Here is a 57,671-nt window from a genome sequence, read left to right as displayed (position 1 = left end):
ACGGTGAAGGCGTTGCTGATGATCACGTTACAGGCGAATCATGGGAAAGTACTTTCCATACTTTAAAACATACACTAGCTCCTACGCTCATTGGACAAAATCCAATGAACATCGAGAAAATACACGATATGATGGACAATACAATTTACGGTGTACCTACTGCGAAGGCTGCGATAGATATTGCTTGTTTTGATATAATGGGCAAAAAATTAAACCAACCTGTATATCAATTAATTGGCGGGCGCTACCATGAAGAATTTCCTGTCACTCACGTCTTAAGTATCGCAGACCCAGAAGACATGGCTGAAGAAGCTGTCTCTATGATTCAGAAAGGTTACCAATCTTTCAAAATGAAAGTCGGTACAAATGTAAAAGAAGATGTAAAACGAATTGAAGCAGTACGTGAACGTGTAGGAAGTGATATCGCGATTCGCGTTGATGTAAACCAAGGATGGAAAAATAGCGCCAACACATTAACGGCACTTCGTTCATTAGGACATTTAAACATCGATTGGATTGAGCAACCTGTTATAGCGGATGATATTGACGCAATGGCTCATATTCGTTCTAAAACAGACCTTCCGCTCATGATTGATGAAGGATTAAAAGGCTCTCGTGAAATGCGCCAAATTATTAAATTAGACGCAGCTGATAAAGTAAATATAAAACTAATGAAATGCGGCGGCATATATCCCGCTGTAAAACTCGCTCATCAAGCTGAAATGGCAGGCATTGAATGCCAAGTTGGATCCATGGTCGAATCATCCGTTGCCTCTTCTGCAGGATTCCATGTCGCTTTCTCGAAAAAAATCATTACGAGCGTCGAACTTACAGGACCATTAAAGTTCACGAAAGACATCGGGAACTTACATTACGACGTACCATTCATTCGCTTAAACGAAAAGCCAGGACTCGGCATTGAAATAAACGAAGATACATTACAAGAACTAACCGTCTTTCAAGACGTTGTACGCTAAAGGAGGATTAACGCATGACAGTTCTATACGAAGGAACATTAAAACAAAATAACGATCCATTTCACGTTACATTACTATCTTTAGAACATATGGAACAAATTTTATCATTACAAAATGTTGTAGTTGAAGCGTTAGAAGATAAAGGTCGTTTACAACCGCTCTCACTGGAAGAATTTCAATACATTCTAGAAGGAAACGGCATGATGATCGGTGCTTTTATCGAAAACGAACTCATCGCATTTCGTGCCCTGCTCGTCCCTCCTATTGATGATGAACATTTAGGACTTGATATTGGCTTATCAGAAAACGAACTACACCGCGTCATCTATCAAGAAATATCAAACGTTCATCCGAACTGCCGAGGAAATGGGATGCAAAAAATATTAGCCACAGTCATTATGGATGAATTACAAAAAGAAGACAGCAAATATGATTATGTTTGCTGCACCGTTGCACCTTTTAACATTCCTAGTTTAAAGGATAAATTTGCGCAAGGGATGGAAATTGCTGCATTGAAGGAGAAGTATGGTGGTAGTATGCGGTATGTTTTTGTGAAGAAATTGCGTGCGGATAAAGAAAACAATTGGACGGATATTAAAGATGTTCCGATGAGTGATGTTAGTGAAAAGCAAACGTTACTTTCAGAGGGGTATCGTGGATATGAGATGGAGAAAGTGGATGGAGATTTCGTTGTGAAGTTTGGACGATAGTTCCTACGCCCGACAAAAAGGAGATGTCTGCTGTGACATCTCCTTTTACTTTCTCCCCATTGAAAAATTCCTTGATAAATGAAATTATATCAACGGTTCGATAAGAAATATCGCTTTACCGACAAAAATCGATATTCCCTACTAAACCGTCATCTTCCAACTAGATAATGCTAACCAATTCTCCATTTCCTTATAATCAGGCATTATCTTCCCGACAAGGCGCCAAAAAGAGCGATCATGATTTAAATGAACCATATGGCACATTTCGTGAACGACTACATAGTCAATTACCCGCTGTGGTGCCATCGCTAACTTCCAATTGAATGTTAGCTGTAGATTTGAATCACAAGTTCCCCACGTACGACTACTATCTGTAATACGAATAGAACGCGGTTTTGTTTTAAAGTTATTTTGATGTGCTTTAATACTCTTCTCTACTAACGCCTTGCACTGCTTATAGTAAAATCGCTTTAAAGCTTGTTGTATTTTCTCATCCTTAAACTCTTTCACATAAATATGTAGCTTATCCTCTTCAAACACCGCGTTATCTTGCTCTATACTCGCATCTTGAGAAATCTGTATCGGATATGTATGCCCTAAATACAGAAATCCCTCTCCTTGATCATAATCCTTCTCCTGTGGTCCAAGCGCTCGCTCCTGCATTTCCTTACGTGTTTTCTGAATCCAATCCCATTTCTCCTCTAGCAACTGGACTAAGTATTCAACAGGCGTCCCTTTCGGAGCTTGCACTTCCACATTTCCGTACGAATCTACAAAAAGACGCACAGACTTTTTCTTCTTATAAGTTATATGAAAATTAATTGTCTCACCTAAATATGTATGTACCATTTCATCACCTAGTGTATTATTTTTACAAATAAAAAAGAGTAGGATACAAACTTCCTACTCTACCTATTATATCATTTACCGTTTTAACGAACTTATTATCCTCTATACTTTACGCCTAATCCCTTAATGAAATTCCTTGCGTATCTATCGCCGCACTCTTTGTAATGCTTATGGCCTTTTTTTCTTAACAGAGCGCCTAACTCTCCTTTTGTTACCGTAACGCCTACGCTGTCTAATATATCAAGCACATCTTCACTCGTTAAAGATAGTGCTATTTTCATTTTCTTTAGAAGAAGGTTATTGGCACTCTCCTTGCTCTGTACAGGTGCCGGTTGCCCTGGTTTCGGATCTTGCTTCCCTCTTTTTAAAGTAATAAATCCATTTAAAAATGCCTCTAGCATCATCATGTCGCATGTTAATACGTACTCATCTTCGATTACATCATCATTTTCAGCTTCATGTTGTGGACTTCTCTTTACTTTTGTAAGCATATCAAGTACGTCCTCTTTCGTTACTTCCATCCCGCCAAGTTCAAAGATTTCCACCATATCTATATCTTTTATATCTAAAGCGTATCTTACTCTTTTTAATATATCGTTGTTGCTCATTGCCATTGTATTTCCTCCTGAAATGTTGATTATAGTAATGCTTTTAGCATGTGTAAATTAATATCGTTAAGTTACTACTTTAACATTTTAGAGGTAGGTTTTGTAGTCTTAGGTGGATTAATGCTTTTGGGGATGATTTTAAAACAGCAAAAAATAATGGGATAATCGTGCGAAACTACGGATGGGGATTTACTATTAATTAACACACTTGAAAATGGACTAACCTGATATAGGTTAGTCCATTTCTTTTTATGCAACTCTAATTTAGTGGGCAACTCAAACATGAATGTTACGCAAAATTCAGGTGAAATATATTGATTGTGTTTACTTAGGTTTTCCTTTTTATTTGTGGTACGGTTCACCCTAACTAATCTAAATAAGGTTATTGTTCATTATTTTCATAATTAAATTTAACAAAAAAGGTAGTGCCTTCCGATCCTGTTTGAATTTCTATTTTTGCATTATGACGGGCAGCAATGGCATAACATATGCCTAACCCCAATCCAGTTCCATTATCTTTGGTCGTGTAAAATGGAGTACCCAGTTTCTCTAATACTTCAGGCCTGATACCTTTTCCTTGATCCCGCACTGCAAGCACCACACAATTTTGACCTTCCTTGTAGGTACTAATGGTTAGAACTTTCCCTGTGCTCATCGCTTCTAAGCCATTTCGGTATAAGTTTATTAATAATTGCCGTATCTCATTACGATTTAAAAGTAATTCCGGAATGTCATTTGTATCGACTTGAATATATTTATTTTGATTATACGCATCAATTTTTATTAAAGGAATACTATCGTGGATAATTGAATTTAAATCGAACATCTGCAAATCTGATTTCCTTGTATTACCTATTGAGAGAAATTCAGTAATAATAGAATTGGAACGGTCAAGTTCTTCAATCATTAAATTAAAGTACTTATTATGTTTCTCATAGATGCTCTCTTCTTTTAATAACTGCAAAAATCCTCGTACTGTTGTCATTGGATTTCTAATCTCATGGCTGATACCTGCTGCCATTTGCCCTATTAAATCTATGTTGGATAACCTCTTCAATTCCTGCTCATATCGCTTTTTTTCCGTTATGTTTTTAAAAATACAACAAATACCATCATCATACGGGTATGCAATAACTTCGTGCCAATATTCATCAGAGGTAGAGAGAAATTCGAAATGAACTGTAGTTCGCTCTGACATTGCACGATGAAATTCCTTATACATGACTGTGTCGACGCTACTCGGGAAAACTTCCCGTATATTCTTGCCTAATACATCTTTTGCTGTTTTTCTTTGTGGAAAATATTGATGCTTATTTACGTACGTAAATTCCCATTTATTATTCAAAGTAAAGAATCCATCCGTAATACTTTCAATCACACTTGTAACTTTTTCATTAGCAGTAGCTAGTTCTCTCGTTCGCTCTTCCACCATGCTTTCAAGTCGATCCGTATATAACAAGTTTGAAAACGTAGGAGCTGTAGCATCAACGATAGATTTTGCTAGTTGAATTTGGGAATTATCGTAATTGTGAGCTTTTCCCTCTTTGCCAACGACGATTATCCCTAATACTTCTCCCATTGAAACCAATGGAATCATCAGTAGACCCTTACTATCTATATTTTTTGTTTGAATAACCTCTTGGATCTTGGCTTCATAGCTTTTCTCCATCCAATACGCTTCTGCCCAATCACAGTCCTTGCTTAACTTCGTTGTTTTAATCGCCGTTTTGTCTAGCGGGTCTAAAAGGTGGATAGCCACGTTTTTACTCTCTAAAATCTGTCCTAAGTAAAAAAAACATTTATCAAAACTTTCCTGTATCGAGGAACACATTGATAAATCACGGGTAACATTTAGTAACAGCTGCTTCTCGGCAATGAGGTTTTCCTTTTGTGTTAAATTATTTGCGTTTTGAATTGCGACCGCAGCCATATTTACATAAGCTTCAACACTCTGAATTTCTGAATCTGTTAAGTTCATTGGAGTTCCATAATCAAATAAAAAAACCAGACCAAATAACTCTTGCCCAAATGAGATAGGCAGGGCTAATAAGGACTTAATTTTGAACGCATCAACTGGTCTCGGATCCGGCCGATTATCCTTTGAGGTATCAGGGATATAGATGGTTTTTTTTGTTTCAATAACTTCTTTTGCCAGTAAATCTATTTCAGGATCAATTACCTGCGTATCGATCGTTACGCCATTTATGGTCTCTGGTTTTCCTGCAAACCCTCTAAATGTTCCATCTTCCTGAGGTAAATAAATTCCAACAGCATTGCACCTAACAATCTCCTCTGATATCGCCATTGTTACACGCTGCAATACTTCACGTAGTTCTAATTTTGTATTTATTATCTTTGTTATATTCGCGAGCCTAGAATATCTCGTCTGATCACTTAACATTCACATAGCCTCCAAGTTATAGGCATAATAAAATAAACATGATAATATCAGTGAAAATCAAGACCAACCTGCCATTTTCGATTTTCTCCTGTATTCTTTTCTTACTCTTGTTTTACATAGAATACCCCACTTACTTATGATACAGTTCACCTTAATTAAAATGAAACAGTGTAACTTTCAAAAGTTACACCGTTTCACTATTTTCTACCACATCAACGCTCGCCTCAAACTTATCAAGCAACGCACGCACTTCATCTGTTGATTTCGTGCTCATCAATTGATTTCTTAGTTCAGCAGCTCCAGGGAAGCCTTTTACATAAATTTTGAAGAAGCGGTGAAGCCCTGTGATAGAGCGTGGTAATACTTCTGCATATTGATCTTGAAGATCAAGCTGCAGTCTTAGAAGATCAAGGTGTTCTTTACTACTATGCTCTCTTGGCTCTTTTTCAAAAGCAAATGGATTTTTGAAGATACCTCGTCCGATCATAACACCATCAATGCCGTATTTTTCAGCAAGTTCCATTCCAGCTTGACGGTCAGGAATGTCTCCATTGATTGTTATTAGCGTATTTGGTGCAATGCGGTCACGTAATTTTTTAATTTCCGGAATTAGTTCCCAGTGCGCGTCTACTTGGCTCATTTCTTCTCTTGTGCGTAAATGAATAGAAAGGTTCGCAATATCTTGTTTGAAAATGTGCGTTAACCAATCCTCCCACTCACTTAACTCTTTAAAGCCAAGTCGTGTTTTTACGCTGACAGGTAGTCCGCCTGCTTTTGCTGCTTGAATAAGTTCTGCCGCAACGTCTGGACGTAGAATAAGGCCACTACCTTTTCCTCTTGATGCTACGTTCGGTACAGGGCAGCCCATATTAATATCGATGCCTTTAAATCCTAACTCTGCCATACCAATACTCATCTGACGGAAATATTCAGGATTATCTCCCCAAATATGTGCCACTATTGGCTGTTCATCTTCTGTAAAAATTAAACGGCCACGTACACTTTTCATACCTTCTGGATGACAATAGCTATCCGAATTTGTAAACTCTGTGAAAAATACATCTGGACGACCAGCTTCGCTTACTACGTGACGGAAAACAACATCTGTCACATCTTCCATTGGTGCAAGTACGAAAAACGGTCGTGGTAAATCATTCCAAAAATTATCTATCATTTCAAATTCAAATCCTCTCAATATGAATACAATTTCAAACTCTCAATTTATAATTTGTAAAAATCAGCAATATTTATTTTAACTAAAACCGTTGCTGAATGGTATTTTTATAAACCAAAAAGCAGGTGGTATAGATTTTTTCTATATCAACTGCTTTTCTATTATACCAACTTAAGCCAAGCCACACACTCTACATGAGTCGTATGCGGGAACATATCAACAGGTTGTACTTCCTGCGTTTTATATCCGCCTTCTTCTAGTACTTTTAAGTCACGTGCTAACGTTGCTGGATTGCATGATACGTATACGACGCGCTTTGGTTTCATGTCGATGATTGTGTTTAGTAGTGCCTCATCACAACCTTTACGCGGTGGATCTACGACCATTGTGTCAGCGATCACGCCTTCTTTATACCATTTTGGGATGACTACTTCTGCTTCTCCTACGCCAAATTCAGCGTTTGTCATGTTGTTTAGTGCTGCGTTTCGGTTTGCGTCTTCGATTGCTTCTGGGACGATTTCAACGCCGTACACTTTTTTCGCTTTTTGCGCTAGGAATAAGGAGATTGATCCGATTCCGCAGTATGCGTCGATTACAGTTTCGTTACCATCTAATTGTGCGTATTCTAACGTTTTATCGTATAGCACTTTCGTTTGTTCTGGGTTTACTTGATAGAATGAACGTGCTGAAATCGCAAATTTAATGTCACCGATAAAGTCATAAATATATTCTGACCCGTACAGTACTGTCGTTGTGTCTCCGAAGATTACGTTTGTACGCTTCGTGTTTACGTTTTGTACAATCGATTTTACTTCAGGGAATTTCGCTGCAATTTCTTCAATGATTGCTTTTTTATTCGGTAATTCTGCTGTACGTGTAATGAAGACAAGCATAATTTCCCCTGTTACTTGCCCGTAGCGAGCCATTACGTGGCGAAGTGTTCCTTTGTTACGCTCTTCATTGTAAGCCGAAATACCGTACTTTTCACAAATACGTTTTACTTCTTGAATTAATGTATCGTTTTCTTCCGCCTGAATTAAGCATGATTCCATATTAATGATGTCATGCGTTCCTTGACGATAGAAACCAGCCACAAGTCCACCTTCACGTTCTCCAATTGGCACTTGTGCTTTATTACGGTATACCCACGGGTTTTTCATGCCAAGTACAGGATGAACAGGAACATCACTTAGTCCACCGATGCGCTGCATAACGTCGCGTACTTGTTTTTCTTTCGCTTGTAATTGTCCTTCATATGTTAAGTGCTGAAGCTGACAACCGCCGCACTCGTTGTACACGGGGCATTCTGCATCTTTACGATATGGACTTTCTTGATGAAGCTTCATTAAACGACCAAACGCGAAGTTTTTCTTCACTTTAATAATTTTAATTTGCGCTTCTTCACCTGGTAATCCGTTTTTAACGAAAATAGGATATCCCTTCACTTTCGCAACACCGGCACCATCATGTGTTAAATCTTCAAACACTACATCTATAAACTCGTTTTTTTCAACTGGTGGCGTCATTTTTGTACTCATTTTCCGACCTCTCTTTTTCATAACACTGCGTTACATTTTATCATACTTATATGGTCTATTTCTATTGGAAGAAAAAAAGCTATTGACGATAGTTCTCTAGTAATGTTACGCTACTACTAATTTAATACGGACGATGTTACCTCATATATAGTCGATAATATGGATCGAGAGTTTCTACCCGGCAACCTTAAATTGCTGGACTATGGGGAAAACTAATGAATATTAGCCTATGTATAAAAAGACTCCTATTGATTAGCTTTCTCTCATAGATGAAAGTGAATCCATAGGGGTCTTTTTTTATTTTTTATTTTCAAAAAGGTCAGACATCTTACGTATGACATAAAACCTCTATTACTTTATTTTTAGTAATATAACGAGCGTTTTATGTACAAACTTTATACGAACTTCTGAAAGGGGCAACTACATGCAATATGTAATGAGCATTATCGGCATTCTTGTCGTTTTAGGTTTATGTTTTGCTTTGTCAAACAACAAAAGTAAAATCAACTTCCGTGCAATTGCTATTATGATTGGTTTTCAAATTTTAATCGGTTGGTTTATGTTTGGCACAAAGATTGGTCAACAAATCATTGTTTTCATTGGTAAAGTTTTCAACAAACTAATTAAACTTGGTACGACAGGTGTTGATTTTCTCTTTAATGGAATTCAAAGAGATTTTGTCTTTTTCTTAAATGTATTATTAATTATCGTATTTTTCTCAGCACTACTTTCAATCTTTAGTTATCTAGGTGTTTTACCATTCATCGTTCGCGTTGTCGGCGGTGCAATTTCAAAAATTACTGGTTTACCACGCGTTGAATCATTCCACGCAGTAAACTCTGTATTCTTCGGTTCAAGTGAAGCGTTAATCGTTATTAAAAATGATTTACAACATTTCAATAAAAACCGTATGTTTATCATTTGTTGTTCTGCGATGAGCTCAGTTTCTGCTTCTGTTACAGCATCATACGTAATGATGTTGGATGCGAAATATGTACTAGCAGCCCTTCCGCTAAACTTATTCTCAAGCTTAATCGTTTGTTCGTTATTAACACCAGTTGATACGAAAAAGGAAGATGAAGTGATTCAAAAATTTGATAGAAGTTTATTCGGAGACAGCTTTATCGGCGCAATGATTAACGGTGCACTTGATGGTTTAAAAGTAGCTGGTATCGTTGCCGCATTAATGATCGCCTTTATCGGTGTTATGGAAGTTGTAAACTACGTAATCAGCGCTGCTTCAGGTGCAATGGGACATGCTGTTACTTTACAACAAATCTTCGGTTATATACTTGCTCCATTCGCATTCTTAATGGGTATCCCAACTCATGATATTATCCCAGCTGGTGGTATTATGGGTACGAAGATTGTCTTAAATGAATTCGTAGCAATCCTTGATTTAAAAGGCGCTGCTGCAACATTAGATCCACGTACAGTTGGAATCGTTACTGTATTCTTAATTAGCTTCGCAAGTATTAGCCAAATTGGTGCGATTGTTGGTACAATCCGTGCCCTTTCTGAAAAGCAAGGAAGCGTCGTATCAAAATTTGGTTGGAAAATGCTATTTGCGTCGACACTTGCTTCTATTTTATCTGCAACAATCGCTGGATTGTTTATTTAATAAAAAATCACCTTACTTGTTTAAGTAAGGTGATTTTTTGATTCTTTATGAAACTGAACGAAATTCAACTACTTCTTCTTTACTAATAAGCTTTCCTTCATGTATACCTTTTACTGAAATATCAATAATTGATTTATTCTCTCCTTCAAGTTTCCCCAAAGAAAATACGTAAATTAAATTTTGTTCTTTTAGCATCCATTGCTTGCCATGCCAGGGCCCCGTTATCTTTTGTTCCAAAGGTGTTTCCTCTTCTCCAACATACTGACATTCTCCAAACGAAGTTTTCACTATATTTTTCTCCGTATCAATTACTATATTATGAAATAGATCCAGATTTTTACTTGAAATAATTTCTATCTCATGGTTACTTTTTTGCTTAAATTTAAGTTTCCCATCACTTGTATTAGATAAACTACTATTCTCAACGGCATTTCTAAAAAAATTATATTCTTCTTCCGTAACACCAAAATTAGGATGATAAGGTTTCACCTGTTTATCTATATGCCCCGATATGTAGTTTACATACCATTCTTGATCATTTTCCACATGATTTCTCATTTTTTTAGTAATACCCTCTACTTTTTTACGGGTATCACGATCCATCTCAATCGTCATAATATCCGCCGTAACTTCCGCATTCATAAGGCGTGATGGAATATACTCCTCCACACTATTCGCTTTACTCACTTCACTTTGACAACCGACTATGAATAGCGATATGAAAAGTATATATACTAGTTTTTTATATTTCATTTCTGTTCTCCACTCCGTACATCATTCTTGCTTACATTTATAGCGGTTCTTATTATAGTCTAAAATCCTAATATTTCAATAGGAACTACTCTACATATGCAAAATTGCATATTAATAAACCTTTCTCTTACTTTAAAATTAACTTAAAACATTTACCAAAATATACAAATCACAAACGAAAAATGTTATAATTTGTAAAAAAACATTGGAGGATATTATGAAAGCCCACGCCCTTTTCGACTTCTTACATTTACTAGTCTTGACCATGAAAAGCTATTATTTATGGGGAATGCCTATCTATGTCTTCATTATTCCTCTTATCTTTGTAGTCGGTTATATTATTATCAATTCTAATAAAAAGCGAAAGAATACATCTATTCAGAGTCACTAACCTATCCCATATCTAAAAATGATATGATGAACAAGGGTATATCCCCACCTCTCTTATAGCGGTGGGGATTTTAATGTAAGTATGCAACATAATACACAATAGAAGGTGATTTCATGAGAAAATATGCAGCAATTGCTTTATGTACGTCTGCCATTCTAGCGGGCTGTAACACAAATAATGCTAGCCCAGAACCTGCAAAAGAGAAAAAGGTACAAGAAGTAAAAAAACAAGAAGAGACTGTACAAACACAAGGTAAAATTTCTTATAATCCAATTACGCACGAATCTACAAACACAGCCATTCATATAACAGATATAAAAGATTCTTTAACCGAAGTGCAGTATAAAATTTGGCGTACTGCTGATGGAAAAGAAAATACTAAATCTTTTTCTTCTAAAGAAAAGGAGAAACAATTTACACTTCCTTTTGATATAAAAGAATTTGAAGGAAAACGCGGTGAATTCCAAATTGAAGCAACAGGAATAATAGAGGGTGGAAAAGCTATTCCACTTACGAAATCTACTATTACTTTCGAGCAAAAAGTACCTGTTCTCATGTACCACGCAATTGATAATTATCACGGGCAGGGTATTAAAGATTTATTCGTATCGCCTGCTAACTTTGAAGCTCAAATGAAGTATTTAAAAGACAATGGTTATACATTATTAACATTTGAACGTTGGGGCGATATTAATAAAGTAAATAAACCCATTTTCGTTACATTTGATGACGGTATGAAAAATAATATGAATGCATTTCGCATTTTACAAAAGCTAAAAGATGATACTTTCAAACCGACAGCAACGGAATATATGATTGTTGATAACGTTGATGTAGAAGGCGCTCTTTCTGCATCTGAAATAAAAGAAATGGTTGATTCAGGTATTTTTTCTGTACAATCTCACACAGCAACACATGCAGACTTGCCGAAAATTACAAACTATGAAGAAGAATTAAAAGGATCGAAAGAGAAGCTTGAAAAAATAACAGGTAAGCCTGTTATCGCAATTGCTTATCCATTCGGTCATGTAGACGATAAAGTTGTCGCAGAAACAAAGAAATACTATCAATTTGCAACGACAACGAAACCTGGACAATTCATTACGAAGGATGAACCTGATGAGTTGTTAAAAATGAAGCGTGTTCGCATACACCATACAACGACTGTAGAACAATTTGCTTCTTCGATTAAATAACTATTAGAGCTCAATACATTTTGAGCTCTCTTTTTACTTTATATTTATATATATTTTTAGAATTTTCTTGTATTATATATAGTAAGAAATCTTTCAAACTAAAGGAGATTATACATATGTCATTTGAACAAACGTTAGAGAAATATGCTGCTCTTGCAGTCAATGTTGGTGTTAATATTCAACCCGGACAAACTTTATCAATTAGTGCACCTCTTGAGGCTGTACAGTTTGTACGCCTCGTTACAGAAAAAGCATATAAATCTGGTGCAAAACACGTATATGTTGATTGGAATGATGAGACGTTAACACGCTTAAAGTTCGATCTAGCTCCTGAAGAAGCTTTCTCTGAATTTCCTTCTTGGAAAGCACATGCTCGTGAAGAATTAGCAAAAGAAGGCGCTGCATTTATGTCTATTTATGCAGAAAATCCGGATTTATTAAAAGGCGTAGAACCAACTCGTATCGCAACTGCTCATAAAGTAGCCGGTGAAGCGATGAAAGTATACCGTGATTACGTACAAGCGGACAAAGTAAGCTGGTGTGTCATTTCTGTTCCTACGAAAGAATGGGCTGCGAAAGTATTCCCTGATGTAGCACCAGAAGAACAAGAAGCAAAACTATGGGACGCTATCTTCAAAGCAACTCGTGCTGATTTAGAAAATCCTGTGGAAGCATGGAAAGAACATGATGAAACACTACATACAAAAGTAGATTACTTAAACGAAAAACATTATAAAGCTCTTCACTATACAGGCCCTGGAACAGATTTAACGATCGAACTTCCAGAAAAGCATGTATGGGCTGGTGCTGGTAGCTTAAATGAAAAGGACGTACCATTTATGGCTAACATTCCAACTGAAGAAGTATTTACAATGCCACTTAAAACAGGTGTGAACGGCCAAGTATCTAGCACAAAACCGTTAGCATTTGCAGGTAACATTATCGATCACTTCACGTTAACATTTGAAAACGGACGTATCGTAGACTACAAAGCTGAAACTGGTGAAGAGGCTTTAAAACATTTAGTAGAAACAGATGAAGGTTCTCACTTCTTAGGAGAAGTGGCTTTAGTACCTCATGACTCACCAATTTCAAACACAAATATTTTATTCTACAATACGCTATTTGATGAAAATGCATCTTGCCACCTTGCAATCGGAAGTGCTTATGCATTCAACTTAGTTGGCGGAAAAACAATGTCTAAAGAAGAACTTGCTGAAAACGGAGCAAACACTAGTATTACACACAATGACTTCATGATCGGATCAGCTGAGCTTGATATCGATGGTATTACAGCTGATGGAAGACATGAGCCTATTTTCCGTAAAGGTAACTGGGCATTTTAATACAAATAAAAGGCTATCTTCCACACCGGAAGATAGCCTTTTATGATGCTGATGAAACCTTAAGTCCAATTACTCCTAAAACAATAAAGAGAATACAAAATGCTTGGAATAAATTAATATGCTCTTTAAAAAAGTACACACTAATGATTGTAATAAGTAGTGTTCCTACACCAGACCAAATTGCATAGGCAATACTTAAATGAATCTTTTTAACAACGATAGCAAACACGCTGAAACAAATTCCATAGAATACGAAAATAAGTACGCTTGGAACGGGCTTTGTTAAACCGTTCGATAATTTCATCGCAATCGTTCCAGCCACTTCAAAAATAATTGTTACGAGTAATAATAGCCAATATACCATACTAGAATCTCCTTCTCTGTTACCTTATCGAGATTCTAGTATACTACTTATAGCCCTAACGAAATATATTTAATTTCTAAATATTCCTCGATACCGAAATGGCCTCCTTCACGGCCGATACCACTTTCTTTAAAGCCACCAAATGGTGCTTGTGCAACTGATGGAAGTCCATCATTTAAGCCGATAATTCCGTACTCTAATGCTTCGCTAATTTGGAATGCCTGACTAATATCTTTTGTGAAAATATAAGCAGCCAAGCCATATGGTGTATTATTTGCGCGTTCGATTACTTCTTCAACCGTTTTAAATTTAGCGACTGGTGCAACCGGCCCAAATGTTTCTTCATTCATACAAAGCATCGTGTCATTTGCCAATCCAATTACTGTTGGCTGAATGAAATATCCATCTAACTCTGCAAATTTATGGCCACCGTATAAAACTTCTCCACCCTTTTGAATTGCATCTTCAATATGTTCTTGTACTTTCGAAATTGCATTCGCATCAATAAGTGGACCTACAGTTGTTCCTTCGCCGAATCCGTCCCCAACTTTAAGCTGCTCTACAGCTTTTGTGAACTTTCCTGCAAATTCTTCGTACACTGCTTCTTGAACGAAGACGCGGTTTGTACATATACACGTTTGTCCTGCGTTACGGAATTTCGAACCGATTACCGCTTCTACCGCTTTATCTAAATCAGCATCATTCATAATAATAAATGGAGCATGACCACCTAACTCAAGTGAAACCTTTTTCATCGTTTGTGCAGCGCTAGCCATTAATTCTTTCCCAATTTCAGTTGATCCTGTAAAGGAAACCTTTCGAACACGCTCATCTTCCATCCACGTATCAGCAATTGCTTTTGCACTACCTGTTACAATATTTATTACACCTTTTGGAATATCTGCTTCATGTGCTAATTCAACTAACTTCAATGCCGTTAATGGTGTTTGGCTCGCTGGTTTCACAACCGCTGTACAGCCCGCTGCAAGCGCTGGAGCTACCTTTCTCGTAATCATAGCAGCTGGGAAGTTCCATGGTGTAATAGCTGCCATAACCCCAACTGGTTGCTTTATAACTAAAATACGTTTATTCGGATGAGAAGCAGGAATCACTTCACCGTATATTCTCTTTCCCTCTTCTGCGTACCATTCAACAAAACTATTTGCATAATTTACTTCACCAAGTGCTTCTGCAAACGGCTTTCCTTGTTCTCTCGTCATAATTGCTGCAATTTCTTCTTTATTTTCATCAATGAGCGTGAACCATTTTTTCAACTTTACTGCGCGATCTGCTGCAGTTAATTTTGACCATGATTTAAAAGCTTCATGTGCAGCATCAACTGCTTGCTTTGCCTCTGTAATCCCGCCCTTTGGCACAGTTGCAAATACTTCCTTTGTCGCTGGATTATTTACTTCGATTTGTTCTTGCAGTGTAATCCACTCACCATTTATATACATCGCCTTTTTCTCTAAGTTTACGAACGTCGCTTTTTTATCCAATTTTTTCTTCCTCCTCTATAAACTTCTTAATTTTCCTAGTGGCAGCAGATTGACTTATTTGCAAAAACTCAGCCACTTTATAACTTGATCCATACGTTTTATACGCTTTAAGAATAATATTTCTCTCTACCTCTTCCAGCATTCTATAAAGACTTTGTCCAGATTGTTCAACTGTTGCCTCTTGCATAGATAGTGGCAAATCTTCTACCGTTACAAAATCATCAGCAGTGATAACAATTCGTTCAATTACATTTTCAATCTCTCTATTATTTCCTTCCCAAGGGTACCCTACAAACATTTGTAACGTACTAGGAGCCAACTTTACATTACGTCCGTACTTTTTATTAAAATGCTGTAAATAATGATAAATGAGCGGCAAAATGTCTTCTGTTCTCTCCCGAAGTGGCGGAATTGAAATTGGAAGGACATTCAGACGATAGTATAAATCTTTCCGGAATGCTCCTTGTTTCACCATCGTACTTAAATCTCTATTTGTTGCCGCTACAATTCTAACATCCACCTTTTTTAACTCTCTTCCGCCTATAGGGCGAAACGTTTTTTCTTGCAATACTTGCAAAAGCTTCGCTTGAATTTCAAGCGGCATTTCACCAATTTCATCTAAGAAAAGGGTCCCTTTATGTGCTGATTCTAGTAATCCCTTTTTCCCTTCACGATTTGCCCCTGTAAAAGACCCGCCTGAATATCCAAAAAGCTCTGATTCAATTAAATTCATCGGCAATGCCGCACAATTAATCTCATAAAAACTTTCATTTTTCCGGTGACTTACTTCATGCAAATGGCGTACTAATCGGCTTTTTCCTACTCCCGTCTCACCTAATACGAGAACAGTGCTATCCACCACAGATACTTTTTTGATTGTTTCGACTATTTTTTGCATAGCGATACTTTTAAAAATAAGTCCTTCATGTTCATATGTTTCTCTTAATTCCTTTTTATATGTTTTTAACTGATTATCCATTTCCTCTACCTTTTGACGTAATTGATAGAGTTCTGTAAGATCTCGGGAATAACTAATCACTCTTCTTAAATTTCCCTCATCATCAAAAACAGGTCTTGTACGAACATGCAAATACTCTCCTGATTTCGTTGTTTGAACAAGTTCAACTGGCCTTTTCTTTTCAATTACTTCTAACGTTGCAGACGGATAAAAAATCCCTTCTTTTTGTAGTTCTTTTACATGCTTTCCTACTAATTCCTTAGCAGAGAGCTGGTAATGTCTTTCACACATACTATTTACACGCACAACGATTCCTTTATCATCTGTAACAAAAATTTCGTCAAATGCATATTCAAATACATCTTGTAAATCCATCAACACTCGTTCCTTTTCTGCAACCATCCTAGCCACTCCCTACTTCATATCCATCGATTCACTTTACTACCTTTATTATAAAGTGAATTTTCTGCATTTTATATAGAGTAAGCTAGAATGTTTGCGATTTATAATTTAGTTTTTAAACACGAGCGATGTTTGCTTGCTCATAACAAGCTTGCAATGATTCTTCAATTATTGTTAAACCTTCCTCTAGCTGCGCATCTGTAATAACTAATGGCATTAACACACGAATAACATTTCCATATGTTCCTGCTGATAGTAGAAGTAATCCGCGTTTATTTGCTTCCGCACATAAATTAGCTGCCAATGTTTTGTCAGGCGCTTTCGTCTTACGATCTTGAACGAGCTCAAATGCACACATTGCTCCTAAACCGCGCACATCACCAATGCAATTATATTTATTTTTCATCTCTTCGAATCGGCTCATTACGACTTTTCCTACTTCTATCGCTCTATCATTTAAATTCTCTTTTTCTATTACATCAAGTACTGCTAATGCAGCCGCACATCCTAGTGGGCTTCCTGCATACGTTCCGCCCAGTTCTCCCGGTGCAGACTCATTCATAATTTCTTTACGGCCAATAACACCGCTTATCGGTACACCAGCTCCTAGTGACTTAGACACTGTAATTAAATCCGGAACGACATCATAATGATCAATCGCAAAGTATTTTCCTGTACGGCTAAAGCCAGTTTGAATTTCATCCGCTACAAATAAGATGCCATGTTCTGAACAAATATTGCGTACTTCTTGAACAAATTTCTTACTTGGGACGATAAATCCGCCTTCCCCTTGAACCGGCTCCATAACAACAGCTGCAATTGTTTCTGGTGCTACTTCTGATATAAAGAAGTTCTTAAACTCTTCAATGATAAAATCATCATACTGCTCTTCCGTTAACCCCTCTGGACGACGATATTCATATGGGAATGGCGCTTTATATACTTCTGGAGCAAATGGGCCAAATCCAAATTTATATGGTTTTACTTTACTTGTCATCGTCATTGTCATTAATGTACGCCCGTGAAATCCTTTAGAAAATGCGATAATCCCAGGTCTCTTCGTATATTTACGAGCGATTTTCACCGCATTCTCAACTGCTTCTGCACCACTGTTTAAAAACAGGACTTGTTTATCAAAACTTCCTGGCGCTAATGCAGCAAGCTTTTCCGCTAATTCAATATATGGCTCATACATCATGACATTAAATCCCGTATGAATATATTGATCTACTTGTTTATGAAGTGCTTCTTTAACAGCTGGATGACAATGTCCTACGTTAATTGTCCCTATCGCTCCTGCAAAATCAATGTACTGATTACCATCAACATCTGTTACAAGAGCTCCATCGGCAGACTGTACGAATGTTGGAATACCATTACTTACTCCTTTTGGTACTATATTTTGGCGGCGTTCTAATAAAGACGCTGCTTTCGGTCCTGGAATTTGTTCATTTACTTTAGCAAATTTTTTTGTGTTCATTGTGTACCCCATCCTTTTCTATACAATGTTTTCTCTTTATATTGCAAGATGTATGCCAACTTCCCCTTTCTAGTATTCATCCCATTCTCTTAATATCGCGGCATAAAAAATAAGTCTATAAAGACTCATAAAGAGTCTTTATAGACTTATCCGTTTATACATTAGACTTTCCTTGTTTCCAAATAAACTCACTTGAATGAGAAATTAAATCTTCAACAGATTGTAACACTAAATCTGCAAGTGGTTCTAACGTTTGACGATCACCCGTACCAGATAGTACGCCAATTGCATAGCAGTCGCCACCATTTTTCGCTAAATGTAAATCCGTCGGTGTATCCCCGACGACCGCTACTTCACATGTTTCTAAATTAAATCTCTCACAAAACGCTTCTACAATTCTTTTATCTGGTTTCTGTGCCGGAAACGTATCTGAGGCTATGACATAATCAAAAAAGGGCTCTAATTGATACTGCTTTAAAAATAATTCTGTCGGTGCAAAATCATCAGCTGTGACGACACCTAAAATAAACCCTCTATCCTTTAATGCTTGTAAAACTTTTGGTAAATCTGCCGTCATTCTCATATGTTCTCGATGCTCATACATAAGAGAAAACAACTTTTCACTTACCCATTCATGCATCTCTTCTTCTCTAGATGATACGATATATTTACAAATCCCCTTCGCTACATCAAGGCTCGTTCCTGCTGCTAGCGCACTATGCGGATGAACGACTGCTCCGTCCACGCCAATCTCTTTTAATATAACCTGCTGCATTGATTCTGGTAATTGATATAAATTTATACATTCAGCTACAAGCTCTTCTGCTACTTTTATCCAAATTGAATGAAAATCCATTAATGTCCCATCTTTATCAAATAATATTGCTTTTACCTTCTCCATAGCATCCTACCTCTCATTTCTTATCTCTTCTAGTTTATCAATAAAATATGGATATAAAATAAACGGTTTGTAAAAATACCATGAAAATCAAACTAACTTCCAATTTACAATTCATCTGTATAAAGTGAAACTTTAATCAGCGAGAGAGTCTTATTACTCGCAAATAGTGAGATAAAAGCAAAAAAAAGATGCCTTTACAGGGCATCCTCTTGATGTTCAGGAACAAATAGTTCCAGACAATGATATATATTTTCGAATTCCATCGGTGCATCTCCACCATATTCACCATCTAAATTAATCATTAGTTTATCTGGTGAATGCACTTTAATTCGATTCGCTTGTGTATATAGCACTTTTGGATTGTTAATATGTTCCCCACGCTGCGCTTGTGTTGCTGCTTTAATTAAATCAGCGATAGAACCTTTTTTCAGCACTAATAAATCAAATAACCCATCGTTAATAGACGCATATGGTGCTACCTTTTCAAATCCACCAACTGAACGAGTATTTGTAATTAAAAACATCGTAATTTCTTCTTGTAGCAACTTCCCATCATACTCGATTTCAACATATGTTGGATGTAATGATGGTAACATTTCGATTCCTTTTAAATAGTAAGCAAGTTGACCTAATACCGTTTTCAGCTTACTTGGCACTTCATATGTTAATTCTGTAATACGGCCGCCACCAGCGATATTAATGAAATATGTATCATTCGCTCTACCAAGATCTAACGGAACTGTTTTCCCTTCACAAATAATATCCGCAGCCTCTTCAATAGCACGAGGTACACCGATCGCACGCGCAAAATCATTTGTCGTTCCAACTGGAATAATTCCAAACTTTGGACGATGTTCATGTCCTACTAAACCGTTCACCACTTCATTTAACGTACCATCACCACCAGCTGCGATAACAACATCAAACTTACGATCCGCAGCTTGCCTCGCCGCCACAGTTGCATCTCCAGGACCAGTTGTCGCATGACAAGATGCTTCATATCCAGCTTGTTCTAATTTTTGTAATACTTCTGGTAAGCTCTTCTTAAATAACTCGCGTCCAGAAGTAGGGTTATAAATAATCCTTGCTCGCTTCATCATGTATTAGCACAGGAAATTCTTTATTCATTGAAAAAAGAATACACCGAACCCTTATTCAGTATCCCTATGCCTACCTCCTCTCATCTTCCTATCCTTCTTTTATCCCGCTCAAACAGGCAGTAAGAACCCGATTCGTGTAGTCCATCATAAGTAACATTCTCTCATAATGGTTTTGCTTTATTTGACAAAAAAATTTATGTCCATCTATTTCCTCACAACAATTTACATATAACGAATAATAATTATCTATTATTTCATGAGATGAAAAAAACCTCTATGTCTAGATTTATCATTATTCCCACCTTTTTGCAACTATCATACCATAGTTGCTATACAAACATTTTTTCACTTTTGACAGTTAATCAAACGTTTATTTAAATTATTTTTCACCATTTAAACAAACGTTTGATTAACTCAGAAAAAACACCCAAATGCGGGTGTTTTTTCTGTTTAATCTTTAAGAATCTATACTATTTTAGCGCTCAAAAATAAGAATTCCTCTTTTATTTTTATCGCTTATTAATCTCTTCAAGTAAGATTTTGTTAACAAGCGGTGGGTTAGCTTGTCCTTTTGTCGCTTTCATAATTTGACCAACTAAGAAGCCAATTGCACGGTCTTTACCGTTTTTAAAGTCTTCGATAGATTGCTCATTATTATCAAGAATTTCTGTTACAACCTTACGAAGTGTACCTTCGTCAGAAATTTGAACAAGACCTTTCGCTTTAACGATTTCTTCTGGGTCTCCACCTTTTTCAATTAATTCGTTAAATACTTTCTTCGCGATTTTAGAAGAAATTGTACCTTTTTCAATTAATTGAACCATTTTAGATAAACCAGCAGGCGTTAATGCAACGTCTTTTAATTCTTTTTGCTGTTTGTTTAAGTATGCAAGCACTTCACCCATTAACCAGTTTGATGTTAATTTCGCATCTGCTCCATCTTCAATTGCTGCTTCAAAGAAATCAGACATCTCTTTCGTTAATGTTAATACGTGTGCATCATAAGCTGGCAAGCCAATTTCTGCAACATAGCGAGCTTTACGTGCATCTGGAAGTTCTGGAATCGAAGCACGAATTTCTTCTTTCCACTCATCATCGATGTAAAGTTCAACTAAGTCTGGCTCTGGGAAGTAACGGTAATCGTCAGATCCTTCTTTCACACGCATTAAGATTGTTTTCTTCGTTGCTTCATCATAACGACGTGTTTCTTGTTGGATGATACCACCAGATAATAATTCTTTTTCTTGGCGCACTTGCTCATGCTCAAGACCTTTTTGTACGTAAGTGAATGAGTTTAAGTTTTTCAGTTCTGCTTTTGTACCGAATTTCTCTTGTCCAACAGGACGAAGTGAAATATTCGCATCACAACGAAGAGAACCTTCTTCCATCTTACAATCAGATACGCCTGTATATTGAATGATTGATTTTAACTTCTCTAAGTATGCATATGCTTCTTCTGGAGTACGCATATCTGGCTCAGATACGATCTCGATTAAAGGCATACCTTGACGGTTGTAGTCTACTAATGAACCATCAGCTGTATGCGTTGATTTACCAGCATCTTCTTCTAAATGAAGACGTGTAATACCGATACGTTTCTTTTTACCGTCTACTTCGATTTCAATCCAACCATTTTCACCAATCGGCTTATCAAATTGAGAGATTTGGTAAGCTTTCGGATTATCTGGGTAGAAATAGTTTTTACGGTCGAACTTCGTTTCCGTTGCGATTTCACAGTTTAATGCCATTGCAGCTTTCATTGCAAAGTTAACTGCTTCTTTATTTAAAGTAGGAAGTACCCCTGGGTATCCTAAGTCAATTACACTTGTTTGTGTATTTGGCTCCGCTCCGAATTCTGTTGGACTCGCAGAGAAAATTTTCGAATTTGTTTTTAACTCAACGTGAACCTCTAAACCAATAATTGTTTCTAAATTCATCTATGCTCGCCTCCTTACAGACTTGCTTTTTTTGTATGATAGTCTGTTGCTTGCTCAAACGCATGTGCAACGCGGTAAATTGTCGATTCATCGAAGTGTTTACCAATGATTTGTAGACCAAGTGGCATGTTGTTAGCACCGAATCCACATGGGATAGAAATCGCTGGAACACCCGCTAAGTTTACTGGGATTGTTAAAATGTCATTTGCATACATTGTCATTGGATCGTCCACTTTTTCGCCCACTTTAAATGCCGGAGTTGGCGTTGTTGGTCCGATAATAACATCATAGTTAGCAAATACATTTTCAAAGTCGTTTTTAATTAATGTACGTACTTGTTGTGCTTTTTTGTAATATGCATCATAGTAACCAGAGCTAAGAGCAAATGTACCAAGCATAATACGACGTTTTACTTCATCTCCGAAACCTTCGCTACGTGTGTTTTTGTAAAGATCTAATAAGTTATTTACATTATCAGAACGAACACCGTAACGTACGCCATCAAAGCGTGAAAGGTTAGCAGATGCTTCAGAAGAAGATAATAAGTAATACGTTGCTAGAGCGTATTTAGAGTGTGGAAGAGATACTTCCTCCCAAGTTGCGCCCATACCTTCTAACACTTTTAACGCAGCTAGTACTGACTCACGAGCTTCTTCGCCAACACCTTCGCCTAAGTATTCTTTCGGTACAGCAATGCGTAAACCTTTAACGTCGCCTGTTAAACCAGCTAAGTAGTTTCCAACTTCAACGTTTGCAGAAGTTGCATCCATACGATCAATACCTGAAATAGCTTGTAATAAGTATGCATTGTCTTCTACTGTACGCGTAATCGGTCCGATTTGGTCAAGTGAAGATGCGAATGCTACTAATCCGTAACGAGATACGCGTCCGTAAGTTGGTTTTAAACCTACAACGCCGCAATATGCAGCTGGCTGACGGATAGAACCACCCGTATCAGAACCTAGAGAGAATAATACTTCTCCTGCTGCTACAGCTGCTGCAGAACCACCACTAGATCCGCCTGGAACGTAATCTAAGTTCCATGGGTTTTTCGTAGCGTAGAAACCTGAGTTTTCATTTGAAGAACCCATTGCGAACTCGTCCATATTTAATTTACCGATTGTAACTGTGTCAGCAGCTTTTAGCTTTTGTACAACTGTCGCATCGTAAATTGGATCGAAATTTGCTAACATTTTGCTCGCACAAGTTGTACGAAGACCGTTAGTTACAATGTTATCTTTTACACCGATTGGCATACCGAATAATAAGCCATTATCCTCAGCACCAATCTTTGCATCTAATTCTTTCGCTTTCGCGCGTGCATTTTCTTCATCTAATGTAAGAAAAGCTTTTACGTTATCTTCAACATCCGAAATACGTTTGTAAGATTCTTCTACTAAATCCGTAACGGAAATTTCTTTGTTGTTTAATTTCTTATGTAACTCTGATACCGAATGATCAAATAATGACATCGAAATTCCCTCCTCTATTCTAATACTGCTGGAACACGGATTTGATTATCTTTGTGATCCGGTGCATTTTTTAATACTTCTTCTACTGGTAAACCTTTTTCTGGTACATCTTCACGCATAACATTTTTCATAGTTAATACGTGAGTTGTTGGTTTTACATCAGTTGTATCTAATTCATTTAACTGTTCTGCAAATGTAACAATTGCATCTAGTTGTTTTTGGAATTTTTCTGCTTCTTGATCAGTAATTGCAAGACGTGCTAAATGTGCTACGTGCTTTACATTCTCAACGGAAATTCTTGACACGGCTAGGCCACCTCCATAATATATCGTTCAATCTACAATACTATTGATGATACCAAATTTTCAGTACTTCAAGCAAGTCAACACACGGCACTTACGGTATTTTTACATAAAAAAAGAAAGGCAAATGCCTTTCTTTACGATTTACTCTTTATCTAACGGTTTATTTTTTGGAAATCTCTCGTTATCCTCTTCATTATCACGAATTGTTTTTTGTAACACAAAACAAGACATTGTTAAAAATAATGTTCCAATTAAATAGTATCCTTTTACACTAAGCGTTTCATCTAACGTATAAATCCCAATTAGCATACCTGAAAGCGCGCAAACAAATGAAGTCCATGCTAAAAACGTGAACGCTTGCGTATTTCGTCTTCTCATCGTTCTCCCCCTCGTTAGCTATACACCCATTATAGATAAATATATTTATCATGATGGATTTTTATGTAAATTCTATTTTGCTATTTATAAATCTATCATAAAAAAATATTATTTTAAAGATAGATTTCTGTCTAATCTGAAAAAACAGTTAAAATTATTGACATTTATTTCAATTCCACATAAAATAAAAACAAATATTACGAACCTCGAAATATACGGGAGTGGAAATAATTGCTGCAATATGAACATTTTTTAGACTTACTGCTAGATAACGCCAAGAAACTTTTCTATCCTGAAGAATGGGTAAGCCTTGATTTAACACTTTCTAAAACAGAAGTATTTTGTTTACTTTGGATGGAGCGCAATACAGATATTACAATGACAAAAATCGCCGACCTTCTTGATATACCGATGAGTACAACGACAGGCGTTGTAAACCGTCTTGTAAAAAAGGGGTATATTGAGCGCTACCGGAATGAAAGCGATCGACGTATTGTATTAATTCGCTTAACAGAAAACGGCGTAATGCTCGTTCAAGAAGTAAAACAAAATGCAGCCCATTACTTTAGCCTAGTGACAGACGCATTGTCAGAAGAAGAAAAAGCATTCTTACTACAAATATTCCAAAAGATCATGAATCACATTGCTACGTCACAGCAAAAAACAGAAGAAAAGGTTTCTACACCTAAAATGAAAAACATTCCGATTGAATAAGACCCTAGTTGGGTTTTTATTCAATTAAATATTTCGACACTCGTAATATTCGACATTCGAAACAAAGGGGATATTAATGATGAGAATTATTCTGTATACAGGTAAAGGCGGCGTAGGAAAAACTAGCATTTCAGCAGCAACAGCAATCCAAAGTGCAAAACAAGGATTAAAAACATTAGTAATGAGTACAGATCCTGCTCATAGCTTAGGAGATTCATTTGGCATAAAACTATCTTCTGAGCCATTAGAAATTCGTAAAAATTTATGGGCACAAGAGATTAATACGATTTATGAAATGGAAAAAGGCTGGGGGAAATTGCAGAAATATATTACACTACTCTTCACTTCCAAAGCAGCTGATGATATTACAACAGAAGAATTAACGATGTTCCCTGGTATGGAAGATTTAATTAGCTTACTTCGAGTACTCGATTACTATAAAAACAACACTTACGACGTCATCATTATTGATTGCGCACCGACTGGAGAAACTTTAGCAATGCTTAGCTTTCCAGACATGCTCGGCTGGTGGATGGAAAAACTCTTTCCTATTAAAAGGAAGATTTTAAAAGTTGTTCGTCCTGTAGCTCAACCACTTCTTGGTGTCCCCCTTCCAACCGATGATATTATGGACGAATTAACAAATACACTTGAACAGCTTGGAGAAATGAGAGATATTTTATCAAACCGAGAGGTAACAAGTATCCGCATCGTTGTAAATCCTGAAAAAATGGTCATTAAAGAAGCTCAGCGCAGCTTTACGTATTTAAACTTATACGATTATAACGTTGATGCCATTATGATTAACCGCGTCATCCCTAACACTGTTACCGACCCTTACTTTCAGGCATGGAAAGATACACAAAAGAAATATAAGGCGTTAATTAAAGATAGTTTTCAGCCACTTCCTATTTACGAAGCTCCCATGTTTGAACAAGAAGTTGTTGGTTTACCTATGTTAGAGCGTGTAGGAAATGCTTTATTTAAATCAGACCCTTCTCCTACTGAAGTGAAATTTAATGGCCGCACACAATATGTGAAAAAAGATGGCGATGAGTATATTTTCGTTCTATCCATTCCCTTCTCAAACAAAAGTGAACTTTCATTAAATCAAAAAGGTGATGAACTTATTATTCGAGCTGGTTCTGTTAAACGGAACATCACATTACCAAAAACATTAACACACCTTTCTATTCAAGGAGCGAAGTTTGAAGAAGATGTACTAAACATTCGGTTTGGAGGTGTAGTGCATGCATGAGGAGCTACTAAGAAGAATAATTCGTACAAAAATAAAAGTCGGTATGCGTATATTAGAAGAGCTACCGAATCCGATTCAGCAATCAGCTAAGCAAGCACTAAATATTTTGCAAGAGGAGCTCTCCTCTTATGCGGAAGAACAACCGCAACCTGAGAGTAATTTAAAAAGCATCATAATTGAATAACTATACCCTTGTAGAAAGCCTTTTCTTATAGGCTTTCTATCCCTTTATTGGAGCTGATATAAGTTGATTAAAACATCTTCAACAAGACATTTCACCACTAATATAATCTGGCTAATCCCCCTTCTATTCTTTTTTCATAACCTCGAAGAAGCTTTCCGAATGCCACAATATATCGCTAATCGATTTTCAATCCATTTTATAACTAACAAACAATTTTTCATTGCAATTTCCATATTAACAACCTTCGTCTTAATCATAGTCATTCTATATCAATTAAGCATCATATCTTCTATTTACTTGATCCTTTTTATACAGGGCTGTATCTTCTTTAACGCCGTTCAGCATATTATCTTGTATTTCATTTATCGTTCTTATAATCCTGGCGTAATATCAGCCGTTTTCATTGTCATCTTTTCTATTTTCTTCTTGTTATCCGAAAAATACTTCATTCATAAAAAGCAATTCGTAATTACACTCCTTTTCAGCTTATTTTCTTATCCCGTTATAATTTGGATTGCCTTACTATTTGCTAGCTATTTTCATTAATAAAAAAAAGACCAGGAAAACTCCTGGTCCATCACTCTACTTAACAAACATTGGATTCTATGTTATACAAAATTGGAAGGTACAGAATTAGGGTTTTGTTTGTTAAGTAGATTCTATGTTGAACGAGCTAACAGCGGAGGGGTTCCTACTGTTAGTCGTTAAACCCAATAATTATTTTACGATTTTTTCAAGCTCCTCAAGTGAAAGATCTACTGAAATTGAACCATCATTCGTTTCTTTCTTAATTGCATCTGTTACTTCTTTTGAATGATACAATTCAATTACTTTTTTCAGCGTTGGATCATCTTTGTCTTTCGTACGAGCTGCGAAAATATTAATATAAGGTTTCGCATTTTCATTCTTTGGATCTTCTAAGAAAATAGGATCCTTCGCTGGATCTAATCCAGCTTGACCAGCAACACCATTATTAATAACTGAAGCTGCTACATCTTTTAATACACGAGGTGTTTGCTGTGCGATAACCGGTGTAATCTTTAGCTTCTTCGGATTTTCAGCGATACCACTTGGATCCCCAAATAGGCCGAAATCTTTCTTAAGCTTTAATAATCCAGCTGCATCAAGAAGTTTTAATGCGCGTGCTTGGTTCGTTGGATCATTTGGAATAGCAATTTCTGAACCATCTGGGATTTCATTTGCTTTCTTATATTTTTCAGAGTATAAGCCCATTGGTGCAATTTGCGTTGTACCGACAGCTGTAATATCTAACTTATGCTCCTTTTTAAATTGCTCTAAGAAAGCGATATGCTGGAATGAGTTTAATTCAATATCTCCATCAGCTAATGCTTTATTTGGCGTTGTGTAATCAGAGAACTCAACCAGTTTAATTTTAATCCCTTCTTTTTCAGCTTTTTTCTTCAAAATTTCCCAAGCGTCTCCATCTGTTCCAGTTACACCGACGCGAACTACTTTCTCTTTCGCTCCTGCACCCGTATCTCCACCTGAGCAGCCGCTTAAAGCTGTAATCCCTACGATCGCTGATAATGCAAATGCTAAAATTTTCTTCATTTTCTTTTCCCCTCTTCCTTTTTATGATCTACGTAAAAAGACTTTTGCAAAGTAGTTTCCTAAATTTTGAGCTATTTGTACGAGAATAATAAGTAAAACAACCGTTACAAACATAACTGACGTATCAAAACGTTGATAACCATATGTCATTGCTAAGTCACCAAGACCGCCACCACCGACAAGCCCAGCAACTGCAGAAAATTCAATTAAACCAACTGTCATAAACGTAACACCCAAGATTAATGGCGCTAACGCTTCTGGCACAAGAATTTCAAAAACAATTCTAATTGGTGAAGCTCCCATTGCTTGCGCTGCTTCAATTACCCCTTTCGGAACAGAAACCAGATTTGTTTCAACCATTCTAGCAATACCAATTGATGCAACTAACGTCATTGGGAAGATTGCTGCTGCTGTTCCAATCGTCGTTCCGATAACACTTCTTGTTAGTGGGCTTAAAGCTACTAAAAAGATAATGAATGGAACCGGACGAATTGTATTAATTATGATATTAAGAATAGAAAAGACCCATTTATTTTCTAAAAAGTTTCCTTTTCTCGTTACATACAACAGTAAACCTAGAGGTATACCGAGAATTGTAGCAAATATAAGAGTTACAATTACCATTAAGAGGGTATCCCCCGTCGCATCTAATATGCGAGGCCAAAATATGCTCCAATCAACTCGCATGAGCTTCTACCTCCTTCAGCTGCACTTGCAGTCTTAGATGTTGTAATGCTTTTTGAATCTCTCTTTGTTCACCTTGTAGTTCTACTAGAAGATTTCCAAATAAAACATTTTGGAGTTCAATAATATTTCCGTAAAGAACATTTACATCAACGTTATAATTTTTCGCAATATATGATAGTACAGGCTGTCCTGTCTCCTCACCAGTAAACGTTAAGCGGTAAATCTGACCTCCGTTTTGAATTTTCGCTAGCACACTTTCCGGTAAGTGATCATTAATAACAGAACGTACAAAGTTTTGAGTTGTTTTTGTTTTTGGTTGTGTGAAAACGTCAAATAGTTTTCCTTCTTCAATAACTTTCCCCTTCTCCATTACAGCTACACGGTGACAAATTTCTTTCACCACGTGCATTTCATGTGTAATAAGAAGAATCGTTACATTGTATTCTCGATTTACTTTCTTTAATAAGTTTAATATCTCTGTCGTCGTTTCTGGATCTAAAGCTGATGTTGCCTCATCACATATAAGAATATCTGGCGATGTTGCAAGTGCCCTAGCAATACCAACACGTTGCTTTTGACCACCTGATAGTTGCTCTGGATAATAGTTTGCTTTATCTTCTAATCCTACAAACTTCAGCAGTTCATTTACTCTTTCTTTTATTTCATTCTTTGGTACTTTCGCTAACCTTAATGGATAAGCAATATTCCCAAACACTGTTCTTGAATTAAATAAATTAAAACTTTGAAAAATCATCCCGATTCTTTGTCTTAGTTTCCTTAATTCTTTCGTCGATAATGATGTAATATCTTTATCATCTATTGAAATCGTTCCCTCAGTTGGTCTCTCTAGCATGTTTACTAAACGTAATAACGTACTCTTTCCAGCACCACTAAATCCGATAATGCCAAAAATTTCTCCCTTTTCAACTGATAGCGTTACATCCTCCACTGCATGAACAAATTGCCCACCTGATTCATATACTTTACTTATATTGTTAAAAGAAATCATTTTCTTCCCTCCTATATGCTGTAAAACTTGAAGTAGAGCTTTTGAGGTAAAATAAAAAGTGCTCTCCTTCTTATCACTTGTAAAAGATAAGAAGGAGAGCACTTATATGTACTCGTTCACATCTTCTCATCTTCCAAGCTTACTTTAAGCTTGCTGGAATTAGCACGGTATTAAAAAACCCGTTGCTGAGGTATCGTAGGGCCAGTCCCTCCACCTCTCTGGATAAGAGTGTATCGATTTAATTGTCATTTAATTAATTCTCATTATAGAACTCTGAATAATAAGAGTCAATACATTTTTCGGAAAAATATTAATTATTTCTCTATTAAAATTTTCAAATAAAAAATTACAATACAATGTTATGTTAAATTCTCCTCCCTCATATTTTTTAAAAGGAGAATCCTCTCTATGAATTGAATAACATTATTTGAATATGAAACTCGGAGGAAGATGAATATATGAAAACAGCCCTTTTGCTCGTCGATATTCAAAATGATTATTTTCCAAATGGAAAGATGGAATTACGTAATCCAGTAGAAGCAAGTGAATATGCTAGTCAGCTATTACAGCACTTTAGAGTGAACAACGAACCTATTTTTCATATCCAACATGTAGCTATAAAAGATGACGCTACTTTTTTCCTACCTAATACAGAAGGTGTCCATATTCACGAGAATGTCCGTCCGCTTAGAGAAGAAACTGTTATACTCAAACATTATCCGAATAGCTTCCGAGAAACTAATCTTCTAGAGCAATTACAACGTTTAGATATTGAGCACGTCGTTATATGCGGGATGATGACACATATGTGTATTGATGCTACCGTAAGGGCTGCATTTGATTTTGGTTTTCGTTGTACCGTTATACATGACGCTTGTGCTACAAAAGATCTTTCCTTTAAGAATGCTACTATACCAGCTGTTTATATTCACAATACAATTTTGGCTAGTTTGAATAAAATCTATGCTGAAATACTTAGCACGAAAGAGTTTGTACAATGAAAAAAAACCTTTTGAATTTTTCAAAAGGTTTTTTTCTGACTATATCATATTTATCATTTTTTCATTTCCTATTTTTAGGGATTCATATCATACCTATAACAATCTCACTAATTATTTACATTGATACATTATCATTTTTACTATCTTTTGATTGAGTCCAATTTTTCCATAAAAATTGAATATTACATGTACGAGAAGCTTCCGAGAAACTCATTCCTGTTAATGGATAACATGTGATTTTCATACTTGCAAAAATTATAATTGCTATCATTGTTATAGCCGTAATTATTATGAAAGCAACCAGTAACATCACAATTGATTGTGCTGGCCATAGATTTAATTTATTCCCAATATATACAACTACTAAATTATGCATTAAATACACACCAAATGAAAAAGCAGATAAAACTTGTATCCCCTTAAACATAAATGGCTTCATTGAGTAATTCCTAAAATATTCTTTTACTAATAAGAAGATTGAACCTGAAAGTACTACTTCAAATACTCTAACATATGCCTTGAAATCCTCAGAGTACTCCCCGATTTTAACCGTCTCATACCAAGTACCTAATATAATAAGAAGAGTATCTATAACAATTATAGAAAGCAACATTTTTTTTGATACCTTCTTCTCATACGTCATTAAATAATAACCTAAGAGAAAATACCCTATATATCCACCTAAAAAGTTCATATCAAAATTAGGATACAACGTGAATATTGGTTTTAATTTATCCGGAACTAGTACTGCAATTGTTGGCAATAGCGAACTAACTGTAAACCAAAGGATTAACATATACTTTATAAGATCTTTACTTAAAGCATCTACCATTTTCTTCAACAGAGGAGAAAGAATATACAAAGGAATAATGGCATACATAAACCAAAGATGTACTGTCGCCGCTTGATTCGGTATATATAAAATACTCTTAATAACATTTGTTATTTGTATCGGTCTTGGCGTAAAGTATAAAACGGCAATAATGGACCATATAATAAATGGCACGATTAATTTTGGCAACCGTTCTGTATAAGTTATTTTAAGCGATGTCGTTTTACTACTCCTCATTAACATCGCACCAGAAATCATAAAGAAGATAGGCACACTTGTACTAAAAACCGTTGTCAGTGCATTAGTTATATGCCAAGTACCTGAACCAATATTCCCTCGCAAACTTCCTGCAGCAGTATGAAGAAATACTACCGCAAACATCGAAAATACGCGTAGTACGTCAACATATTCAACATAATTTTTTTTCACCCCATTACTCATCTAACAATCATCCCTTCCCAAAGAATATTTTTTCTAATCATTTTCGTCTTTTCAAAAAGCACAAACCTCTTATATCGGAATATAATTAATGTTAAAACAAAAATGAATACCTAAAATTTCGATATTCGACTATATAAACACTGACTATACTATATAAAATTTTAACAATAAATTCAATTTTTTATCATATTTACATAATATTATATAAATATACCATTTAAATAGGGAGGTTTCCTCCTATCTAATAATTTAATATTCTTAATATAAGGTTTTTAATCTATAAAAATAAAAAAACACCCCTTTCAGTGAGCAAAACCGAAAGGAGTGTTCTCTTGTCTAACCATAGATTTTCTTTCAAATTGTATTATACAGGAAATTCTCAAAATGAATACTAAAAAATATGACGAATAAGTCAATTTTTCTCGCTGTTTTGTTTCTATTTACATGTTTATCCCACTATTAATAGGGTTTAACTAATTCCAAAGAACAAATAGTAATATTTGGTAACCCTTTCTTAATTGAAATTAACTAGCTTCTATTATCGAGAGTTTCTCAAAAAGAAAAGATCTTCACAGTCTGTGAAGATCTTTTCTACTATTTCTTATAAAGTTTCAGAAGTAGTTTTTGCTTGCATGTGAAGTGCTAAGTAATCAGGGCCACCAGCTTTAGAGTCTGTACCAGACATGTTAAAGCCACCGAATGGTTGGTAACCTACGATTGCACCAGTACATCCACGGTTGAAGTATAAGTTACCAACGTGGAAGTCTTCACGTGCTTTTTCAATATGGTCACGGTTGTTAGTAACAACTGCTCCTGTTAAACCGTATTCTGTATTGTTTGCAATTGCAAGTGCATGATCAAAGTCTTTTGCTTTACAGAATGCTACTACTGGTCCGAAGATTTCTTCTTTCATTAAGCGAGCATCTTCTGCAACGTCAGCAACGATTGTTGGTTGGATGAACCAGCCTTTAGAGTCGTCTCCTTCGCCACCTGATACGATTTTACCTTCTTCTTTACCAATTGCAACATAGCTCATTACTTTATCGAATGCAGCTTGGTCATTAACAGGTCCCATGTTGATATCTTTCGCCTCTGGGTTACCTACTGTTAATTCTTTTGTTAATTCAACAGCACGATTTAATACGTGATCGTATACATCTTCGTGGATTACTGCACGAGAACATGCAGAACATTTTTGTCCTGAGAATCCGAATGCTGATGCAACGATAGATTTAGCTGCTAATTCAAGATCTGCTTCTTTATCAACAACGATTGTATCTTTACCGCCCATTTCAGCGATAACACGTTTTAACCAAATTTGGCCTGGGTTTACTTTCGCTGCACGCTCATAAATACGGATACCTACATCACGAGATCCAGTGAAGCTAACGAAACGTGTACGAGGGTGATCTACTAAGTAGTCACCAACTTCAGAACCATTACCTGGAACGAAGTTTACTACGCCAGCTGGTAAACCAGCTTCTTCTAATACTTCCATAAATTTCGCTGCTACTACAGGAGTTGTACTAGCTGGTTTTAGTAATACTGTGTTACCAGAAACTAAAGCAGCTGTTGTCATACCTGCCATAATTGCGAATGGGAAGTTCCAAGGAGAAATGATAACACCTACTCCTAATGGAATGTAAGAGAAACGATTATATTCAATTGGACGGCTTTCTACTGGAATACCGTCTTTTAATTTTAACATTTGACGAGCATAATATTCCATAAAGTCGATTGCTTCTGCTGTATCAGCATCTGCCTCATTCCATGGTTTACCTGCTTCTTTTACAAGAATAGCAGAGAACTCATGTTTTCTACGACGAACGATTGCTGCAGCACGGAATAAAATGTCTGCACGCATTTCTGGTTTTGACTTTCTCCAAGTTTGGAATGTTGCATCCGCTACTTGCATTGCTTTTTCAGCTAATTCACGGCTTGCTTTTGAAACGCGACCAACAAGTTCCTCTTTATTTGCAGGGTTTACAGAAACAATTTTGTCTTCTGTAGTGATTTTTTCTCCCCCGATAATTAATGGATAGTCTTGTCCAAGATAAGATTCTACTTTCTTTAAACCCTCTTCAAACGCTAATTTGTTAGCCTCTACTGAAAAATCTGTAAATGGCTCATGTTTGTATGCTACTACCATTTTTTTAGCCTCCCCTTAGAAAAACGTTTACATTTTACAACATTATTCTACACGATAATTTAGATTTATTCAAATATTCCTAGACTTATATTTTAAAAATTAATAAATTTTTAAAATATAATAAAAAAAAAGAGATTCATACATACGTATGAATCTACAAAATATGAGTATATTCCAAAACATTTTTCCCTATCAATAAAATAGTAACTAACAAAAATAAAGTCCTTACATATCCAACACCTTTTTGAACCGCAAACTTCGATCCAAAATAAGCACCTAAAATCATTGATAACCCCATAATAATACCGTATTCAAAATGAATCACATCTAAAAATAAAAAAGTAATTAAAGATACGATATTACTAACGAAATTCAAAAGTTTTCCAGATGCTGCCGCTTGAATAAAATCCAAACCAATTAATAAAAATGCAAAAATTAAAAAGGATCCTGTCCCCGGTCCAAAAAATCCATCATAAAACCCGATCATTAAAATAACAAAGAAAAACATTAATGTTTTTCCTTTTGTCATCTTTTTATAGGTAGATGCACTTCCCCAATCTTTTTTCGCAATAATATAAATGGCAATAAAAACCAACATCACAAGTACTAGTGGACGCAAAATATCAGGCGGAATAAACTTTACTACTAAAGCACCTGCAACTGCTCCAATAATAGTTAACGGGATTAACTTTCCTACAATTCGAAAATCAACCTTACCTGATCGAATAAAATAAATTGTACTCGTAAGCGTCCCCATCGTTGCAGCTAATTTATTTGTTGCGATTGCCGAAGCTGGTGATAAACCGACAAACATAAGTGCAGGAAGCGAAATTAACCCTCCTCCTCCAACAACCGAATCAATAAAAGCAGCTAAAAACCCGAATGCAATTAATAAAATAATGACTTGAAAGCTTAGTTCTTCCATGATCTTACCCCTTACCCCTTTATTTGTAACATTTAAAATTATAACAAAATTTTTCAAGAAAAAAAGCTGTTCCTTTATAGAAACAGCTTTCATCTTTAATCTAAAATTTTCACAAGTGGTTCATCTTGCTTCGCTTCACGTATAATAATTGCTTCTGGACGTTCCACTGATTTAATTGTCACTTGTACTCTCATATAATTTGGGAAGTATTCCATAACAAGTCCCGCTACATATTGTGTAAAGCCAATCACTTCAGCTTCCCCATTGAATTGAACAGGAATATCGAGCTTCATTTCTTTTAATTCATCATCTCTATACATTCCAGTACCGATAACAGCTGTATAATCGCCTTGGAAATACTCACTTAATTTCGCTTTAAAGTTTGACACCCTTGCAAGATCTTCACGTTTATTATCCGATTTTGCTTGTTCAGACGGGAACAAATAGTATTTCTCATTAATCGGCTTCCAATCCTCAACCGTTTCACTACCTTTTTCTACCTTAGCATAAGAAACAAAATTCCCTGGCACAAGTGAAGACTTTGGACCTTGACGATAAATTGCAAATGTAACCGGAACATCTTTTATTCCAGGGCTTTTTTGCTGCATGACTTTCAAGATTTCTTGTGCCATTTTTTTCCCTTCAGCTAACATTTTTTCTTGCTCGATTTTAGCCTCACGCGGATAACCATGCTCTTCCTCGTAATAATGAACCGAATTCATCGCTAATCCAACTACAACACCATCAGGCTCAGTACTTTTATCACCATTTTGTAAGTAATAGTCATGTTCCAAAATATTTGAGATATACATTGGATTTTTTGTATTTTTTACTTCTAGTGACTCCGAACCTTCACTTAAGGCTGGATTCAGTCCGATATTTGGAAATTTAACTGCATCTTTTTTCAACTTATCCTCTAGCTCTTTTTGTTCAGCATCTGTACGCTTTCTTTTTACAAGCATTTGTATATCTTGAGCCTCTAGAAACTTTCCGCCTTTAAAGAAATAATCTTTCGTGCTAAATGATTCTTTCGCAATGCGCATTAGTCCCGTTTCAAATTCATCTATATCTAGACGATTGTTCAAACTTTGTCCAACTAAACCACGTGCACGACCTGGATCAAATGGAAATGTTGTCTTATAATATTCATCCGAAATGGAATATTTTGAGATAACAGCTTGCTCTTTCGCTTTCCCTGATTTCTCAACTGTTTTTTCATCTTTGTTAGAACCCATGCTACACCCACTTACAAGTAGGCTAAGACTTAATACCGCTAACGCTATTTTTTTCATCGTAAGTTTGCACCTCTTACTTATTCAGCTCTTGTAAGAACCTCTCTTCATTCCAAACTTCAACATTGTGCTTCTCTGCTTGTGCTAACTTCGAACCAGCAGCTTCACCAGCAACAAGTAAATCCGTACTTTTACTAACACTTCCTGTTACTTTTCCACCTAATGCCTCAATTTTCTTCTTCGCTTCACTGCGGCCCATAACTTCTAATTTCCCTGTTAAGACGACAGTTTTTCCTGCGAAGTACGATTCAACATTTTGTAAATCAGCAATTTTTATACCTTTGTATGCCATGTTCACGCCATACTCTTTAAATTGTTGTAATAGCTCTAATACGTCTTCATTATCGAAATACGTTACAACGGATTGAGCCATTTTTTCACCAATCTCATTAATTGTTTTTAGTTCTTCTTCCGTCGCTTTCACAAGCTCATCCATCGTTTCGAAATGCTCAGCAAATGTGCGTGCCGCTTTCGCACCGACATGACGAATACCCAGACCAAATAATAACCGCTCTAATGAGTTTTCCTTAGAATTCTCAATTGCTTGGACTAAATTTGTTGCTGATTTTTCACCGAAACGTTCTAGCTGTAGTAACTGCTCTTTCGTCAATGAATATAAATCAGCAAACGTACGAATATAATCCGCATCAAAAAGTTGTGTAATTACACGTTCTCCAAGTCCATCAATATTCATTGCATTTCTTGAAACGAAATGAATTAACCCTTCACGAATTTGAGCTGGACAAGCCGGATTTATACATCGAAGTGCTACTTCTTCTTCTAAACGAACAAGTTCACTCTCACACGCTGGACAATGCGTTGGCATATGATATTCTTCTTCCTCACCAGTACGCTTATCAAAAATAACGTTCACAACTTCAGGAATGATATCTCCAGCTTTTTTCACAACAACGTAGTCACCGATTCGAATATCTTTTTCACGAATTAAATCTTCGTTATGTAAAGAAGCACGACGAACAACAGTTCCAGCTACTCGCACTGGCTCTAGCTCTGCAGTTGGTGTTACAACCCCTGTGCGGCCGACACTTAATTCAATCCCTGTTAATCTCGTAACAACTTCTTCAGCCGGGAATTTATAAGCAATCGCCCATCTTGGACTCTTTGCTGTAGTTCCTAAGCTTTCTTGAAGAGCAACATCGTCTACTTTTATAACGATTCCATCAATCTCATAATCAAGATGCGGGCGTTTTTCTTGCCATTCTTCTACATAGGCTATTACATCTTCGATTGTTTCACATGTGCGACGATTTGGATTCGTCTTAAATCCAAGCTCACCTAAGAAATCCAGTGATTCACTATGGGATGGAATTGTTTTTTCTTCTACATTAGCAAGACCATACACAAACATAGATAAATTACGCTTTGCTGCAATTTTTGGATCAAGTTGACGTATCGATCCTGCTGCCGCATTACGTGGATTTGCAAATACATCTTCACCATTTTGTTCTTTCTCTTCATTCAACTTAACGAATGAACGCTTCGGCATATAGGCCTCGCCTCGTGCTTCTAACGTTACTTCTTCATTTAAACGCAGCGGGATAGCTTTAATCGTTTTTAAGTTTTGGGTAATATCTTCACCCGTTATACCATCACCACGTGTTGCTCCTTGAATGAAGCGTCCTTTTTCATAATGAAGTGAAACAGCAAGTCCGTCAATTTTTAATTCGCATATATATCTTACATTCGCATCATCAATTCCTTGATGTACTCTTCGATCAAAATCACGCAAATCTCCTTCATTAAACGCGTTTCCTAAACTTAACATTGGTGATTTATGCGTTACCTTTTCAAATATATCAAGAATAGTCCCCCCAACGCGAATGGAGGGAGAGTCTTCACTCATAAACTCTGGGTTCTCTGCTTCTAATTTTATAAGCTCCTGCATATTACGGTCATACTCCGCATCAGAAACAGAAGGATTGTCTAATACGTGATATTGATAATTAAATGTATTTAACAAATCACGTAGTTCTTCTATACGTTTTTTTGCTATCTCTTTTGACATATCCTCATTCCTTTCCTATTGTTTCGTCACAGGTGCAAATTTTGCTAATAAACGTTTAACACCAATTGGGCTTGGGAACGCAATATCTAATTCTTTTGCATCACCTTCACCTTTTACACTTACAACTGTACCGACTCCCCATTTTTGGTGGGAAGCTTTATCACCTACCGCCCAGCCAATTTGTTCGCCGCCCGTTGTCTTAGCTGCAGGACGTACGAAAGCTGAACGAGAACGTGTTGTAGTTGTACTTGTTGTTGTACTTTTCGTTCTTCCTTTTGCCCCAAACGAAGTTTCACGCTTCGGCGCTGTTTCATTTAATGATTCCACTAGTTCTGCCGGGATTTCTGTAATAAATCGAGATGATGCGTTCATACTTGTTCTACCAAATAAAGTACGCATTTGTGCATTGGATAAATATAATTCTTCTTCTGCACGAGTAATACCTACATAAGCAAGACGACGTTCTTCTTGCATTTCATCTTCTTCCATAAGAGAACGAGTATGCGGGAATATCCCTTCCTCTAAACCAACAATAAAGACAACTGGGAACTCTAATCCTTTTGCTGAGTGCATCGTCATTAAAATAACTTCTTCACCAGCAGTTGGATCTTCATCTACACGATCAATATCAGCAACAAGCGCTAAGTCTGTTAAGAATGCAACAAGGCTCTTATCTTCGCTTTGAGATTCAAAGGTTTGCGTAACAGATAAAAACTCATCTAAGTTCTCTAGACGACCTTCTGCTTCTAAAGTACGCTCATTTTTCAGCATGTCGCGATAGCCTGTCTTTTCAATAACTTCTTCAACCAATTCTGTAACAGATAAATACTCTTGCATATTTACCCAGTTGTGTAATAAACCTGCGAATTCTTTTACTGCCTTTGTAATTTTCGCACTTACTCCAACATGTTCAATCTCATCGAACACAGCAGTTAATGAAATTCCATTTTGTACACCGTAATTAATAATTTTATCGATAGAAGTCGCACCAATTCCACGCTTCGGCATGTTAATAATACGTGCGAAACTAATCTCATCATCTGGATTCCCAATTAAACGTAAGTACGCCAAAATGTCTTTAATCTCTTTACGATCGTAGAACTTCGTACCGCCGACAATTTTGTAAGGAATATTAGATTTCAGGAAAATTTCCTCGACCATACGAGACTGGGCATTTGTACGATATAATACTGCAAAATCAGTATATTTTCGTTTCCCCATTTGAATATCGTCACGAATTTTTTTCGCAACAAAATATGCTTCGTCTTTTTCCGTTGCAGCACGGTAATACGAGATTTTGCTTCCAACTTGATTATCTGTCCATAATTTCTTCGGTTTACGATTCGTATTTTTTTCGATAACAGCATTCGCTGCATTTAAAATATTTTGTGACGAACGATAGTTTTGTTCTAACAGAATAACTTGCGCATTCTCATAGTCTTTTTCGAATGACAAAATGTTAGAAATGTCAGCCCCACGCCAGCGATAAATAGACTGATCTGAGTCACCTACAACGCATAAATTTTTAAAACGTGTTGCTAAATGTTTAACAAGAAGGTACTGCGCTTTGTTCGTATCTTGATACTCATCCACGTGAATGTATTGGAACTTACGCTGATAAAACTCTAGTACTTCTGGAACACGTTCAAATAGCTGAATCGTTGTCATAATTAAATCATCAAAGTCTAATGAATTATTTTTCAAAAGACGTTTTTGATATTCTGTATATACATCGCTCGTTAATTTTTCATACGGATCAGCGATTGTAATTTTTTTCGCATATTTATCTGCAGATAACAATTCATTTTTCGCATTACTAATACCAGCTAAAATAGAGCGCGGCTCAAATTTTTTCGGATCAATATTGCGCTCTTTCATAATTTTCTTGACTACAGTCAACTGATCGCCTGAATCTAAGATTGTAAAGTTACGATTAATACCAATACGATCGATATCACGTCGTAAAATACGTACACACATAGAGTGGAACGTAGAAATCCAAATATCTTCTGCTTCTGGCCCGACAAGTGTATCAATACGCTCGCGCATTTCACGAGCTGCTTTATTTGTAAAGGTAATAGCTAGTACATTCCATGGTGCTACACCTTTTTCACCAAGTAAATACGCAATACGATGTGTTAACACACGTGTTTTACCACTACCTGCACCTGCCATTAATAGAAGTGGTCCATTCGTTGTTTGTACTGCTTTTTGTTGCTCTGGATTTAAACCATTTAATAACCTATCTGTCGTACTCATATACGCCTGCACCTACTCTCCTTTTACTGCTTTAACTGTTTTTAATGCGGATTTTATATCATCATAAATAATATTTCCAACAACTATTGTATCAGCATACTGCGCCATTTCTTTCGCTTGCTCTGCATTAGAAATACCGCCGCCATAATATAGCTTAGCTTGTTTCAATTCTGCTTTTACATTTTTAACAAGTTCCACATCTCCATACGTACCGCTGTATTCTAAATAAAATATCGGTAAACGTAATAACTTGTCTGCTAAACGCGCGTATGCAATCACATCATCTTCTGTTAAATCACATTTCGCATCTGTAAGCTGGGCTACTTTCGCTTCAGGGTTTAAAACACAATACCCTTCCATGAAAATTTCGTCCCAGTCCATAATATCCCCAAATTCTTTCAATGCCTCATGATGAACACCTGTTACCCATTCTACTTTTCGGCTATTTAAAACGCTTGGGATATAATAAAAATCAAATCCTGGTGTAATTGCCTCCACATCAGAAACCTCTAACACACAAGGAACTGCATATCTGCGGATGCTAACTAGCATGTGTAATACATTATCAATTGTTATACCATCACTTCCGCCTACAATAACAGCATCCGTTCCAGACTCACAAATCATTTCTAAATGTTCATCGCTTAGCTCCTTATTTGGATCTAGCTTAAATACATGTTTCCATTTGGAAATATCGTACATGAAAACACCCTTTCTTTTTTTCTAATCATATCTATATCCCTGCTCAAAAAAGCAGTTAGTTTTTATTAGGATTTTTGAAGTTCTTCTACTACAGCTGTTCACAAAGGCGAGTCAAGTTTCGCGCTCCCTTTTATGCATTCTTTCATTATAACAAAAAAAGCTACTTACACACACGCCCATTCCAACATCTTTTTCAACGTTAAATGTTGGATTACATATCAAAAAACTTATACGGAATACTAACAAATGAAATAGTATTTCTATTTCGAAGTTCATCAAAAAGGAGTGTTTTTCTAATGAAGCAAAACATCGGTACAATTAGTGCTCTAATTCGAATCACACTCGGACTTATCCTCTTCGGTTGTAGTACAGCTAAACTCGTACGTAAACCTAGGTGCACTTGGTCTAAAGTTTTACTATGGATTGGTGCCATGAAAATTGCAGAGGGCATCGTTCGTTTCTGCCCTATCGTTGAAGCATGTAAGTTTGGAAAATATATGAATATGGGCGCATTTAAAATGCCTAGCATGAATTTTACTGAAAAAGGACATGCTAAAGAAGAAGTGAATCAAGCTTCCAGTCATGACAAACCAAAGTCAAATGGAAGTTATGATACTTCTGACAAAGAGATTGAGTCAGCGATTGAAGAATTAATCCTGGCAAAACCGCTTTGAATCATTTGTCACGATGCAAGATGCTCTCAAAGAGACTTAGCTGCTGCAGTGGGCGGTTAAGTCTTCTTTATTTTACCACAAAACAGAACGTACATTCTTATTCTCACCCCTAAAACATACATAAAAAACATCAAGCGATAAAATTCAGAAAATTAGGTGTAAACCCCTTGCATAGAATGATATAAAAGTGATATCATTTTTATATCAGGAGGCGATCATATGAAAGAAAAACAAGTATTTTATGTTAATGGATTTCTCGGCGTTATTGGAATTTTATTTTTAGCCGCTATCGGTGTATTTTGCCTTGTACAAGAAATGTTTGTAATAGCTATTTTAGTTCTCATATTAGCATCTGTTTTAGCTACAGGTATCGGTATCGTTCAACCGAATCAAGCGAAAGTTATTACGTTCTTCGGTAATTATTTAGGAACAATTCGTCAAAACGGTTTATTTTTAACAATTCCGTTTGCATTCCGTCAAACTGTATCTTTACGTGTTGAAAACTTTAACAGTAAGAAATTAAAAGTAAATGATGTTGAGGGAAATCCAATTGAAATTGCAGCTGTTATCGTATATAAAGTTGTTGATTCTGCAAAAGCAATGTTTGGTGTTGAACATTACGATCGATTCGTAGAAATTCAAAGCGAAACAGCAATCCGCCACGTTGCAACAAAATATCCTTATGATAATTTCCAAGATGAAACTTGTATCACGTTACGAGGAAACACTGAAGAAATCTCTGAAGAATTAAAGCGTGAGCTAGAAGCACGCCTTGAAATTGCTGGTGTAGAAGTATTAGAAACTCGTTTAACACATTTAGCTTACGCAACAGAAATTGCCCATGCAATGCTCCAACGTCAACAAGCAAAAGCAGTATTAGCTGCTAGAAAAGAGATTGTTGAAGGTGCTGTGAAGATGGCGAAAGATTCAATCCATATGTTAGATGAAGAAGGCGTACTGGAACTCGATGACGAGCGTAAAGCAAATATGGTGAACAATTTATTAGTTGCCATCGTTTCAGATAAAGGTGCGCAACCAGTTATTAATACAGGAAGCCTATATTAAAAGGTTGTAAATAATTATGGCTAAAAAGAAAAGCTTTCCATTACGTATTGATCCTGAATTACACGCAGTCATCGAAAAATGGGCAAATGATGAGTTTCGTAGCGTCAATGCACACATCGAGTATTTGCTTCGAGAAATGGCAAAGCAAAAAGGAAAATTGAAAAAAGATAAAGATGAATAAAAAATCCCGCTGAGAAATCAGCGGGATTTTTATATTAGCTTCTCGTCATCTCATGCCCAATTGCACGATATCCTATATCACTTCGATAAAATAGACCATCACTCTCAATTTTACCGATTTCTTTATATACTTTGTCTTTCGCTTCTTGTAAACTATTCGCCTTACAAGCAACAAATAGTACACGGCCACCGTTTGTTACAAAATCACCATGCTTCATCGCTGTGCCTGAATGGAAAACAATTGCATCTTGCAATGCATCTAATCCTTTAATAATGTCACCTTTTTTATACGCTTCTGGATATCCTTTCGAAGCAAGTACAACACCAATTACTGCTTCCTCTGACCATTGTAATGTTAGCTCACTTTCATCTAATACAGCGTTACATACATCAACTAAATCGTTTTCTAAGCGAGGTAATACAACTTCTGTTTCAGGATCGCCAAAGCGTGCATTAAATTCAATTACCTTTGGACCATCATTTGTTAAAATAAGACCTGCGTATAAAATACCTGTAAACGAACGGTTTTCTGCAATCATCGCCTTGGCAGTTGGGTGTAATACTGTTTGAATCGCTTCTTGAACTGCTGATTCTGAAATTTGTGGTACTGGAGAATATGCACCCATTCCACCTGTATTTGGACCTTTATCCCCATCAAAAGCGCGTTTATGATCTTGAGCAATTACCATCGGATGTACGGTTGTTCCATTTACAAATGCCATTAATGAAAATTCTTGTCCATCTAGAAACTCTTCAATAACGACCTTCTTGCTCGCTTCGCCGAACTTGACATCTTGTAGCATTTCTTTCGCAGCTTGTAATGCCTCTTCAAGTGTCATTGCTACTGTTACACCTTTACCAGCAGCTAAACCATCTGCCTTAATTACAATCGGTGCACCAACTTTTTGAATGTACTGTACTGCTTCTTCATAATCTGTAAAAGTTTCATATGCCGCAGTTGGAATATCGTACTTTTTCATCAATTCTTTCGTAAAAGCCTTACTACCTTCAATAACAGCAGCCGCTTTATTAGGGCCAAATACACGAAGTCCCTCTTCCTTAAAACGATCCACGATTCCGTTCATAAGCGGAATTTCGGGTCCAACGAAAGTTAATTCAACATTCTTCTCTTTTGCAAATAAGACTAATGCATCGAAATCATTCTCATCAATATCAACTGGTGTTGCGACATCTCGCATACCTTCATTACCTGGCGCTACATATACTTTTTCTACCTTTTCAGATTGCGCAAATTTCCAAGCTAAAGCATGCTCACGCCCACCACGGCCAATTACTAAAACATTCATATTTCATCCCCCAATAATTAAATAAGTACAAACTAGAAGCTATGCTCCTAGTTTGTTTTCATATCAATGTAAGTTTAAAAAGGAGGATCGAGAGAACCGAGCAGGTCGAGGCGCATTCGCCAGGAGGACACGGAGTGTAGCTTTCCTACATGAGTACCGCACTGGCAATGCAACGACGACATGCGACAGTTATCTTGACCGGGCTTTTTAAACATCCGTATCAATAGAAGTTTAAAAGGGAGGATCGAGAGAACCGAGCAGGTCGAGGCGCATTTGCCAGGAGGACACGGAGTGTAGCTTTCCTACATGAGTACCGCACTGGCAATGCAACGACGACATGCGACAGTTATCTCGACCGGACCTTTTAAACATCCTCTATTAGTGTTTGAAATGACGTACGCCAGTGAACACCATCGTAATCCCATACTTATCTGCCACTTTAATAGAATCTTCATCACGGATTGATCCGCCTGGTTGAATGATTGCTGTAATACCAGCTTTTGCTGCTTCTTCTACTGTATCTGGCATCGGGAAGAAAGCATCAGATGCAAGTGCGCTACCTTGTGCTTTTTCGCCAGCTTGTGTAATTGCGATTTTTGCAGAGCCTACACGGTTCATCTGTCCCGCACCTACACCAACTGTCATGTTATCATTCGCTAAAACAATTGCATTTGATTTCACATGCTTTACAACTTTCCAAGCTAGTTTTAAATCTTTCCACTCTTGCTCTGATGGTTCACGTTTCGTTGGAATTGAAATTGTACTTTCATCTAATGATAACGTATCTTCCTCTTGAACAAGAAGTCCACCTTGTACAGAAGTTAGCTTTTTACTTGCGCTTGTTGCCTTTTCAATATTTACAGTTAGTAAACGTAAATTTTTCTTACTTTGCAATACTTCTAAAGCTTCTTGTGAGAAAGAAGGTGCGATAACAATTTCTAAGAAAATTTCATGTAACTTTTCAGCTGTAGCTTTATCAATTTCACGATTAGCTGCAATAATACCGCCAAAAATTGATACTGGATCCGCTTCATAAGCACGAGTGTATGCTTCGTGAATATCAGTTCCTACTCCAACGCCACATGGATTCATATGTTTTACCGCTACTACTGCTGGTTCTGTAAATTCTTTTACGATGCTAAGCGCTGCGTCTGCATCGTTAATATTGTTATAAGATAATTCTTTACCGTGTAATTGTTCTGCGTATGCAACAGAAGAAGTTGCAGCGAATGGCGCTTTATAGAATGTTGCTTTTTGATGTGGATTTTCTCCATAGCGTAAATCTTGTTTTTTCTCAAATGTCACCGTTAATGTTTCTGGACTTTCTTCACCCATTTGCTCTGTTAAGTAGTTAGAAATTAACGCATCATATGCCGCTGTATGACGGAATACTTTCGCTGCTAATTTACGTTTCGTTTCTTCTTTGACTTCGCCGTTCTCTTTCAGTTCTGCTAATACAACATCGTAATCTACTGGATCTACAATTACCGATACAAATTTATGATTTTTCGCAGCAGAGCGAATCATTGTTGGGCCACCGATATCAATATTTTCAATTGCATCAGCAAATGTTACATCAGGCTTAGCGATCGTTTCTTTGAATGGGTATAAGTTAACAACAACAAAGTCAATTGGTTGAATGCCTAATTCATTCATTTGCGCTACATGCGTTTCATTATCACGAACCGCTAATAGACCACCATGAATATTTGGGTGTAATGTTTTTACACGTCCATCCATAATTTCCGGGAAACCAGTTACTTCAGAAATACCGATTACTTGTAAGCCATTTTCTTCTAGTAATTTTTTCGTACCACCTGTTGAAATAACTTCAATCCCTTGTTCTAGTAAACCTTTAACAAATTCTACTACTCCTGTTTTATCTGAAACACTTACTAATGCACGCTTTTTCATTTATCCTTCACCCCTGGTTGTATGTTAGTTAACAGTTGTTTCTTTCGCAGACTGAACAATTTGATTCACTGTATTTACGTATAATTTATGTTCAACTTGTTGAATTTTCTTTTGTAAGCTTTCTCTCGTATCCCCTTCAGAAACAACTACCGCTTCTTGCGCAATAATTGGACCTGTATCCATACCTGCATCTACATAATGAATTGTTACTCCAGTTACTTTCACACCTGCTTCTAACGCTTGACCGACAGCATCTTTACCCGGAAAACTCGGTAATAGTGATGGATGAATATTAATAATCTTCCCACCGTACGCTCCTAGTAAAGTCGGCCCAATTAAACGCATATATCCAGCTAAAATAACATAATCAATTTCATACTCTTCTAGCTTCTTTAATATTTCTTTTTCAAATGCTTCTTTTGACTCATATGCTTTCGCTGAAAAGGCGAAACACGGAATATGATGATAATGTGCCCGTCCAACAGCACGTGCTTCTGGTTTATCACATACTAATAAACTAATTTCTGCATCCAATCTTTTTTCTTCCACCGCATTAACGAGAGATTGAAAGTTAGATCCACTTCCAGAAGCAAAAACTGCTAATCTACTCATAGTGCTGTGCCCCCATTGAAAGTAACACCGGTCCCTTGTACAGTACGTCCAATAATACGAGCTGTTTCTCCTTGCTCTTCAAGAAGACGAACAACATCTTTTGCATCTTCTTCCTTCACCGCTACTACCATACCAATACCCATGTTAAAAATATTGAACATTTCTTTCTCTTCTAGTTTCCCAACTTCTTGAAGTAAACTGAAGATCGGCTGAATTTCCCAAGCTCCTAGCTCAATTTCAGCACCAATTCCTTCTGGCAACATACGTGGAATATTTTCAATGAATCCGCCACCTGTAATATGTGCCATACCGTATACTTCATGTTTCTTCAATAGTTCTAAAATAGGTTTGACATAAATTTTCGTTGGTTTTAATAATTCTTCACCAAGAGGTAGCTCTAAGCGTCCATAAATGCGATCTAAAGATAGTTCGCCATCTTCTAGTAACACTTTTCGTACTAAAGAGTAACCATTACTATGAATACCGCTAGATGCTAGGCCAATTAATACTTGACCAGCTTCAATTTTTTCACCTGTTACAATTTTCTTTTTATCAACAATTCCAACTGTAAAACCAGCTAAATCGTATTCTTCCGTAGAATACATCCCTGGCATTTCAGCTGTTTCTCCACCAATTAATGCACAACCAGCTTGGCGACAGCCCTCTGATATACCTTTGACGATGTTTTCAATTTTACTAGGTTCAGCTTTACCACAAGCAATATAATCAAGGAAGAAAAGCGGTTCTGCTCCTTGGACAACAATATCATTTACACACATTGCTACTGCATCAATACCAATTGTGTCATGTTTATCTGCCATAAAAGCGAGCATCAATTTCGTTCCCACGCCATCTGTTCCAGATACTAATACAGGTTCTTCTAATGCAAATTTTGATAGATCAAACATACCTCCAAAACCGCCTAAACCGCCTAGTACTTCTTTTCTCATTGTTGTTTGTACGTGTTTTTTCATGCGAGATACCGCTTCATATCCAGCTTCAATATCTACTCCTGCTTGCTTATATGCATTCGCCATCGTTATTTACACCTCGTCTTTTAATTTCTCCCCATCCAGGGCGGGCCGTTTTAAGAAAGAAGCTAGCTTCTACATCAAAGGAAGTAGAAGCTTTTTTCTTCTTATTTCATACTTTCTAAAAGCTCTTGCTCATAATCATAAAGAGCTGTTGGATAGTCACCATTGAAGTAAGCCATACATAGACCGCCATATTTCCCTTCATATGGACGTCCAATTGCATCTACTAATCCATCTTCACTTAAAAATGTTAGTGAATCTGCACCGATTATTTCACGGATTTCTTCTACTGTATGATTTGCTGCAATTAATTCTTTCCTCGTTTGAATATCAATACCATAGAAGCATGGATATTTAAGAGGTGGTGAAGCAATTCTTACATGAACTTCTGTCGCTCCAGCCTCACGAAGCATACGAACAATTCGTTTACTTGTTGTTCCTCTTACGATAGAATCGTCAATCATAACAACTCGTTTTCCTTCAACTACACCTCTTACTGCTGAAAGTTTCATCTTAACCCCTTGCTCTCGCAGTTCTTGAGAAGGTTGAATAAACGTACGTCCAACGTAACGATTTTTAATTAGTCCTAACTCATATGGAATGCCTGTCGCCTCCGCATAACCAATTGCTGCTGAAATACTAGAGTCTGGTACACCAGTAACAACATCAGCTTCAATAGGTGCTTCCGCCGCTAAACGTTTTCCCATGTTTTTACGTGCTGCATGGACGTTAATACCTGCAATATTAGAATCCGGACGTGCAAAGTAAATGTACTCCATACTACAAATTGCATGATCTACTTCATTTGTAAAACGATCTACGTGAATTCCTTCATCATTGATGATAAGTAATTCACCAGGTTCTACATCACGAATGTATGTTGCACCTACTACATCAAAAGCACATGTTTCTGATGCTACAACGTAAGCATCCCCCATCTTTCCAATTGAAAGAGGACGGAATCCATTCGGATCTAGCGCAACAATCATTTCATTTCCAGTTAGTAAAAGGTATGCGAACGCACCTTTCACTTTATTTAGAGCTTCTTTTACACTTTCAATTAAAGAATCTTTCGTACTACGTTTAATGAGATGTAAAAGTACTTCTGTATCTGAACTAGTTTGAAAAATACTTCCTTCCGCCTCTAATTCACGGCGAAGCATTTTTGCGTTAATTAAATTTCCGTTATGAGCTAACGCCATACTATGATCGGAAAAGCGGAATAATAATGGTTGAACATTAGCAACTTCACTTCCACCAGCCGTCGCATATCGTACGTGTCCAATTGCCGATTTTCCGTTTAATCCTTCTAGCTCACCTCTTGAAAACACTTCTGATATTAAACCTAACCCCTTGTGACCGATGATTTTTTCCCCATTATTTACGACGATGCCTGCGCCTTCTTGACCACGGTGCTGCAAACTATGCAATCCGTAGTACGAAACTTGTGCTGCATTTTCATGCCCCCAAATTCCGAAAACGCCACATTCTTCATTTAACCCCTTTATTTCAGCAAGCATGGGATTGCCCCTTTCCAAGCCTTTCTCATTTCATCTACATTTGCTGTAAGTAATACTTCATTTTCTTCATTATGAATTGTTACTTCATTTGTATTTGTTACTTCTCCAACTTGAATTGCTTCTACCACTTTCTCGAATGCTTCTTTATTTTCACGTTTTACAGTTATAACAAAGCGAGATTGTGATTCAGAGAATAATGCTGCTGTTGCTTCTCCATCTAATTTCACATTAGCACCTAAACCGTTAGCACCAATTGCACTTTCAGAAATTGCAACTGCTAAACCACCTTCAGCAACATCATGTGCGGATTGAACAAGGCCAGCTTGAATTGCTTCTAATACTTGTTTTTGACGTTTTAATTCTACATCTAGATCGATACTTGGTGATTGGCCGAAAATTTTGCCGTGGACCATTTTCTGTAATTCACTTCCACCAAACTCAGCTTTCGTCTCTCCGATTACGTAAACTAAATCGCCAGCTTGCTTAAACTCTTGTGTTGTTACATGTTTTAAATCGTGTACAAGTCCAACCATCCCAACTGTCGGTGTTGGATATACTGCTTCACCACTACGCTCGTTATACATTGATACGTTTCCGCCGATAACTGGCGTTTGTAATGTGCGACAAGCTTCACTCATACCATCTACTGATTTTTCAATTTGCCAGAAGATTTCTGGTTTTTCTGGATTACCGAAGTTTAAGCAATCTGTAATTGCAAGTGGCTCTCCTCCAGAACATACGATATTACGTGCTGCCTCTGCTACTGCAATTTTACCGCCCACTTCTGGATCTAAATAAATGTAGCGAGAGTTACAATCTGTCGTCATTGCTAATCCTTTTTCTGTACCGCGTACACGTACAACTGCTGCATCTGAACCTGGTGTAACAACTGTGCTTGTGCGAACTTGATAATCATATTGATCATAAACCCACTCTTTACTCGCAATCGTCGGTTGTTGTAATAAAGCGAATAACGTTTCTTTATAATTTTCTACTTTTGGTGTTTCCATTTTCATCTGCTGGAACTCAGCAAAGTATGCTGCTTCTTTTGATGGTTTATGATAAATTGGTGCTTCTTCTGCAAGAGCATCTGCTGGTACTTCAGCTACCTTTTCACCTTTATGGAATAAGCGAAGCATTTTGTCTTCCGTTACTTTCCCCATCGTAACTGCTGCAAGACCATACTTCTCAAATAAATCTACTATTTCTTGCTCTCTACCTTTTTTTATAACAATTAACATACGTTCTTGTGATTCAGATAGCATCATTTCATATGGTGTCATTCCTGTTTCGCGCTGTGGTACATCATCTAAGTACATTTCAATACCCATACCTGCTTTACTTGCCATTTCTGCAGAAGATGACGTTAAACCAGCAGCTCCCATATCTTGAATTCCAACAAGTGCATCCGACTGAATAAGTTCTAAGCAAGCTTCAATAAGAAGTTTCTCCATAAATGGATCTCCTACTTGAACTGCCGGACGTTTCGCTTCTGAGCTTTCAGATAGCTCTTCAGATGCGAATGTTGCACCGTGAATACCATCACGACCTGTTGATGCTCCTACGTACATTACTGTATTACCAGCACCGTGCGCTTGCCCTTTTTTAATATCTTCATGGTTAATTAAACCTACGCACATTGCATTTACAAGTGGATTTCCTTCATAACATGGATCAAATTGTACTTCGCCGCCAACAGTAGGAATACCGATGCAGTTACCGTATCCTGCGATTCCTGCTACTACTTCTTCGAATAAATATTTCACACGTGGTGATTGTAATTCACCGAAGCGAAGTGAGTTTAATAGAGCTACTGGACGTGCTCCCATAGAGAATACGTCACGAATAATACCACCAACGCCTGTTGCTGCTCCTTGATATGGTTCAATAGCAGAAGGGTGGTTATGGCTTTCCATTTTAAATACAACCGCTTGATTATCACCGATGTCTACAATTCCAGCACCTTCTCCAGGTCCTTGCAGAACGCGCTCACCCGTCGTTGGGAATTTACGAAGTACTGGCTTCGAATTTTTATAACTACAATGTTCAGACCACATAACAGAGAATAATCCTGTTTCTGTATAATTTGGCAGACGGCCTAAAATCTTTTCAACCATGGCAAACTCTTCGTCTGTTAGCCCCATTTCCGCATATATGCGCTCTTCTTTAATTTGTGTTGGATTTGGTTCAAGCATTAACGACATATGTTTCCCTCCACTGTTTTAAGATAGATTGAAAGACTTTTAACCCTTCAGCACCACCAAGCAATTCATCTACAGCACGCTCTGGGTGTGGCATCATACCAAGTACATTTCCCTTTTCATTTACAATACCAGCAATATCTGAAACGCTACCGTTCGGATTTTCTACATAACGGAATGCGATTTGATTATTCTCTTCTAATTGTTTAAGAGTCGCTTCATCACAATAGTAATTCCCTTCACCATGTGCAATTGGAATATTGATTACTTCATCTTTTTCATATTGTGATGTAAACATCGTTTCATTATTTTCAACGCGTAACTGAACAGTGCGACACATAAATTTTAAGTTTTCGTTTCTCATTAGTGCTCCTGGTAGTAATCCTGATTCAACAAGAATCTGGAATCCATTACACACTCCTAAAATTGGTTTTCCTTGCTCAGCAGCTTTTTGCACTGCTTTCATTGCGTTAGCAAAGCGAGAAATAGCACCACAACGTAAATAGTCACCGTAAGAGAATCCACCAGGTAGTAAAATTGCATCATATTCATCTAAATTCTCTCTATCGTGCCAAACGTAATCTACTTCTTCACCAAGCTCATCTTTAATTGCATGGAACATATCGACATCACAGTTCGAACCTGGGAATACTATGACTGCAAATTTCACTGTGCGACAACCTCCTCAACTTCATAACGGAAGTCTTCCATTACAACGTTTGTTAATAGTTTTTCACACATTTCTTTTACCTTTGCGTCAAGGTCAGATACTGATTTATCAATTGTTAATTCCATATATTTTCCGATTCGAACGTCTTGTACTTCTGTGAACGAAAGACTATGAAGTGCCCCTTTTACTGCTGTTCCTTGTGGATCTAATACGCTTTCTCTTAACGTTACATATACCTTAACTTTATACATGTGAAATTCCCCCTAAACGTTTTAAAATCTCTTCATAAGCTTCTGTTAAATTTCCAAGGTCACGACGGAATACGTCTTTATCAAATTTTTCATTGCTCGTTTCATCCCATAAACGGCAAGTATCTGGTGAAATTTCATCCGCTAAAATGATTTCTCCTTCATCTGTTACACCAAACTCTAATTTAAAATCTACTAATCTTACACGACAGCTTGCGAAATGATCAATCAACACTTGATTGATTTGTAGAGCCATATCTCGTAATACGCTTACTTGCTCTGGTGATGCAACGTTTAATACACGAATATGATCTTCCGTTACAAGCGGATCTCCTAAATCATCATCTTTGAAGTAAAATTCTACGATTGGTTCTGCAAGTACAGTTCCCTCTTCCATTCCTAATCGTTTTGAAAGACTTCCTGCAATTACATTTCTTGTGACAACTTCTAGAGGAATAATACTCACTTTTTTAACAAGTTGCTCTGTTTCAGATAACTTCTCTACAAAATGTGTTTTTATTCCTACTTCTTGTAACTTTCTGAACAATGAAGTTGTAATCTCATTGTTCAAACGACCTTTTCCTGTAATCGTCTCTTTTTTCTCCCCATTGAAAGCAGTCGCACTATCTTTGTACTCTACCCAAACCATATCTGCTGATTCTGTACGATAAATTCTTTTTGCCTTACCTTCATACAGCAATTCTAGCTTTTGCATTTCGCAAGCCCCCTGTAGTTTGAAAAATGTGAATAATGTTTTTATAAAGAATGGCACAGAATGACTCTATTCTGTGCCATATGAAATTTTACGCTTCGTTTAACCCAAGGCGTTCAAAGATTGTATCAACGTGTTGCATATGATGCTCATAGTTGAAGCATTCATTAATTTCTTCTTGTGATAACTTGCTCGTAATACGCTCATCAGCTTCTACAAGCTCTTTAAATTGTACTTGTGTTTCCCAAGCTTCCATCGCTTTAGGCTGTACGATATCATAAGCTTCTTCACGTACCATACCTTTGTCGATTAATGTAAGCATTACGCGCTGAGAATAAATTAAGCCGTATGTTCTTGTCATATTGCGTTTCATATTCTCTGGGTATACAGTTAAGTTTTTAACGATATTACCAAAGCGATTTAACATGTAATTTAACGCGATTGTAGCATCTGGTAAAATTACGCGTTCTGCTGAAGAGTGAGAAATATCGCGCTCATGCCATAATGGAACATTCTCGTAAGCTGTCATCATATAACCGCGGATAACACGAGCTAAACCAGTCATATTTTCAGATCCAATTGGATTACGTTTATGTGGCATTGCAGAAGAACCTTTTTGGCCTTTTGCAAAAGCCTCTTCAACTTCACGTGTTTCACTCTTTTGTAAACCACGAATCTCAACTGCCATCTTTTCAATAGATGTTGCGATTAGTGCAAGTGTTGACATGTAATGAGCATGGCGATCACGTTGCAATGTTTGTGTAGAAATTGGTGCTGCTTCTAATCCTAAGTTTTCACAAACAAATTTCTCTACGAATGGATCAATGTTCGCGTATGTACCAACCGCACCAGATAATTTACCAACGCGAACTGTATCAGCAGCTTGTTTGAAACGCTCTACGTTACGTTTCATTTCTTCATACCAAAGACCAAGTTTTAAACCAAATGTTGTTGGTTCTGCATGAACACCGTGTGTTCTTCCCATCATGATCGTGTATTTATGCTCTTTCGCTTTGTTAGCTAAAATGCTTACAAAGTTTTCTAAGTCTTTTAATATGATTTCATTCGCTTGTTTTAAGATGTAAGATAACGCTGTATCTACTACGTCTGTAGATGTTAAACCGTAATGAACCCATTTACGTTCCTCACCTAATGCTGGTGTTTCTGATACAGCGCGAGTGAATGCAACTACGTCATGACGTGTCTCTTTTTCAATTTCATAAATACGATCAATATCAAATGATGCATGCTCACGAATTTTTTTAACATCTTCTTTTGGAATGTCGCCAAGCTCAGCCCATGCTTCACAAGCTAAAATCTCAACTTCTAACCATGCCTTAAATTTGTTTTCTTCCGTCCAAATTGCACCCATTTCAGGGCGTGTATAACGATTAATCATCTTTTTCCCTCCAACAGTTGTTCTTGATGGTCCCAAATATGCAAACTCTTCGCTTTTTCTAGAGCGACTTCAATATTATCATTTAAAATATTAACATGCCCCATTTTTCGCTGCGCTTTTGCTTCTTCTTTTCCATACAAGTGTAAATAGCACCCGGTTAGTCTATTCACTTGTCCTAGGACCCCTTCTATATGTTCGCCTAAAATGTTTACCATGACAACTGGTTTTAACAAATTTGTTTCTCCAAGAGGTAAATTACAGATTGCTCGAATATGTTGACCAAATTGACTCGTTTCACATGCATCCTGTGTATAGTGTCCTGAATTGTGAGGTCTTGGTGCTAATTCATTAATGTAAATCTCACCGTCAGCTGTAGCAAACATCTCTACCGCTAGTGTTCCCACAAGTTCTAGTTCATCCGCGAGCACTTTTGCATAAGCAATTGCTTTTTGAGAAAGTTCCTCTGTAATGCGAGCTGGAACGATAGATTCATGCAAAATGTTATTTACATGAATATTTTCCGCTACCGGAAATACTTTCGTTTCACCACTTACACTACGAATTACAATAACTGATACTTCTTTTTCAAAAGGCACCCATTTTTCTAAAATGCACTCCGCTGCATTCGCAAGCTTTCGCGCTTTATCAACGTCAGCTTCACTTCTTAAAACAACTTGCCCTTTCCCATCATATCCACCTGTCGTTGTTTTTAAGACGGAAGGATATGATAAATCGGCGATTGCTTCAGTAAGCTGTTCTTGAGTTTGAACCAATCTATACGTTGCTACTGGTAATCCCGCTTTTTCAATTGCATTCTTTTCTGTAAAACGATTTTGCGTTTTACTTAACAACTGACTACCTTGTGGTAAGTAAGCATGTTTTTCCAGCCATTGTAAGCATCTATAATCAATATTCTCAAATTCATATGTGACTACATCACTGATCTCTGCTAAATGCTGAATTGCTTTTAAATCGTCATATGGTGCAACAATTTCAATATCAGCAACTTGTGCACATGGTGAATTCTTTGTAGGATCTAAAACAGCAATTTTATATCCCATCTCCTTAGCTGCCAATGCCATCATTCTTCCTAGCTGGCCGCCTCCAATAATGCCGATTGTTTTTCCAGGTAAAATGATTCTCGTCATACTAGCTCACTACCTTCACGCACAGTTTTCTCAATAGCTTCTCGTCTCAGTTCTAATGCATCATGTATATCATCATGAAATGATCCAAGTATTTGTGCAGCAAGTAATCCAGCATTCGTTGAACCAGCCTTACCAATTGCAACAGTTGCAACTGGAACCCCTCCTGGCATTTGGACGATGGATAATAACGAATCTAGGCCGTTTAACGCCTTTGATTGGACCGGGACACCGATTACAGGAAGATTTGTCTTCGCTGCAACCATTCCTGGTAAATGCGCTGCTCCACCGGCTCCAGCAATAATAACTTTTAATCCACGTTCACGAGCTGTCTCTGCATATTCAAACATATAATCCGGAGTCCTATGAGCGGATACAACTTTTTTCTCATACGGTATATTTAATTCATCTAAAATGTCACAAGCATATTTCATTGTTTCCCAGTCTGACGTGCTTCCCATTATGACTCCAACTAGTGATTTCATATTAGAATCCCCCCGATTCAAATAAAAAAAGCCTGAAATAGAACAGTTTCTCTTTTACTATGAGAGAAAGCGCTCTACTCAGGCATACGTATCCCTTGTGAATAGAAAAATACCGAGTGACTTTCCCTCATAGTCTAACGAATAACGGTCGTTAGGTAGAGACTTGCAGGCCATATCCCCGCGATTATATGAGGTCTTATATATTATTGTTTCTATGGCTATATTAACAATATTTCATAAACAATGTCAACAAATAATCGAATGTTTTTTTATTAGCAATTGATAACGTTCGTGTTTTAGTTATATTCAAAAGAAGAATTGCAACTATATGCAAGAAGAAAAGGGAATTAGAATATATATTTCTAGAGATCTATTTTATGTATAATTTACTTCAGTATGTTTCAACCAAAGTATATACACTCTTGTATTCTATACATCAATAGAACTTATATTATAACCATTTAATTTCTAAGGAGGAATTAACCGTGAAAAAATAACTAACTGTGCTATTATCCTATTTATGTTTCTCTATCGCGATAATTGCTGTAATGATTGAATACTTATTTATATCATCTCATTTTTTCTACTCTCATTATTTTAGATATATACTTATGATAGAAATAATACTTCCTATCTTAGGTATTATTTTAGGAGCATTCGGAAAATCAGGAGCACAAAAAATCATTGCCATTATTTTAAACAGCCTCTATTTCATTCTTTTTTCTTCTTTAGCTTCATTCAATTTATGGATTTTAACATTTGGTAAATAAAAATAAACACAAAAAAACCTAAGTCGAAACGACTTAGGTTTTTGCTTGGCGACGTCCTACTCTCACAGGGACAAGGTCCCAACTACCATCGGCGCTAGAGAGCTTAACTTCCGTGTTCGGTATGGGAACGGGTGTGACCTCTCTGCCATCATCACCAAACTATGAAGGCATATTCCTTCAAAACTAGATAACATTGCTACATATTATATGGTTAAGTCCTCGATCTATTAGTATTCGTCAGCTCCACATGTCACCATGCTTCCACCTCGAACCTATCAACCTGATCATCTTTCAGGGATCTTACTAGCTTACGCTATGGGAAAT

Annotated in this window: 52 protein-coding genes, 2 rRNA genes and 3 riboswitches (1 of these 57 running past the window's edge); of the genes, 14 read left to right on the top strand and 40 right to left on the bottom strand. The window is 36.8% G+C overall.

All coding sequences use genetic code 11. From position 1 onward, the window contains the following. Both Q3V31_RS23640 and Q3V31_RS23635 read left to right on the top strand, forming a co-directional pair. Positions 1 to 977, top strand: partial view of a mandelate racemase/muconate lactonizing enzyme family protein gene (locus Q3V31_RS23640; protein WP_000704448.1) — the 3' portion only. The gene continues 133 nt to the left of window position 1, outside the view; only the last 977 of its 1,110 coding nucleotides appear in the window; its start codon lies off the left edge, out of view; it ends in the stop codon at positions 975 to 977. A 14-nt stretch (positions 978 to 991) separates the two neighbouring features. After that, a complete protein-coding gene (locus Q3V31_RS23635; RefSeq protein ID WP_090814083.1) occupies positions 992 to 1,687 on the top strand; it encodes an N-acetyltransferase in 696 nt (231 codons plus the stop codon). A 141-nt stretch (positions 1,688 to 1,828) separates the two neighbouring features. Here Q3V31_RS23635 and Q3V31_RS23630 read toward each other — a convergent pair whose 3' ends face one another. The 5 genes from Q3V31_RS23630 to rlmD form a co-directional block, all read right to left on the bottom strand. Beyond that, positions 1,829 to 2,536, bottom strand: coding sequence for a M48 family metallopeptidase (locus Q3V31_RS23630; RefSeq protein WP_090814082.1), 708 nt, complete (start codon positions 2,534 to 2,536; stop codon positions 1,829 to 1,831). Positions 2,537 to 2,631: 95 nt separating this feature from the next. Continuing rightward, positions 2,632 to 3,150, bottom strand: a complete 519-nt coding sequence (locus Q3V31_RS23625) for a YehS family protein (RefSeq protein WP_090814081.1) — start codon at positions 3,148 to 3,150, stop codon at positions 2,632 to 2,634. 376 nt (positions 3,151 to 3,526) lie between these two features. After that, complete coding sequence (locus Q3V31_RS23620) at positions 3,527 to 5,545, bottom strand: GAF domain-containing sensor histidine kinase (protein WP_329767365.1); 2,019 nt, start codon at positions 5,543 to 5,545, stop codon at positions 3,527 to 3,529. Between the two features lie 184 nt (positions 5,546 to 5,729). Then, positions 5,730 to 6,719: a tRNA dihydrouridine synthase gene (locus Q3V31_RS23615; RefSeq protein ID WP_090814079.1), complete on the bottom strand. Its 990-nt coding sequence runs from the start codon at positions 6,717 to 6,719 to the stop codon at positions 5,730 to 5,732. Positions 6,720 to 6,880: 161 nt separating this feature from the next. Next, on the bottom strand, positions 6,881 to 8,257 hold the full coding sequence (gene rlmD, locus Q3V31_RS23610; protein WP_090814078.1) for a 23S rRNA (uracil(1939)-C(5))-methyltransferase RlmD: 1,377 nt from the start codon (positions 8,255 to 8,257) through the stop codon (positions 6,881 to 6,883). Between the two features lie 121 nt (positions 8,258 to 8,378). Beyond that, a riboswitch (purine riboswitch) is annotated at positions 8,379 to 8,480 on the top strand. Between the two features lie 201 nt (positions 8,481 to 8,681). Between rlmD and Q3V31_RS23605 the strand changes: the two genes are divergently transcribed. Next, positions 8,682 to 9,878 carry a NupC/NupG family nucleoside CNT transporter gene (locus Q3V31_RS23605; protein ID WP_001200505.1) on the top strand — a complete coding sequence of 399 codons (1,197 nt, stop codon included), beginning with the start codon at positions 8,682 to 8,684 and terminating at the stop codon, positions 9,876 to 9,878. A 45-nt stretch (positions 9,879 to 9,923) separates the two neighbouring features. Here Q3V31_RS23605 and Q3V31_RS23600 read toward each other — a convergent pair whose 3' ends face one another. After that, complete coding sequence (locus tag Q3V31_RS23600) at positions 9,924 to 10,631, bottom strand: hypothetical protein (RefSeq protein ID WP_090814077.1); 708 nt, start codon at positions 10,629 to 10,631, stop codon at positions 9,924 to 9,926. A 504-nt stretch (positions 10,632 to 11,135) separates the two neighbouring features. Here Q3V31_RS23600 and Q3V31_RS23595 point away from each other — a divergent pair. Then, positions 11,136 to 12,218 (top strand): polysaccharide deacetylase family protein, encoded by a 1,083-nt coding sequence (locus tag Q3V31_RS23595; RefSeq protein WP_090814076.1) that lies wholly within the window; start codon positions 11,136 to 11,138, stop codon positions 12,216 to 12,218. Between the two features lie 116 nt (positions 12,219 to 12,334). Further along, positions 12,335 to 13,564 (top strand): aminopeptidase, encoded by a 1,230-nt coding sequence (locus Q3V31_RS23590; RefSeq protein WP_088009593.1) that lies wholly within the window; start codon positions 12,335 to 12,337, stop codon positions 13,562 to 13,564. A gap of 40 nt (positions 13,565 to 13,604) precedes the next feature. On the opposite strand, the gene Q3V31_RS23585 is transcribed toward Q3V31_RS23590, so the two are convergent. The 10 genes from Q3V31_RS23585 to Q3V31_RS23540 all read right to left on the bottom strand — a co-directional run bounded on the left by Q3V31_RS23585 (position 13,605) and on the right by Q3V31_RS23540 (position 24,360). Next, positions 13,605 to 13,928 carry a DMT family transporter gene (locus Q3V31_RS23585; RefSeq protein WP_000263263.1) on the bottom strand — a complete coding sequence of 108 codons (324 nt, stop codon included), beginning with the start codon at positions 13,926 to 13,928 and terminating at the stop codon, positions 13,605 to 13,607. A 47-nt stretch (positions 13,929 to 13,975) separates the two neighbouring features. Beyond that, positions 13,976 to 15,427 (bottom strand): NADP-dependent succinate-semialdehyde dehydrogenase, encoded by a 1,452-nt coding sequence (gabD, locus tag Q3V31_RS23580; RefSeq protein ID WP_090814075.1) that lies wholly within the window; start codon positions 15,425 to 15,427, stop codon positions 13,976 to 13,978. Further along, positions 15,420 to 16,787 carry a sigma-54 interaction domain-containing protein gene (locus Q3V31_RS23575; RefSeq protein ID WP_329767364.1) on the bottom strand — a complete coding sequence of 456 codons (1,368 nt, stop codon included), beginning with the start codon at positions 16,785 to 16,787 and terminating at the stop codon, positions 15,420 to 15,422. Before Q3V31_RS23575 ends, gabD begins: the two co-directional genes overlap by 8 nt. Positions 16,788 to 16,902: 115 nt before the next feature. Beyond that, positions 16,903 to 18,267: a 4-aminobutyrate--2-oxoglutarate transaminase gene (gabT, locus tag Q3V31_RS23570; RefSeq protein ID WP_329767363.1), complete on the bottom strand. Its 1,365-nt coding sequence runs from the start codon at positions 18,265 to 18,267 to the stop codon at positions 16,903 to 16,905. 154 nt (positions 18,268 to 18,421) lie between these two features. Next, complete coding sequence (locus tag Q3V31_RS23565) at positions 18,422 to 19,168, bottom strand: HAD family hydrolase (RefSeq protein ID WP_000416654.1); 747 nt, start codon at positions 19,166 to 19,168, stop codon at positions 18,422 to 18,424. Positions 19,169 to 19,362: 194 nt separating this feature from the next. Continuing rightward, positions 19,363 to 20,268, bottom strand: coding sequence for a diacylglycerol kinase (locus Q3V31_RS23560; protein WP_000977668.1), 906 nt, complete (start codon positions 20,266 to 20,268; stop codon positions 19,363 to 19,365). A gap of 509 nt (positions 20,269 to 20,777) precedes the next feature. Further along, positions 20,778 to 22,205, bottom strand: a complete 1,428-nt coding sequence (gatB, locus tag Q3V31_RS23555; RefSeq protein ID WP_001047688.1) for an Asp-tRNA(Asn)/Glu-tRNA(Gln) amidotransferase subunit GatB — start codon at positions 22,203 to 22,205, stop codon at positions 20,778 to 20,780. A 14-nt stretch (positions 22,206 to 22,219) separates the two neighbouring features. Further along, positions 22,220 to 23,677: an Asp-tRNA(Asn)/Glu-tRNA(Gln) amidotransferase subunit GatA gene (gene gatA / locus Q3V31_RS23550; protein WP_000051452.1), complete on the bottom strand. Its 1,458-nt coding sequence runs from the start codon at positions 23,675 to 23,677 to the stop codon at positions 22,220 to 22,222. 14 nt (positions 23,678 to 23,691) lie between these two features. Then, a complete protein-coding gene (gatC, locus tag Q3V31_RS23545; RefSeq protein WP_000086999.1) occupies positions 23,692 to 23,982 on the bottom strand; it encodes an Asp-tRNA(Asn)/Glu-tRNA(Gln) amidotransferase subunit GatC in 291 nt (96 codons plus the stop codon). A 141-nt stretch (positions 23,983 to 24,123) separates the two neighbouring features. Beyond that, on the bottom strand, positions 24,124 to 24,360 hold the full coding sequence (locus tag Q3V31_RS23540; protein WP_001254393.1) for a YiaA/YiaB family inner membrane protein: 237 nt from the start codon (positions 24,358 to 24,360) through the stop codon (positions 24,124 to 24,126). A gap of 231 nt (positions 24,361 to 24,591) precedes the next feature. On the opposite strand from Q3V31_RS23540, the gene Q3V31_RS23535 reads away from it, so the two are divergent. From Q3V31_RS23535 to Q3V31_RS23520, 4 genes are all read left to right on the top strand, one after another. After that, a complete protein-coding gene (locus Q3V31_RS23535) occupies positions 24,592 to 25,074 on the top strand; it encodes a MarR family winged helix-turn-helix transcriptional regulator (RefSeq protein WP_000942491.1) in 483 nt (160 codons plus the stop codon). 76 nt (positions 25,075 to 25,150) lie between these two features. Then, on the top strand, positions 25,151 to 26,332 hold the full coding sequence (locus Q3V31_RS23530; protein ID WP_002074267.1) for an ArsA family ATPase: 1,182 nt from the start codon (positions 25,151 to 25,153) through the stop codon (positions 26,330 to 26,332). Beyond that, a complete protein-coding gene (locus Q3V31_RS23525) occupies positions 26,325 to 26,516 on the top strand; it encodes a DUF3926 domain-containing protein (protein ID WP_000544100.1) in 192 nt (63 codons plus the stop codon). The genes Q3V31_RS23530 and Q3V31_RS23525 overlap by 8 nt, the downstream gene beginning before the upstream one ends. 63 nt (positions 26,517 to 26,579) lie before the next feature. Next, on the top strand, positions 26,580 to 27,062 hold the full coding sequence (locus Q3V31_RS23520) for an HXXEE domain-containing protein (RefSeq protein ID WP_090814072.1): 483 nt from the start codon (positions 26,580 to 26,582) through the stop codon (positions 27,060 to 27,062). A gap of 171 nt (positions 27,063 to 27,233) precedes the next feature. Here Q3V31_RS23520 and Q3V31_RS23515 read toward each other — a convergent pair whose 3' ends face one another. Genes Q3V31_RS23515 through Q3V31_RS23505 form a run of 3 tightly spaced genes read right to left on the bottom strand, consistent with a single transcriptional unit; the run spans position 27,234 to position 29,784 of the window. Further along, the gene (locus tag Q3V31_RS23515; RefSeq protein WP_000721589.1) at positions 27,234 to 28,088 is read right to left on the bottom strand and encodes a MetQ/NlpA family ABC transporter substrate-binding protein; all 855 of its coding nucleotides are present in this window, start codon (positions 28,086 to 28,088) and stop codon (positions 27,234 to 27,236) included. A 21-nt stretch (positions 28,089 to 28,109) separates the two neighbouring features. After that, positions 28,110 to 28,775, bottom strand: a complete 666-nt coding sequence (locus Q3V31_RS23510) for a methionine ABC transporter permease (RefSeq protein WP_001261864.1) — start codon at positions 28,773 to 28,775, stop codon at positions 28,110 to 28,112. Continuing rightward, positions 28,765 to 29,784, bottom strand: coding sequence for a methionine ABC transporter ATP-binding protein (locus Q3V31_RS23505; RefSeq protein ID WP_000622961.1), 1,020 nt, complete (start codon positions 29,782 to 29,784; stop codon positions 28,765 to 28,767). The genes Q3V31_RS23510 and Q3V31_RS23505 overlap by 11 nt, the downstream gene beginning before the upstream one ends. Before the next feature lie 123 nt (positions 29,785 to 29,907). Beyond that, positions 29,908 to 30,013: riboswitch (SAM riboswitch) on the bottom strand. Between the two features lie 229 nt (positions 30,014 to 30,242). Between Q3V31_RS23505 and Q3V31_RS23500 the strand changes: the two genes are divergently transcribed. Continuing rightward, on the top strand, positions 30,243 to 30,785 hold the full coding sequence (locus tag Q3V31_RS23500) for a cysteine hydrolase family protein (RefSeq protein ID WP_090814071.1): 543 nt from the start codon (positions 30,243 to 30,245) through the stop codon (positions 30,783 to 30,785). Between the two features lie 115 nt (positions 30,786 to 30,900). Here Q3V31_RS23500 and Q3V31_RS23495 read toward each other — a convergent pair whose 3' ends face one another. The 7 genes from Q3V31_RS23495 to pcrB all read right to left on the bottom strand — a co-directional run bounded on the left by Q3V31_RS23495 (position 30,901) and on the right by pcrB (position 41,411). Further along, a complete protein-coding gene (locus Q3V31_RS23495; protein WP_090814070.1) occupies positions 30,901 to 32,058 on the bottom strand; it encodes an acyltransferase in 1,158 nt (385 codons plus the stop codon). 601 nt (positions 32,059 to 32,659) lie between these two features. After that, positions 32,660 to 34,207 carry an L-glutamate gamma-semialdehyde dehydrogenase gene (gene pruA / locus Q3V31_RS23490; protein ID WP_000259543.1) on the bottom strand — a complete coding sequence of 516 codons (1,548 nt, stop codon included), beginning with the start codon at positions 34,205 to 34,207 and terminating at the stop codon, positions 32,660 to 32,662. A 154-nt stretch (positions 34,208 to 34,361) separates the two neighbouring features. Continuing rightward, positions 34,362 to 35,132: a TSUP family transporter gene (locus tag Q3V31_RS23485; protein WP_016128243.1), complete on the bottom strand. Its 771-nt coding sequence runs from the start codon at positions 35,130 to 35,132 to the stop codon at positions 34,362 to 34,364. 95 nt (positions 35,133 to 35,227) lie between these two features. Beyond that, the gene (locus tag Q3V31_RS23480) at positions 35,228 to 36,424 is read right to left on the bottom strand and encodes a CamS family sex pheromone protein (protein ID WP_000717054.1); all 1,197 of its coding nucleotides are present in this window, start codon (positions 36,422 to 36,424) and stop codon (positions 35,228 to 35,230) included. A 16-nt stretch (positions 36,425 to 36,440) separates the two neighbouring features. Next, the gene (ligA, locus tag Q3V31_RS23475; RefSeq protein WP_000031424.1) at positions 36,441 to 38,450 is read right to left on the bottom strand and encodes an NAD-dependent DNA ligase LigA; all 2,010 of its coding nucleotides are present in this window, start codon (positions 38,448 to 38,450) and stop codon (positions 36,441 to 36,443) included. 15 nt (positions 38,451 to 38,465) lie between these two features. Then, on the bottom strand, positions 38,466 to 40,709 hold the full coding sequence (gene pcrA, locus Q3V31_RS23470) for a DNA helicase PcrA (RefSeq protein WP_002074258.1): 2,244 nt from the start codon (positions 40,707 to 40,709) through the stop codon (positions 38,466 to 38,468). 12 nt (positions 40,710 to 40,721) lie between these two features. After that, positions 40,722 to 41,411 carry a heptaprenylglyceryl phosphate synthase gene (pcrB, locus tag Q3V31_RS23465; RefSeq protein WP_090814069.1) on the bottom strand — a complete coding sequence of 230 codons (690 nt, stop codon included), beginning with the start codon at positions 41,409 to 41,411 and terminating at the stop codon, positions 40,722 to 40,724. 296 nt (positions 41,412 to 41,707) lie between these two features. Here pcrB and Q3V31_RS23460 point away from each other — a divergent pair, with 296 nt between their 5' ends. From Q3V31_RS23460 to Q3V31_RS23450, 3 genes are all read left to right on the top strand, one after another. Beyond that, positions 41,708 to 42,085 carry a YgaP family membrane protein gene (locus Q3V31_RS23460; protein ID WP_000812358.1) on the top strand — a complete coding sequence of 126 codons (378 nt, stop codon included), beginning with the start codon at positions 41,708 to 41,710 and terminating at the stop codon, positions 42,083 to 42,085. A gap of 219 nt (positions 42,086 to 42,304) precedes the next feature. Continuing rightward, positions 42,305 to 43,150, top strand: coding sequence for an SPFH domain-containing protein (locus Q3V31_RS23455; RefSeq protein WP_000660690.1), 846 nt, complete (start codon positions 42,305 to 42,307; stop codon positions 43,148 to 43,150). 16 nt (positions 43,151 to 43,166) lie between these two features. Next, positions 43,167 to 43,331, top strand: coding sequence for a type II toxin-antitoxin system antitoxin (locus Q3V31_RS23450; RefSeq protein ID WP_001085172.1), 165 nt, complete (start codon positions 43,167 to 43,169; stop codon positions 43,329 to 43,331). Between the two features lie 34 nt (positions 43,332 to 43,365). Here the strand turns inward: Q3V31_RS23450 and purD are convergent, their stop codons facing one another. From purD to purE, 12 genes are all read right to left on the bottom strand, one after another. Further along, a complete protein-coding gene (gene purD, locus Q3V31_RS23445; protein WP_090814068.1) occupies positions 43,366 to 44,637 on the bottom strand; it encodes a phosphoribosylamine--glycine ligase in 1,272 nt (423 codons plus the stop codon). A 378-nt stretch (positions 44,638 to 45,015) separates the two neighbouring features. After that, positions 45,016 to 46,551: a bifunctional phosphoribosylaminoimidazolecarboxamide formyltransferase/IMP cyclohydrolase gene (gene purH, locus Q3V31_RS23440; protein ID WP_000745415.1), complete on the bottom strand. Its 1,536-nt coding sequence runs from the start codon at positions 46,549 to 46,551 to the stop codon at positions 45,016 to 45,018. Between the two features lie 24 nt (positions 46,552 to 46,575). Further along, positions 46,576 to 47,163 (bottom strand): phosphoribosylglycinamide formyltransferase, encoded by a 588-nt coding sequence (gene purN / locus Q3V31_RS23435; RefSeq protein ID WP_000088583.1) that lies wholly within the window; start codon positions 47,161 to 47,163, stop codon positions 46,576 to 46,578. Next, complete coding sequence (gene purM / locus Q3V31_RS23430; RefSeq protein WP_001262446.1) at positions 47,160 to 48,200, bottom strand: phosphoribosylformylglycinamidine cyclo-ligase; 1,041 nt, start codon at positions 48,198 to 48,200, stop codon at positions 47,160 to 47,162. Before purM ends, purN begins: the two co-directional genes overlap by 4 nt. Before the next feature lie 101 nt (positions 48,201 to 48,301). Then, positions 48,302 to 49,717, bottom strand: coding sequence for an amidophosphoribosyltransferase (purF, locus tag Q3V31_RS23425; protein WP_000879017.1), 1,416 nt, complete (start codon positions 49,715 to 49,717; stop codon positions 48,302 to 48,304). Then, positions 49,702 to 51,921, bottom strand: coding sequence for a phosphoribosylformylglycinamidine synthase II (gene purL / locus Q3V31_RS23420; protein WP_000055548.1), 2,220 nt, complete (start codon positions 51,919 to 51,921; stop codon positions 49,702 to 49,704). The genes purF and purL overlap by 16 nt, the downstream gene beginning before the upstream one ends. After that, positions 51,905 to 52,588: a phosphoribosylformylglycinamidine synthase subunit PurQ gene (gene purQ / locus Q3V31_RS23415; RefSeq protein WP_000666771.1), complete on the bottom strand. Its 684-nt coding sequence runs from the start codon at positions 52,586 to 52,588 to the stop codon at positions 51,905 to 51,907. The genes purL and purQ overlap by 17 nt, the downstream gene beginning before the upstream one ends. Continuing rightward, the gene (gene purS / locus Q3V31_RS23410; protein ID WP_000278821.1) at positions 52,585 to 52,839 is read right to left on the bottom strand and encodes a phosphoribosylformylglycinamidine synthase subunit PurS; all 255 of its coding nucleotides are present in this window, start codon (positions 52,837 to 52,839) and stop codon (positions 52,585 to 52,587) included. Before purS ends, purQ begins: the two co-directional genes overlap by 4 nt. After that, positions 52,832 to 53,551 carry a phosphoribosylaminoimidazolesuccinocarboxamide synthase gene (gene purC, locus Q3V31_RS23405; protein ID WP_329767357.1) on the bottom strand — a complete coding sequence of 240 codons (720 nt, stop codon included), beginning with the start codon at positions 53,549 to 53,551 and terminating at the stop codon, positions 52,832 to 52,834. Before purC ends, purS begins: the two co-directional genes overlap by 8 nt. Positions 53,552 to 53,639: 88 nt before the next feature. Continuing rightward, a complete protein-coding gene (gene purB / locus Q3V31_RS23400; protein ID WP_000610751.1) occupies positions 53,640 to 54,947 on the bottom strand; it encodes an adenylosuccinate lyase in 1,308 nt (435 codons plus the stop codon). Next, the gene (purK, locus tag Q3V31_RS23395; RefSeq protein ID WP_071747186.1) at positions 54,944 to 56,095 is read right to left on the bottom strand and encodes a 5-(carboxyamino)imidazole ribonucleotide synthase; all 1,152 of its coding nucleotides are present in this window, start codon (positions 56,093 to 56,095) and stop codon (positions 54,944 to 54,946) included. The genes purB and purK overlap by 4 nt, the downstream gene beginning before the upstream one ends. Further along, entirely contained in the window at positions 56,092 to 56,577 is a 486-nt protein-coding gene (gene purE / locus Q3V31_RS23390; RefSeq protein WP_002010008.1) for a 5-(carboxyamino)imidazole ribonucleotide mutase, read from the bottom strand. The genes purK and purE overlap by 4 nt, the downstream gene beginning before the upstream one ends. 110 nt (positions 56,578 to 56,687) lie before the next feature. Further along, a riboswitch (purine riboswitch) is annotated at positions 56,688 to 56,789 on the bottom strand. Between the two features lie 336 nt (positions 56,790 to 57,125). On the opposite strand from purE, the gene Q3V31_RS23385 reads away from it, so the two are divergent. Next, entirely contained in the window at positions 57,126 to 57,347 is a 222-nt protein-coding gene (locus tag Q3V31_RS23385) for a hypothetical protein (RefSeq protein ID WP_090814110.1), read from the top strand. A 43-nt stretch (positions 57,348 to 57,390) separates the two neighbouring features. Here the strand turns inward: Q3V31_RS23385 and rrf are convergent. Together rrf and Q3V31_RS23375 are read right to left on the bottom strand one after the other, a co-directional pair. After that, positions 57,391 to 57,506: ribosomal RNA gene (gene rrf / locus Q3V31_RS23380) — 5S ribosomal RNA — on the bottom strand. Positions 57,507 to 57,554: 48 nt separating this feature from the next. Then, a 23S ribosomal RNA gene (locus Q3V31_RS23375) occupies positions 57,555 to 57,671 on the bottom strand; the annotation flags it as partial.

Origin of the sequence: Bacillus nitratireducens, assembly GCF_036320425.1 — a bacterium.
GTDB classification, from domain to species: Bacteria; Bacillota; Bacilli; order Bacillales; family Bacillaceae_G; genus Bacillus_A; species Bacillus_A nitratireducens.
The sequence above is the reverse complement of the archived record's forward strand: the minus strand, read 5'-3'. Positions and strand labels throughout refer to the sequence as shown.

Excerpts from the sequence above, each read along its gene's own strand:
- Q3V31_RS23635 (WP_090814083.1), top strand. The coding sequence starts at position 992 with ATGACAGTTCTATACGAAGGAACATTAAAACAAAATAACGATCCATTT.
- Q3V31_RS23630 (WP_090814082.1), bottom strand. The coding sequence starts at position 2,536 with ATGGTACATACATATTTAGGTGAGACAATTAATTTTCATATAACTTAT.
- Q3V31_RS23625 (WP_090814081.1), bottom strand. The coding sequence starts at position 3,150 with ATGGCAATGAGCAACAACGATATATTAAAAAGAGTAAGATACGCTTTA.
- Q3V31_RS23620 (WP_329767365.1), bottom strand. The coding sequence starts at position 5,545 with ATGTTAAGTGATCAGACGAGATATTCTAGGCTCGCGAATATAACAAAG.
- Q3V31_RS23615 (WP_090814079.1), bottom strand. The coding sequence starts at position 6,719 with ATGATAGATAATTTTTGGAATGATTTACCACGACCGTTTTTCGTACTT.
- rlmD (WP_090814078.1), bottom strand. The coding sequence starts at position 8,257 with ATGAGTACAAAAATGACGCCACCAGTTGAAAAAAACGAGTTTATAGAT.
- Q3V31_RS23605 (WP_001200505.1), top strand. The coding sequence starts at position 8,682 with ATGCAATATGTAATGAGCATTATCGGCATTCTTGTCGTTTTAGGTTTA.
- Q3V31_RS23600 (WP_090814077.1), bottom strand. The coding sequence starts at position 10,631 with ATGAAATATAAAAAACTAGTATATATACTTTTCATATCGCTATTCATA.
- Q3V31_RS23595 (WP_090814076.1), top strand. The coding sequence starts at position 11,136 with ATGAGAAAATATGCAGCAATTGCTTTATGTACGTCTGCCATTCTAGCG.
- Q3V31_RS23590 (WP_088009593.1), top strand. The coding sequence starts at position 12,335 with ATGTCATTTGAACAAACGTTAGAGAAATATGCTGCTCTTGCAGTCAAT.
- Q3V31_RS23585 (WP_000263263.1), bottom strand. The coding sequence starts at position 13,928 with ATGGTATATTGGCTATTATTACTCGTAACAATTATTTTTGAAGTGGCT.
- Q3V31_RS23575 (WP_329767364.1), bottom strand. The coding sequence starts at position 16,787 with ATGGTTGCAGAAAAGGAACGAGTGTTGATGGATTTACAAGATGTATTT.
- gabT (WP_329767363.1), bottom strand. The coding sequence starts at position 18,267 with ATGAACACAAAAAAATTTGCTAAAGTAAATGAACAAATTCCAGGACCG.
- Q3V31_RS23565 (WP_000416654.1), bottom strand. The coding sequence starts at position 19,168 with ATGGAGAAGGTAAAAGCAATATTATTTGATAAAGATGGGACATTAATG.
- Q3V31_RS23560 (WP_000977668.1), bottom strand. The coding sequence starts at position 20,268 with ATGATGAAGCGAGCAAGGATTATTTATAACCCTACTTCTGGACGCGAG.
- gatB (WP_001047688.1), bottom strand. The coding sequence starts at position 22,205 with ATGAATTTAGAAACAATTATTGGTTTAGAGGTTCACGTTGAGTTAAAA.
- gatA (WP_000051452.1), bottom strand. The coding sequence starts at position 23,677 with ATGTCATTATTTGATCATTCGGTATCAGAGTTACATAAGAAATTAAAC.
- Q3V31_RS23540 (WP_001254393.1), bottom strand. The coding sequence starts at position 24,360 with ATGAGAAGACGAAATACGCAAGCGTTCACGTTTTTAGCATGGACTTCA.
- Q3V31_RS23530 (WP_002074267.1), top strand. The coding sequence starts at position 25,151 with ATGATGAGAATTATTCTGTATACAGGTAAAGGCGGCGTAGGAAAAACT.
- Q3V31_RS23525 (WP_000544100.1), top strand. The coding sequence starts at position 26,325 with ATGCATGAGGAGCTACTAAGAAGAATAATTCGTACAAAAATAAAAGTC.
- Q3V31_RS23515 (WP_000721589.1), bottom strand. The coding sequence starts at position 28,088 with ATGAAGAAAATTTTAGCATTTGCATTATCAGCGATCGTAGGGATTACA.
- Q3V31_RS23510 (WP_001261864.1), bottom strand. The coding sequence starts at position 28,775 with ATGCGAGTTGATTGGAGCATATTTTGGCCTCGCATATTAGATGCGACG.
- Q3V31_RS23505 (WP_000622961.1), bottom strand. The coding sequence starts at position 29,784 with ATGATTTCTTTTAACAATATAAGTAAAGTATATGAATCAGGTGGGCAA.
- Q3V31_RS23500 (WP_090814071.1), top strand. The coding sequence starts at position 30,243 with ATGAAAACAGCCCTTTTGCTCGTCGATATTCAAAATGATTATTTTCCA.
- Q3V31_RS23495 (WP_090814070.1), bottom strand. The coding sequence starts at position 32,058 with ATGAGTAATGGGGTGAAAAAAAATTATGTTGAATATGTTGACGTACTA.
- pruA (WP_000259543.1), bottom strand. The coding sequence starts at position 34,207 with ATGGTAGTAGCATACAAACATGAGCCATTTACAGATTTTTCAGTAGAG.
- Q3V31_RS23485 (WP_016128243.1), bottom strand. The coding sequence starts at position 35,132 with ATGGAAGAACTAAGCTTTCAAGTCATTATTTTATTAATTGCATTCGGG.
- Q3V31_RS23480 (WP_000717054.1), bottom strand. The coding sequence starts at position 36,424 with ATGAAAAAAATAGCGTTAGCGGTATTAAGTCTTAGCCTACTTGTAAGT.
- ligA (WP_000031424.1), bottom strand. The coding sequence starts at position 38,450 with ATGTCAAAAGAGATAGCAAAAAAACGTATAGAAGAACTACGTGATTTG.
- pcrA (WP_002074258.1), bottom strand. The coding sequence starts at position 40,709 with ATGAGTACGACAGATAGGTTATTAAATGGTTTAAATCCAGAGCAACAA.
- pcrB (WP_090814069.1), bottom strand. The coding sequence starts at position 41,411 with ATGTACGATATTTCCAAATGGAAACATGTATTTAAGCTAGATCCAAAT.
- Q3V31_RS23460 (WP_000812358.1), top strand. The coding sequence starts at position 41,708 with ATGAAGCAAAACATCGGTACAATTAGTGCTCTAATTCGAATCACACTC.
- Q3V31_RS23455 (WP_000660690.1), top strand. The coding sequence starts at position 42,305 with ATGAAAGAAAAACAAGTATTTTATGTTAATGGATTTCTCGGCGTTATT.
- Q3V31_RS23450 (WP_001085172.1), top strand. The coding sequence starts at position 43,167 with ATGGCTAAAAAGAAAAGCTTTCCATTACGTATTGATCCTGAATTACAC.
- purD (WP_090814068.1), bottom strand. The coding sequence starts at position 44,637 with ATGAATGTTTTAGTAATTGGCCGTGGTGGGCGTGAGCATGCTTTAGCT.
- purH (WP_000745415.1), bottom strand. The coding sequence starts at position 46,551 with ATGAAAAAGCGTGCATTAGTAAGTGTTTCAGATAAAACAGGAGTAGTA.
- purN (WP_000088583.1), bottom strand. The coding sequence starts at position 47,163 with ATGAGTAGATTAGCAGTTTTTGCTTCTGGAAGTGGATCTAACTTTCAA.
- purM (WP_001262446.1), bottom strand. The coding sequence starts at position 48,200 with ATGGCGAATGCATATAAGCAAGCAGGAGTAGATATTGAAGCTGGATAT.
- purF (WP_000879017.1), bottom strand. The coding sequence starts at position 49,717 with ATGCTTGCTGAAATAAAGGGGTTAAATGAAGAATGTGGCGTTTTCGGA.
- purL (WP_000055548.1), bottom strand. The coding sequence starts at position 51,921 with ATGTCGTTAATGCTTGAACCAAATCCAACACAAATTAAAGAAGAGCGC.
- purS (WP_000278821.1), bottom strand. The coding sequence starts at position 52,839 with ATGTATAAAGTTAAGGTATATGTAACGTTAAGAGAAAGCGTATTAGAT.
- purC (WP_329767357.1), bottom strand. The coding sequence starts at position 53,551 with ATGCAAAAGCTAGAATTGCTGTATGAAGGTAAGGCAAAAAGAATTTAT.
- purB (WP_000610751.1), bottom strand. The coding sequence starts at position 54,947 with ATGATTAATCGTTATACACGCCCTGAAATGGGTGCAATTTGGACGGAA.
- purK (WP_071747186.1), bottom strand. The coding sequence starts at position 56,095 with ATGACGAGAATCATTTTACCTGGAAAAACAATCGGCATTATTGGAGGC.
- purE (WP_002010008.1), bottom strand. The coding sequence starts at position 56,577 with ATGAAATCACTAGTTGGAGTCATAATGGGAAGCACGTCAGACTGGGAA.
- Q3V31_RS23385 (WP_090814110.1), top strand. The coding sequence starts at position 57,126 with ATGATTGAATACTTATTTATATCATCTCATTTTTTCTACTCTCATTAT.